The sequence below is a fragment of the Streptomyces sp. NPDC033177 genome, from assembly GCF_055577715.1.
Genome location: NZ_JBVIPS010000015.1, coordinates 1 through 57671, shown reverse-complemented (window position 1 = coordinate 57671; position 57671 = coordinate 1). Strand labels below are relative to the sequence as shown.

Genomic DNA, 57671 nt, shown 5'->3' with positions numbered 1-57671 from the left:
CGCCACGCCGCCAGTCCGTCCAGGAACACGTTCGCCGCCGCGTAGTTGGCCTGCCCTCCGGTGCCGAGTGTCCCGGCGACGGTGGAGAACTGGATGAACGCCGACAGGGTGTGCCGCGTGGTCAGTTCGTGCAGGTTGACCGCGCCGCCGACCTTGGCGCGCAGAACGTGGTCGAAGCTCTCGGCGGTCGTCGACTCGACCGTGCCGTCCGCCAGTGCGCCCGCCGCGTGCACGACCGCCGTCAGCGGGTACTTCCGTGGCATGTCCGCGAGCAGGTCCGCCACGGCGGCCCGGTCCGCGACATCGCATGCCACGACCCTGACCGCGGCGCCCGCGCCCTCCAGGTCGGCGACCAGCTCGGCCACCCCGTCGGCCGCCGGGCCGCGACGGCTCGCGAGCACCAGGCTGCGTACGCCGCGTTCGGCGACGAGGTGGCGCGCCACCAGGGAACCCACGCCGCCGGTACCGCCCGTGACCAGCACGGTGCCGCCGCCGAAGCCGTCGGCCACCTCGAAGACCAGCTTGCCGATGTGGCGGCCCTGGCTCATCTCGCGGAATGTCCTGCGCGCGTCGCGGATGTTGCGTACGGAGATCGGGTTCAGCTGGATCCGACCGTCGGCGAAGAGTTCCATGACGGCCCGGAACATCGCGTGGATGGTGTCGGGGCCTGCGTCGTAGAGCTCGAAGGCCTCGTAGTCGACTCCGGGGTGATCGGCCGCCACCTGGCGCGGGTCACGGATGTCCGTCTTGCCCATCTCGACGAAGTCGCCGCCGCGGGTGAGCAGCGTCAGTGAGGCGTCGACGAAGCGGTGCGCGAGGGAGTTCAGCACGAAGTCCACCCCTCGGCCGCCCGTGGAGTGCAGGAACTTCTCCGCGAACTCCAGGTCGCGCGACGACGCCAGGTGCTCGTCGTCAAGGCCCAGGGCGCGCAGGGTGGGCCACTTGGCCGGGCTCGCGGTCGCGTAGATCTCGGCGCCGACGTGCTTGGCCAGTTGGACGGCGGCCATCCCGACACCGCCGGCCGCGGCGTGGATGAGGATGCGCTGGCCCTTCTTGAGCTTGCGCAGACGAAAGAGTGCGTAGTAGGCGGTGAGGAAGGTGGTCGGGATGGACGCCGCCTCGGCATAGCTCCATCCGTCGGGGACGGGCGTGAGCATCCGGCTGTCCGCCACGGCGACGCGGCCGAAGGCGCCGTTGAAGACGCCGGTCACCCGGTCGCCCGGCGAAAGACGTGTCACGTCGTCCGCCACCTCGGTGACCACTCCGGCGCCCTCAAGACCGATGGGGGCATCGGCGACCGTGCTGTTCACCAGGCCCAGGGCGATCGTGACGTCCTTGAAGTTGAGCCCAGCGGCCCGGACGGCGATGCGTACCTGCCCGCTCGTCAGGGGCGCCTCCACCTCGGGGCACGGAACCCACGTCAGGTTCTCCAGCGTGCCCCTGCTCGGGATGCCGAGGCGGTGGGCGCCGTCGGCCGGCGGCTCGATCTGGTGGTCGGCGGGCGCGGCCGGCGTCATGCGGGGAACGAGGTACGCGCCCTCGCGCAGCGCCAGTTGGTCCTCACCGGTGGCCGGCGCGTCCAGCACGCGTGCCCAGGAGGTCTCCTGGTCGTCGATGTCCACCAGCCGGAACCTGCCGGGGTGTTCCGTCTGCGCGGACCGGATCAGGCCCCACACGGAGGCGCCGGGGAGGCTTTCGACGCGCTCCCCCGCACCGGTGTCGACGGCGAGGCGGGTGAGGACCACCAGCGTGGATCCGGCGTGGGTCCGCGCGGCGATGAACCGCTGGATCCAGTCCAGGACGCGCTTGCCCGCGCCGCCGACCGCGGCGAGCAGATCGGGGTCGTCGGCCACGAAGTCGTCCAGGCACAGGACGATGTGCTCGGGTGCCTCTCCCGCGAGGACCTCGTCCATCGACGCGTAGAACGCGACGCTCTCGTCGCCCGCCGCGCGGAGCCGGGAGGCCAGGCCGTCCTTCGCGCCGAGTACGCCCCACGGTCCGCGGTGGGTCTCCTGCTTGCCCTGCGTGAGCGGCCGCCACCGCAGTTCGTAGAGCGAGCGCTCCTGCCCGCCGCGCGCGGCGCGCACCTGCTCGGCACTCGCCGGGCGGAACGTCAGCGCGTCGACGTGAGCGATCGGGTTCGCGTGCTCGTCGGCGACCGCCAGGGACACGACGCCCTCGCCGGCCGGGGAGAGCCGGACCCGCACGGTCGGGCCGCACTCCCCGATCAGGTCGACCCCGGACCACGAGAAGGGCATCCAGCCCTGGTCGCCCGACACCTCGACGACACCGCCGGCGAAGACCGCGTGCAGCACGCTGTCGATCAGCGCCGGATGCAGGGCGAACCCGCCACCGGCCCGGTCGTCGGCGCTCTGCGGCAGCGTGGCGAGGGCGTAGAGGTCGTCACCCTGCCTCCAGACCTCCCGCAGTCCGCGGAACGCCGGGCCGTAGTCGAAGCCCGCGTCCACGAGCGCGTCGTGGAGACCGTCGATGTCGAGCTTCGTCGCCCCGGCCGGCGGCCACACGGCGAGCGGTCGCGTGCCGTCGCTCCACGCGGTCGTACGCGAGGTGTCCGGTGTCAGGTTCCCCATCGCGTGGCGGGTCCAGCCGCCCACCGTCCGGCCGTCCTCGCCGGGACGCGAGTACACGTCCAGGGAGCGGCGTCCGGCCTCGTCGGGCGCGCCGACGACGACGCGTACCTGCACGTCACCCGAGTCGGGGAGGATCAGGGGGACTTCCAGGGAGAGTTCCTCCAGGGCGGCGCAGCCGACGAAGTCGCCCGCCGACAGCGCCAGGTCCATGTAGGCGGTCGCGGGGACGACGACCGCGCCGAACACGGCGTGGTCGGCCAGCCACTCGTGGGTCCGCAGGGACCATCGGGCGGTGAACACCACCTCGTCGGTGCCGGGGTGGTCCACCACGGCACCGAGCAGCGGGTGGCCCGGCGCGAAGAGGCCTGCGGAGGCGATGTCCGCCGACCTCGTCCCGGCGGGGGCGTCCATCCAGTAGCGCTGCCGCTGGAAGGCGTACGTGGGAAGGTCCACCTGCCGGCGCGTGCCGAACAGGGTGTCCCAGTCCACGGACACGCCCCTCACGTGCAGTTGGGCCAGCGCGTCGGCCAGTGCGGCTGCTCCCGGCCGGTCCCGCCGTGCGGCGGACAGGACGAGTGCGCCGCTCACGCCCTCGCCGGCGAAGGCCTCCTTGGTGATGCTCGCGAGCGTCGCTCCGGGCCCCACTTCGAGGAAGACGTCCGCGCCGGCCGCGCGGGCGCACTCCACCGCGTCGTAGAAGCGCACGGGTTCGCGGACGTGGGCCACCCAGTACGCGACCGACGTCAGCTCCTGGAGCGTGGCCTCACGTCCCAGCCTGGTCGAGACGATCGGAATCGACATCTCGCCCGGGGGGAGCTCACCGAGGGATTGTGCGAACTCCTCCAGGACCGGGTCCATCAGCGGGGAGTGGAACGCGTGGTCGACATCGAGGAGTTTCGCCGACGTGCCGCCTTCGATCAGCCGTTCCCGCAGGGCGTGGACCTCGTCGCGAAGGCCCGAGACCACCACCGATTCCGGGCCGTTGACGGCGGCGACACCGACGCGCTCAAAGGGGCCCAGCAGAGCGCTCACGTCGGTTTCCGAGGCGCGTACGGCCAGCATCGCGCCGCGCTCGACGACCGCCTGCATGACCCGTCCGCGCGCGGCGACGAGTCCGGTCGCCACGTCCAGGTCGAAGACTCCGGACACGTGGGCGGCGGCGATCTCACCGACGGAGTGACCGATCAGGCGGTCCGGCGGTGGGCAGTACCCGGCCAGGAGCCGGTACAGGCTGACCTGCAGGGCGAACAGCGCGGCCTGCGTGATGTCGGTGCGCTCACGGCCTGCGGGCTCGTCCGCCAGGAGCAGGGGCTTCAGAGCGAAGGGCAGATGCTCGTCGAAGCGTTCGCAGACCTCGTCGAGGCTCCGCGCGAAGACGGGGAAGGTGTCGTACAACTGCCGTGCCGCACCGGCCCATTGCGATCCCTGTCCCGGGAACATGAAGACGCGCTCGCCGAGTTCCGCGGCGACGCCTCGCACCACCGCGGCGGACTCCGTGCCCTGGCTCAGCGCCGCGAGGCCGCTCAGCAGCTCGTCACGGCCGCGCCCCAGCACCACCGCACGGTGCTCGAGACCGGCCCGGCTCGACGCCAACGACGCGCCCACGTCGGTGATGTCGGCGTCCGGGTCGGCGGTGACGAACGCGTGCAGCTTCTCCGCCTGTGCCCGCAGCGCCTGCTCCGAGTGCGCGGACAGGGCCCATGGCACGAGCCCGCCCACAGAGCCCTGTGCCCGCTCGGCGGTGTCGGGCGTCTGCCCGGCGGTGTCCGGTTCCTGGTCCTGCTGCTGCTCCTGCGTCGGTGCCTGTTCGAGGAGCAGGTGCGCGTTCGTGCCGCTGATGCCGAAGGACGACACCCCCGCGCGCCGGGGCCGTCCCGGCGCGCTGGTCCACTCCCTTGCCTCGGTCAGCAGCTCGACCGTCCCGGCCGACCAGTCCACGTGCGTCGACGGACGGTCCACGTGCAGCGTCCGGGGCATCACCCCGTGCCGCATCGCCATGATCATCTTGATGATTCCGCCGACGCCCGCGGCCGCCTGTGCGTGGCCGATGTTCGACTTCAGCGACCCCAGCCACAGCGGGCTCCCGGGGTCGCGGTCCTGTCCGTAGGCGGCCAGCAGCGCCTCCACCTCGATGGGGTCGCCCAGGGACGTGCCGGTCCCATGGGCCTCCACCACGTCCACGTCGTTCGCCTGCATCCGGGCGTCCGCCAACGCCGCCCGGATCACCCGCTGCTGGGCCAGTTCGTTCGGCGCGGTCAGTCCGTTGGACGCCCCGTCCTGGTTGACGGCCGCACCCCGGATCACCGCCCAGATGCGGCGCCCGTTGCGGCGCGCGTCCGACAGACGCTCCAGGACCAGTACGCCCGTGCCCTCGGAGAAGCCGGTGCCGTCCGCCGCGTCCGCGAACGCCTTGCACCGTCCGTCCAGCGACAGACCCCGTTGCCGGGCGAACTCCACGAGCAGCCCCGGGGTCGACAGCGTCGACACCCCGCCGGCCAGCGCCAAGGTGCACTCCCCGGACCGCAGGGAGCGCATGGCCTGGTGGACGGCGACCAGCGACGACGAGCACGCGGTGTCGGTCGACACCGCCGGGCCCTCCAGGCCCAGGGCGTACGCCACCCGGCCCGAGGCCACGCTGGTGTAGGTCCCCGCGAGCGCGTACCCCTCCACTTCGCCGGCTGCCTCGTCGCCCATCCGCGGGCCGTAGTCGACGGCGTAGAGCCCGGTGAACACCCCGGTCGCCGAGCCCCGTATCCCGACCGGGTCGATGCCCGCCCGCTCGAGCGCCTCCCACGACGTCTCCAGCATCAGCCGCTGCTGCGGGTCCATCGCCAGCGCCTCGCGCGGGCTGATGCCGAAGAACTCCGCGTCGAACTCAGCGAGATCGGTCAGGAATCCGCCCGTGCGCGCGTACGTCTTCCCGCGTGCCTCGGGATCCGGGTCGTACAGCGCGTCCACGTCCCACCCGCGGTCCAGCGGGAAGTCACCTATCGCGTCCACACCGTCGGACACGACGGTCCACAGCCCTTCGGGGGAGGTCACCCCGCCAGGGAAGCGACACCCCACGCCCACGATCGCGATGGGCTCGTGAGCGGACTCCTCCAGCTCCCGCACGCGCTCGCGCAGCTCCTGCGCGTCGCCGACGGCACGTCGCAAGTACGACCGGAGCTTGTCGACATCCTCCACCAGGGACTCCCTTAACGGTTGCTCGGACGAACAGGTGTGGCTACGCGTATCCGCGCTCGATCAATGCGTACAAATCGTCGTCACTACGGCTCTCCGGGCTCGTCTCCCCCACCGCTTCCGGGACTTGGGGCGTATGGGGCTCCGGGACTTCCGGCGTCCGGGGCTCCAGGAGGGAGAAGATGTGCAGGCCGAGCTTGCGCACCGTGGGATAGGTGAACGCGACCGTGGCCGGGAGCCGTACACCGGCCGCCGCGGTGAGCCGGTTGCGCAGCCGCACGGCCATCGAGGAGTCGAATCCCAGGGCCTTGAAGGTCTCGGCCGACCGCGCCGTGAGTTCGGCCTCCGTCAGATCCACTCCGTTCGCGCCCAGCAGCGCCGCCGTTTCGGTGCGCACCAGCGTGAGGACCGCCGACTGCGAGCCCAGGTCCGCAGGCCCGGCGCCCGCGCCCGCTCCGTCCGCTCGTGCGGAGGGACCGTTCGTGGTGTCGGTGTCGGTGTCGCCGGACGCCGAGAGCCAGTACCGCTGCCGCTGGAACGCGTACGTCGGCAGGGCGACCCGGCGCGGCCGGCCCGCGGCGAAGGCCGCCTTCCAGTTCACCGGCAGACCGCGCACGTGCAGCTCGGCCAGCGACGCCAGGACCTTGCCCGCACTCCCGTCCTGCTTGTGCAGGGTGCTCACGACGGTCGGCGGGGCCGCCAGCGCGTCGGCGGCCTCCTCCATCGCGACCTGGAGCACGGGATGCGGACTGACTTCCACGAACACGCCGCCGCGCTCACGCATCAGGCCTTCGACGACCTCGCCGAAGCGCACCATCGAGCGCAGGTTGTCGTACCAGTACGAGCCGTCGAGCACGCGGGTGTCGAGCAGGCCGCCGGTCACCGTGGAGTGGAACTTCACCGCCGATTCCCTCGGCGAGACAGCCGCGGTGTCCGCGAGCAGACGTTCACGGATGCGTTCGACGTGGTGGGAGTGCGACGCGTAGTCCACCCTGACCCGTCGCACCCGGACGTCGTCACCGGCCGCCGTCTCGGCGAACTGGTCGAGCGCCTCGTCGTCCCCGGAGATCACCACCGACGCGGGCCCGTTGACCGCGGCCACGGAGAGCCGTCCCGACCACCGCTCCAACCGGCCCCGGACCCATTCGACGGGCGCGGCCACCGCGCTCATCCCGCCCGGTCCTGCCAGATCGGTCAGGGCCCGGCTGCGCAGCGCGACGATCCGCGCCGCGTCCTCGAGCGAGAGCGCGCCCGACACGCACGCCGCGGCGATCTCGCCCTGCGAGTGCCCCACCACTGCCTCGGGGACCACTCCCAGCGACCGCCACACCTGCGCAAGGGACACCATCATCGCGAAGAGCGCCGGCTGGACCACGTCCACCCGGTCCAGCGACGCGGCCGACTCCTCGCCGCGCACCACGTCCACCAGCGACCAGTCCACATGGGGCGCCAGAGCCCGCTCGCACGCGTCGATCGACCGCGCGAAGGCCTCCGACTCCGCGTACAGCTGCCGCCCCATGCCCAGCCACTGCGAGCCCTGGCCGGGGAACACGAAGACGACCGGACCCGCCTGGTCCGTGGCCCTCCCGCGCACCGCCCGCTCCGAGCCGCCGCCCGCCGCCACCAGGTCCAGGCCCGCGAGCGCCTCTTCACGGCCGCCGCTCAGGACCACCGCCCGGTGCTCGAACGACGACCGCTGCGACACCAGCGCATGCCCCACGTCGACGGCCGAAAGCGACGCGTCCGCGGCCACGAGCTCCCGCAGCCGGGCCGCCTGCTCCCGCAGCGCCGGTTCCGACCGCGCCGACAGCACCCACGGCACAGCCTCCGGCGACGCCCCGGAAGATGCCGGGGAGGATCCCCCGGATGCCAAGTCCTCACCGGCGGCGGGCAGTTCCGCCCGATCGCCGGGTGCCTGTTCGAGGATCACGTGCGCGTTGGTGCCGCCGAGTCCGAACGCCGACACCCCCGCCCGGCGCGGCCGGCCGGGCGCGTCGGGCCAGGGCCGCGCGGCCCGCAGGACCTCGAAGTCCTCGTGGAAGTCGGCGATGGCGGGGTTCGCGGAGCGGAAGTTGAGACTCGGGACCAGGTGCGCACGGTCCACGCAGAGCGCCGCCTTCACGAAGCCGACGATTCCGGCGGCCGGCTCCAGGTGCCCGACGTTCGTCTTCGCCGAGCCGATCGCCAGCGGCCGGCTGCGGCCCGTCTCCCTGAAGACCTCGCGCAGACCGGCGATCTCGGCCGGGTCACCGACGCGGGTGCCGGTGCCGTGGGCCTCGACGTAGTCGACACCGTCGAACGGGACAGCCGCGCGTTCCAGGGCCGCGAGCACGGCCGCCGCCTGCCCCTCGGAGCTGGGATCGGGCATCCGGCTCGACGCTCCACCGCTGCCGACGCCCCAGCCGCGTACCACCGCGTAGATGTGATCGCCGTCGGCGACGGCGAGGTCGAGCCGCTTCAGGAGGACGAAGGCACCGCCCTCGCCCCGGGCGAAACCGCTGGCCCGTTCGTCGAAGGTGAAGCAGCGGCCGTCGGGCGAGAGGGCGCCCAGATTCGCCAGGCCCGCTCCTGCCTCCGGGTCGGTGATCAGGTGTACGCCGCCCGCGATGGCCATGTCGACCGCGCCGCCCCGTATGCGGTCGCACGCCAGGGACAACGACACGAGCGAGGAGGACTGGCCCGAGTCCGCGCAGTAGCTCATGCCGCGGACGTCGAAGAGGCCCGAGATCCGGTTCGCGATCAGCGCACCGCTGGAGCCGAGCGCGGCGTAGTGGTCGTCCTGGTCGCTGCCGGACAGCTTGCGCAGCAGTTCGTACCCGGAGGGCGCGGCGCCGACGACGACGTCGATCGCGCGGCCCGTGAGCGAGGCCGCCGGGACGCCGGCGTCCTCGACGGCCTCCCAGGCGAGCTCGAGCCCGAGGCGCTGCACGGGGTCCATGGCGGCCGCCTCCGCCGCACTCGTCCCGAAGAACCCGGCGTCGAACCCGTCGATGGAGTCGAAGAACGAACCCGCGTCGAGGGTGTCGCCGTCCGGATGGGACCTGTACGTCGACTTCGCGTCGGCCGCCCGGTGTCCGGGGAACGTTCCGACGGTCGATTTCCCCTCGACCAGCAGGCGCCAGAAATCGCTCGGGCCGTGCACGCCGGGAAAGCGGCACGACATCCCGATGACGGCAATACCGGTGGCTGCGCCACTCATGCGAATCCCTTCCGGTTCCCTGTGACGGTGACAGTGGCGGTGGCGGTGCCGGTGGCGGTGCCGGATGTCACGGCGCCAGTCGCTTCTCGGCGACGATGGGGAGGTGGGTCATCCCGGCGATGAAGTACGACCGCAGGTGCTGCGGTTCGCCGGCGAGGTCGATGGAGCCGAACCGCTGGAGCAGCTCCTCGAAGAAGACGCGCAGGGTCAGCCGGGTCAGCGGCGCACCGATGCAGAAGTGTGCTCCGAACCCGAAGGCGACCTGGCGCTTGGCGTTGCTCCGCGTGATGTCGAAGTCGTGCGGGTCGGTGAACTGGGACGCGTCCCGGTTGGCCGACCCGATCCAGGCGACGACCGCCCCGCGGGCCGGGATCGTGCCTCCGGCGATCTGGACGTCGTCGACGGTATACCGCATGAAGTTGCAGGCGGCCGATGTCCAGCGAAGGCCTTCCTCGACCAGGTTCGGGATCAGGCTCGGGTCGGCCTGTGCCTTGGCGAACTGCTCGGGCCGCTCGATGAGCGCGTGCACGGTGCCGGAAACGGTGTGCGGGGTGGTGACGTTGGCGCCCAGCAGGATGCTGTAGCCGTCGAGCGCGATCTCCTCGTCGGTCAGCGGCGCCCCTCCCGGGTGGACGCTCATGAGGTGCTGGAGCAGGCTGTCGTCCTCGCCTCCGGACGCCCTGCGCTCCTTGACCCAGTCCTTGACATAGGTGACCAGCTCGTGGTGGGAGATGGCCAGGGTCGCGGCCTCGCTGCCCTGCAGGAAGTGCGGGTCCGAGGGAGCCGTCACCATGGCGGTCAGCTGGACGAGCTCTTCCCAGTCCTTGGCGGGGATCCCGAGGAGCGGGCCCGTCACCAGGGCGGGGAGCAGCAGTGCTCGCTCGGCCAGGTCGAAGGTCTCCCCGTCGAGTGCGGGCTGCAGGAAGCGCACGACCGTTGTGCGGATGCTGTCCTCCCAGGACTTCACCGCCCGAGCGGTGAGCTTGGATCCGAGGGGCCTGCGGACCTCGGTGTGCCGGGGCGGGTCGGTGGACGTGAGGAGCACTCCGGCGGCGACGTCGTCGGTCCCGAGGTGGGTGGGTACGGTGCCGCGCTCGGAGGTGAACTCGCGGTGGTCGCCGAGCACCCGGCAGACGTCCTCGTAACGGGTGACGGACCAGAACTCCCGACCGTCGGGCAGGACTTGGTGGTGCAGCGGCGCCTTCTCCCGCATCGCGTCCCAGACGGGGTGCGGGTCGCCCGACGTGTAGAGGTCCAGGTCGAACAGGTCGACGCTGTCGAGGTCCATGTCGATGTCGCGCCCGGCACCAGGCGTCAACCTCACGCCACTGCCCTCCCCTGCTCGATCAGCTCGGCGACCCGGGCCGGCGTCTGAGCCAGGTAGAAGTCGCGCACGGACAGCTGGACTTCGTAGTCCTGCGCCACCTGGTCGATGATCTTGATGCCGGTCAGCGAATTGCCGCCGAGCGCGAAGAAGTCGTCGTCCACCCCGACTTCGGCGCCGTTGAGGTGCCGCGCCCACAGCTCCGCGATGTCCCGCGCCAGCGACACCGGAGTGCTCGACGGTGCGGCTTGTCCTTCTGACGTCTCGTCCTGTCCGCCCAACGGGTGGACAACCTGCGGCGACGAATTCATTGCCGCTTTCCTTCCTCCGGGGCCCTTTGCGCTGTCCCGCCGGCGAGACAAATTCCTTGGATGATCGAATGGAGTGTCGCGTGCATTCCCCTCCGCCCACACCGTGTCGGCGGCCCCCCTGCCCGCGCCGGCCGGTGGGGTTGAGAACCGGCGGGCCTGCATGCTGACGCCCTCGAGGACCGTCCCGCCGGCGGGACCGGGCAAGTCCGACAGGGCCCCGCGTCGCCCCGGCACCGGTGTCCGTTGACCGTCCCGCTCGCGTTCCGTGAACGTAAGAGCGTTTCAACGACGTCAGCGACGCAGGGGAATGGGGAACGACGTGGGACACACCGGCGACGTGGGACACGCGGACATGGACGCGGACGTGGTGATTGCGGGCGCCGGGCCGACGGGCCTGATGCTCGCCTGCGAGCTGCGGCTCGCGGGCGTCGACGTGGTGGTGGTCGAGCGGCTCGCGGAGCGTACGGGCGAGTCACGGGCCGGCGGAATCCACTCCCGCACCCTGGAGGTCCTCGACCAGCGCGGAATCCTGGACCGCTTCCTCGCGGTCGGCGAACCGCAGCCGGTGGGCCACTTCTCCGCCCTCTACCTGGACTTCGACGAGTCCGAGTCCCGGCACCCCTACCCGCTGATGATCCTGCAGTCGGCCATCGAGCAGCTTCTGGAGGAGCGGGCCGCCGAGCTCGGCGTGCGGGTGCGCAGGTCCTGTGAGGTGACCGGGATCGGCCAGGACGAGGCCGGCGTGACGGTCGAGATCGCCACGCCCGCCGCTGAGGCGGAATCCGCGACGCTGCGCGCCCGCTATCTTGTGGGCTGCGACGGCGGGCGCAGTGCGGTGCGCAAGCTGGCGGGCATCGGCTTCCCCGGCACTCCGGCGACGATGACCGCGCTGATCGGCGACGTCGAACTCCCGGATCTGCCCGAGGACTACGTGTGGGTGCGGCGCTGCGCGGGCGGCGACTACTCGGCGATCGCCTTCGAGCCGGGCTGGTACCGGGTGATCGCATCCGAGTACGACCGCGTTGCGGACCGCGACGAGGCCCCCACGTTCGAGCAGCTGAGGGAGTCGCTGGTCAGGATCGCGGGCACCGACTTCGGGATGCGGGCGCCACGCTGGGTCTCGCGGTTCAACGATGCCGCGCGGCAGGCCGACCGGTACCGCGCGGGCCGCGTGCTGCTCGCGGGCGACGCGGCGCACATCCACTTCCCGGCCGGCGGGCAGGGGCTGAACATGGGCGTGCAGGACGCGGTCAACCTCGGCTGGAAGCTCGCCTCGGTGGTGCGCGGCCGGGCGCCGGAGAGCCTGCTGGACAGCTATCACACCGAGCGCCACCCCGTCGCGGAGCGCGTACTGCACAACACCCGGGCGCAGTCGGCCCTGCTCCGCCCCGGCGCCCAGACGGACGCGCTGCGCGAGGTGTTCGGCGCGCTCATGGTGTTCGACGACGTCAACCGGTACCTGCGCCACATGCTGACCGCGCTGGACATCCGCTACGCGGTCGACGGCGACCACCCGCTGGCAGGCCTCAGGGTCCCCGACGCCGACCTCAAGACGCCGGACGGCACCATCGGCGTCTACGACCTGCTGCACACCGGCCGCCCCGTGCTGCTCGACCTGGGCGGCAGCGCCGAGTTGGCGGTGGTGGCCAAGGGCTGGGCCGATCGCGTCGAGCTGGTCGACGCACGGAGCGAGGACGACTTCTGGCCCGTGCCGGCGATCGGCGAGATCCCCGCTCCCGCCGCGCTCCTCATCCGCCCCGACGGCCATGTCGCCTGGGGGGCCACCGACGACGAAGCGCCCGACGTCACCGCGCTCCGGGCCGCACTCACCACCTGGTTCGGTCCGCCGCTGCGGGGGTGAGACATCGCGTGGCGTCACATGACATCTGGCGGCACCACTCGATGCGGTGGGGCGCGGTCACGCGCCACCCGCACGCGGCGCCATCCGGACGTGCACCTGGCGTCGGAGAACCGCCGTACTGACGACATGAATCGCCCCCGGCTTCGACACCCTCCACCGTGAGCTCGCGGTGGAGGGTGTCGAAGCCGGGGGGAAGGATGCCCGCGTGATGCGCGAGCGCGACATCCGCGGCGTCACCGGGCGCGGGCAGCGTAATGCGCCGACCCGGCCGGATGCGAAGGCGAAGGCGGCCACGGGCCTGATCGGCCGCGACTTCCAGCCGAGCGCCCCGGGCGCAGGCCGGTCAGCGACATCGCCTACCTGTCCCGCCGGTCGGCAACGCTGCCGCGCAGAGCCTCGCGGGGACTTCAGTGCCGGGCGATGTGTCGTGCGGGGCCATGCGTCGTGCCGGGCGATGCGCCTCTAGGCGGTCTGCCGCTCGGCCGTTTCGAGCATCTGCGTCACCCATTTGTCGACGGACAGACCGTGCGTGGCCGCGACCTTCGAGTAGTGGTCCAGCTGGCCGGCGGAGAGCTCTATGGTGAGCGTGGTGACCTTCTGCCGGCGCCTTTCGACGGCCGCCGACGTGTCGATGCGCGGCACTTCCTGCTGCTCGTCGCCGCTGTTCGGGGAGAGCTCGGCGGTGTCGCTCTGCACGGCGAGGCTGGCGCGGACCGCCCTGCGAAGTTCGTTGCGCGACCACTTCTGCTGTTCGGCCTTGCGCAGCCAGTAGTCCTGCTCCGGCGGCGACAGGCGGGTCACTTCGGCATGGTGGGCGAAGCTGAGGCTCTCCCACCTGCGCTGGTGCTCGAACCGCCTGGCCACCCACGCGTAGTTGCGCAGGGTCTGGTAGTCGAGCCCCGTGCGCTCTATGGCTTCCTTGTACCGCCGCCACCCGTAGGTGGCCTCCCCGTAGAGCAGCCAGTCGGCCAGCCACCACGCCGAGGAGTTCACAAGCTCGCGCAGGTTGGTGCCGATGCGCTCCCAGGACTGCTCCGGCATGTTCTGCGGAAAGGTCATCCCCGTCTTCCGCACCTTGGCCTGTGCACCCAGGAAGGACAGGACCACGTCGTGCTGCGCCAGGTCATCGCTGCTGTCCACCGGCTTCGTCTTGTACCTGCTCGCGGTTCTCACAGCGCCTGTCACAACCTTCAACTCCCCGCTCGATGTGTCTTCCTGGTCGTTCACCGATCACTTGCCGATGTGGCTTCTCGGCGGGCCGACATCGGATCCCGGGTGGTGTTCAGTCCGTGGCCATGGCCTCGCGCAGGCTCCTGGGACGCAGGTCGGTCCAGTTCTGCTCGACGTACTCAAGGCACTCGGCCCTGGCCGCCTCGCCGAAGACCACCCGCCAGCCGGCGGGCACCTCGGTGAACACCGGCCACAGGGAGTGCTGCTCCTCGTCATTGACCACGACGTAGAAGCGGCCGTCCTCGTCATCAAACGGGTTCGCGCTCAACTGGCACCGTCCTTAACCGTCACAGAGCTACTGGGAATCAGGCGCGGCCGAGCCGGGTGCGAGAAGGCACCGGGCACGGGTCACCCATCGGTGCTGTCCGGTCGACGGGACATCCGACACAAGAGCGACCCCGGCACTGCGACGTCACCGTAAGGACGCGGCCGCCGCAGCTACAAGGGCGACAAGCTCCACCGCCAACCAGCCACCCACCCCAGCCCGAACCCACCCCGAACTGCTGTACCCCACCGCCTCCATGTGCCACGATGCCCGGCCGCACCCCGCCCGCACCCCACCGGCACCCCGCCGGTGAGCCCGAGCACCGCCCCACCGCACCGCCAGCCCTCCGAGAAACACTCAAGAGCCGCTCCAGCAGCAGCGGAACTCCCCTCGCGCCCACGCACCACCCCACCACCCCCGCTTTATGGTCGAACACGCGTGGCCCGATCCAAGGGGGGAACGATGGACCACTCACCACCAGACTTGCGCGTATTCGTCCTGCATCACGCGGGGGGCTCACACCTGCTCTACCGCAACTGGCCGGCCGAACTACCGGACACGTGGGACGTACGGCTGCTCGACGCCCCTGGCCACGGCCACCTGCTCGACCTGCCGCTGATCACAGACATCGGCCGGCTCGCCGACTACCTCCTGCGCCGGATCGTGCCCGAAGTGACCGGCCCCTACGCCCTCTTCGGGCACAGCATGGGCGCCGCCCTGACCTACGAGATCACCCGACGGATCGTCGACCAGGGCCTGCCATCGCCGGTATGGGTCGGCATCTCCGCACAACCGGCACCGCAGTCGGCACAGCGGGCGAGCGGGGACAGCGAAGAACTGTCCGACGCCGAACTGCGGACCCGTCTGCGGCAGATGGGAGGCACGCCCGACGAGGTGCTCGACGACCCCGACCTGTGGTCCATGCTCGCACCGATCATCCGGGCCGACCTGGGCATGGCGGCCCACTGGCGTCCTGCCACCGACGCCGGTCCTCTGCCCGTGGCGCTTTCGGCCTACGCCGGCGGCGATGACCACTCTGCCTCTCCCCTGCTGATGAAGGGCTGGGAGGAGCACACCGAGCGCTTCTTGGGTCTGCGGGTCTTCGACGGCGGCCACTTCTACTTCGCGGACGATCCCAGGCCGCTGCTGCGCCAGATCACACAGGACGCGACCACGGCGCTCGCCGCGGTGGACACGACGCGCTCCGGCTGAACTGGGACTGCCCACGCCGGCCGTCCGGCACCCGACGGGACGACCGGCCCTCGCCGGACGGCCTGCCCGGACGACGCACGTCACCGGACGATCGGCGCCACACAACACAAAGTTGACCGCGCAAATATTCGAGCACCGCTCCGGCACCGCTTCAGCCCGTCCCTCGAGACTGCTGGCCGGTTGTGTGCACCTAACTCAAGGAGGCGTGATGGCGCAGCAGGCCAGTGCAACCCTGGGGTCGCAGAGCGGCCCGACAACCTCCCTCCCGCAGCCCCCGCCACGGCAGTCACCCACCGCGGGAGCCGGACCGGGCCGGGGCCAGGTGCTGACGACCAAGGTGGGTCTGCAGATGCCGACCGGGATGGCCTACGACGAGTGGGAGCGGTCCGGGCGCCAACTCGCCGGCCTCATCGACTCGTCATCCTGGTGGCTGGGTGACTGGCTCGTCTACGGCAAGGACCACTACACCGACCGGTACGAGCGCGGAATACGCGCCATAGGCCTTTCGTACCAGACGCTGCGCAACTACGCGTGGGTCTCACGACGCTTCGACCTCAGTCGCCGCCGGGCCGCCTTGAGCTTCCAGCACCACGCCGAGCTGGCTTCCATGCCGGTCGAGGAACAGGACTTGTGGCTCGACCGCGCCGAGCAGCAGCAGTGGACCACCAAACAGCTGCGCGGCGCCCTGCGCGCCGCACGCCAGAGCGTGCAGCAGCCGCGCACCCCCACTGAGCCGAGCCACCGCCTGGAGGTTCCCGGCAACCGCCTTCAGTCCTGGCAGAAGGCGGCGGAGCAGCTGGGTGTCGACTTCGAGCAGTGGGTCACGGCCACGCTGGACACCGCGGCCGCGAGCGCTCTGGAGGACCTCGATGGGCCGGAGGAGCGCAGGGAGATCTCCGGACGCAAGGGCATCACGGGCGTGGCCGCGTTGGGCGTGGGGGCTTCCCAGGAGAACGCACGGCCCACGGTCTTCGAGCAGGTTCCGCCGGTGGCCACTGCCACCTGAGTCACCGCTGATCTTGAGCCGGAAGGCCCTCGGAGAGCGCGAGTTGAGGCTTCAGACATCTCACTCGACCGCCCGAGGGCCTTCTCTGCTGTCGGCCCGCACCTCGTCACACGGTCCCACCGTGCCGTGCGGGGATTTCGAGCAGCCGTGTCCACCATGTCTCCGTCCCGTCAACAGGACAACGCTGGTGAATGTCGAGCAGCTCTTCAGAAGCTCTCGAAGGGCCTTCATGTGGCTTTGTAGTTGCCATTGAGGCGCTCCCCGAACGACACTGCAGACGAATGCTCGGCTCTCTTTGGCCGGGTATTCCTGGCGTATGCGGGAGAATGCAGTGGGCAGATCCCGCTGTCACTCGCGGTCCCCCACGTTCGGCTGGACCGGAACATGCTGCTGCCGTCGACGGCCATGCAGGATCGAGGTCCGGGGCAGCGACGAGACGCTACTCAACAAGCCATTATCCCAAGAGTTCGCATGACGACCAAGCTTTCTCGTCCCGAACTCAAGCGTATGTCCACCGGCCCTCGGGACCCTGCTGCGGTAGCCGGAGTCCCCCATAAAAGGAGTCGTGCCTGTGAGCGCCAATTGCCCGGTCGGCGGACTCGCCCGTCGGCGTGCGAGGTTCTCATGACCGTCAACACGCACCCCGACCTGGCCAAGGCCCAGGCCATCGACGAAGCCCTGCCGTGGCTCGCCCGCCACCAGGGCCGGACGGTCGTCATCAAGCTGGGCGGCCACGCCATGGTCGACAAGGACCTCACCGCGGCCTTCGCCCGCGACATCGTCTTCCTGCGCTACGCCGGGCTGCGGCCCGTGGTCGTGCACGGAGGAGGCCCCCAGATAGATGCCGAACTCGCGCGGCGCGGCCTGAAACGCGAGTTCAAGGCCGGACTCCGCGTCACCCCGCCGGAGGCGATGGATGTGGTGCGCATGGTCCTCGCCGGCCAGGTGCAGCGCGAACTGGTCGGACTCATCAACCGCTTGGGCGATCTCGCCGTCGGCATGACGGGCGAGGACGCCAACACCCTCACGGCGAGGCGGTGCGTGCCGTGGATCGACGGAGAACCGGTGGACGTCGGCAGGGTCGGTGAGATCACCGGCATCAACACCGGCGCCCTGGACCGGCTCCTGGACGACGGCCGGATCCCGGTGGTCTCACCACTCGCCCGCAGCGCCGAGGACGGCCTGGTCTGCAACGTCAACGCCGACACCGTGGCGTCGGCCCTCGCGACGGCACTGCGCGCCGAGACGCTCGTCATGCTGACGGACGTCGCGGGACTGTACGCGGGCTGGCCGCACAGTGAGGAAGTCATCCCGCGGCTCACGGCCAAGGAGCTCGAGAAACTCCTGCCGGAACTGAGCGACGGCATGGTGCCCAAGATGACCGGATGCCTGCACGCCGTACGCAATGGCGTGGGCGCGGCCCGGGTGATCGACGGACGGACCCCGCACTCGGTCCTCCTGGAGATGTTCAGCAACGACAAAGTAGGCACGCTGATCGTGCCCGACCCGAACGAGACGGAGGTCACGCAGTGAACGAGCAGGAGCAGCACCGGCGACGGCAGCATCGGACCAACGGCTCGGCAGGACGTCACAGCGGCCGGTCCCCGCTCACCACATCACGGCTCACCGCATCCCGGCTCATCGCGACCCGGTACATCGCCACCCGGCTCGCCGGCACCCGGACGACGACGCTGGAGCGCAAGCGAGGGCAGTGCACATGACACACATGCCTCCGACTCCTCCCCCGGCCGACGGCGCGGTGGATCTCACTTCCCAGGTGACGGCCCTCGGCCACGAGCTTGCCGCCGCAGCCGGAACAGACAGGGAGGCGGCCCGCGCACTGGCCCGCCGTCTCGCCGCATCCCTCTCCCCCCAAGCCCGGCTCGTCCTGCTGAGCGCCCTGACCGGGGCAGAGCCCGAGCCAAGCCATCCCGAGCTCCGGCCGCTGCCCCGTAGTGATCCGCCCGACGCTCTCATCCGTCTGCGGTTCGCCGACGCGCGCGCGCTCGAAGGTGCTGCCGCCGCCTTCGGCGCCGCATCGGGCCACGGCTTCGGCGAGGCGTGGAGCGACCCCACGGCACTCACTCTCCAGATCCCCGGCGAGGCGGGTGCCGAGACCCTGCGGGCGGTGCTCGCGGTCCTCGACGCGGCATCGGTCACTGCCGACTCGCTCACCGTGCACACACACCAACTCGACGACGTCTTCGCCGCGTTCACCGGTCTGCCCGTCGTGCCTGTTCGATGACCGCCTGAGGGTGAACTCCGGCCCGCTGGAAGGGAAGTTGGAGCGGGTACGCCAGTACGCCGCGCCCGTAGGCCGAGGCCGTATCGCTCTTGGGCGAACCCCAAGTGCCTTGCCATGGCGTGGTTCCGACCGGCAGATCTGCGCCCAGCACAGCGAAGTCCGGCGAAGGGACGAACCGTTGAACGAGGACCCTCAGGAGCGCGACCAGCCACTGCGTCACGCGCACCTCCACAGCTTCATCGGCCTCATGGAGCGGACCGACGCCCCCGCGCCGCGGCTCGCCCGGACCGACGACGCGGCCCTCTCCACGCGCGGGGGCGGCACGCGACCGCTCGCCCGGCTGCGGGCGCCCGCCGATCCGCTGGTGCCTCTCACCCTGACGGCCGGCGCGTTCCTGCTCCGTCCCCCCAGCGTGGACGAGCACAGGGAGGTTCTCGCGCTCGGCGTCGACCCGGACGTCCGGATGTGGACCCCTCGCTGCCAAATCACCGACGAGGCATCGGCCATCAGGGACTGCCTCGCCGGAGCGGACTGGTCCAGCGGCACGCACGCCACCTTCTCGATCATCCACCGCGGCAGCGGGCGCTACGCCGGCAACATCGCGGTGCACAGCATCGACCGCGCGAACTCGCAGGCCAAAGTGGGCTACCGCATCGCCCCGTGGACACGCGGTCAGGGAGTGGCCACGGCCGCGGTGCGCAGTGTCATCGGCTGGGCCCTGGGCGATCTGGGGCTCGCCCGGCTCCTGCTGACCCACGGCGTGGAGAACATCGCTTCCTGCCGAGTGGCCCAGAAGGCGGGATTCGACCTCGAGGGCACCATGCCCCTGGCCAAGCGGTTCGGCGACGACCAGCTCCACGACGAGCACCTCCATGTCCTGCTCGCCGGGCCCCGCCACGCCACCTGAGGAACGCTCAAGAGCCGCCACACCAGCGGCAGAGCCCCCCTGGTGCCCGCGCCCCGCCGGCCGACCGCCGTTCTATGGTCCGAGGGTGCGCGGCCCGATGCGAGGGGGAGCAATGGACAGCACACGACCCCGCGTTGCGCCTGTTCGTCCTGCACCACGCCGGGGGCACACACCTTCCGTACCGTCACCGGCCGGCCGCCTCGCGCACTTCCTGCCGCGGGGCATCGAGCCCGGACCGACCGGCCCCCACGCCCTGTGCGGGCACGGCATGGGCGCCCCGTGGCGTACGAGATCACCCGGCGGGCCGTCGACCAGGGCCTGCCTCCCACGCCGCTCCCTGCCCGTGGCGCTGTCCGCCTGCGCGGGCCGCGATGACCACGCGACCCCACCGTCACAGCCGCGCACGCCATGGAGGACAGGGCCCGGAGTACATGAGGACCACTTGTCTGCCAAAAGGGAGGGTTCATGACAGTGCTAGCAGCCGTGGCGGGAGCGAGCGGATACGCGGGGGGTGAGCTCCTACGCCTGCTTCTGGCCCACCCCGACGTGGAGATCGGTGCTGTGACCGGGCATTCCACCGCGGGTCAGCGGCTCGGCGCGCTGCAGCCGCACCTGGCTCCGCTGGCCGAGCGTGAGGTGCGCCCCACCACCGCCGACACCCTCAAGGGGCACGACGTCGTCTTCCTCGCCCTGCCGCACGGCCAGTCGGCCGCCGTGGCCGCGCAGTTGGGCGACCGGACGCTGGTCGTCGACTGCGGCGCGGACTTCCGCCTCGCGGACGCGGCCGACTGGGAGAGGTTCTACGGCTCGCCGCACGCGGGCACCTGGCCCTACGGCCTGCCCGAACTGCCGGGCGCCCGCGCCGCGTTGGCGGGCACCCGGCGCGTCGCGGTGCCGGGTTGCTACCCGACCGCGGTCCTGCTGGCCCTGTTTCCCGCGTACGCGGCGGGACTCGCCGAACCAGAGGCCGTGGTCGTCGCGGCGTCCGGCACGTCCGGCGCCGGCAAGGCACCCAAGGCGAACCTGCTCGGCAGCGAGGTCATGGGATCCATGCGGCCGTACGGCGTGGGCGGCGGCCACCGGCACACCCCGGAGATGAGCCAGCACCTCGGCGCCGTGGCGGGCCGTCATGTCGCCGTCTCCTTCACCCCGACCCTGGCCCCCATGCCACGCGGCATCCTCGCCACCTGCTCCGCCCCGGCGCGGCCCGGGGTCGGCGCACACGACGTACGGGCCGCGTACGAGAAGGCGTTCGGTGACGAGCCGTTCGTCCGGCTGCTGCCCGAGGGGCAGTGGCCGAGCACCGCGGCCGTGTACGGGTCGAACGCCGCGCAGGTCCAGGTCGCCGTCGACCCGGCGGTGGGCCGGATCATCGCGATCAGCGCCATCGACAACCTGACCAAGGGCACCGCGGGCGGCGCCCTCCAGAACATGAATGTCGCCCTCGGCCTCCCCGAGGGTCTGGGGCTTTCCACGATCGGAGTCGCACCGTGAGCGTCACCGCAGCACGAGGCTTCACGGCGGCGGGCATCGCCGCCGGAATCAAGCAGAACGGCGACCCGGATCTGGCGCTCGTCGTCAACACCGGACCGCTTCGGGCCGCGGCCGGCGTCTTCACCTCCAACCGGGTGAAGGCCGCGCCCGTGCTCTGGTCCGAGCAGGTCGTCAAGGGCGGCGTGGTCTCCGCCGTGGTCCTCAACTCCGGTGGCGCCAACGCCTGCACCGGCCCTGGCGGCTTCCGGGACACCCACGCCACGGCCAAGAAGGCCGCCGATGTGATCGGCGTCGGCTCCGGTGAGGTCGCCGTCGCCTCGACCGGCCTCATCGGTGTGAACCTGCCGATGGACAAGCTCCTTCCGGGCGTCGCCGAGGCTGCGGCCCAGCTGTCCCGGAGCGGCGGCGAGCGGGCCGCCGTCGCCATCAAGACCACCGACACCGTGCACAAGACGGCCGCCGTCACCTACCGGTCCTCACCGACGGAGTCCGGGGGAAGCTGGACGGTGGGCGGCATGGCCAAGGGCGCGGGCATGCTCGCCCCGGGCCTGGCCACCATGCTCGTCGTGCTCACCACGGACGCCGCACTCGATGCCGGCGTCCTCGACACGGCGCTGCGCGAGGCCACCCGGGTCACCTTCGACCGCGTCGACTCCGACGGCTGCATGTCCACCAATGACACCGTGCTCCTGCTCGCCTCCGGCGCGGCCCACGTCGAGCCCGGACATGCGCAGTTCGCCGACGCCGTACGCGAGGTCTGCGCCGATCTGGCCCGGCAGCTCATCGGGGACGCCGAGGGCGCGAGCAAGGACATCCGCATCGAGGTCGTGGGCGCCGCGAGCGAGGACGACGCCGTCGAGGTCGGCCGGTCGGTCGCCCGCAACAACCTCCTCAAGTGCGCCCTGCACGGCGAGGACCCCAACTGGGGCCGCGTCCTGTCCGCCATCGGCACCACCGGCTCCGTCTTCCACCCCGACGAGCTCAACGTCGCCATCAACGACGTGTGGGTCTGCAAGAACGGATCGGTGGGCGAGGACCGCGCCCTGGTGGACATGTCCGGGCGTGAGGTCCGGCTCACCGTGGACCTCGCCGCGGGCACGGACTCCGCCGTCATCTGGGCCAACGACCTCACCGCCGAGTACGTCCACGAGAACAGCGCGTACGCCTCTTGACCACCCCCCGCGCCGACGTGCGGGGTATCCACGAAGGAGACACGATGAGCGAAGGCGCGGACATCATCGGGGCGGGCAACACGGCGCTGGCCCACCGCTGGCAGGGCGTCATGATGGACAACTTCGGCACGCCCCGGCTGCCCCTGGTCCGAGGCCGTGGCACCCGGGTCTGGGATGCGGAGGGCAACGCGTACCTCGACTTCGTCGGCGGTATCGCGGTCAACTCACTCGGCCACGCCCACCCCGCGGTCGTACGGGCCGTCGCCGAGCAGATCGGCTCGCTCGGCCACGTGTCGAATCTGTTCATCGCCGAACCGACCGTGCGTCTCGCCGAGCGCCTGCTGCAGCTCTCCGGGCGCGAGGGCCGGGTCTACTTCTCCAACTCGGGGGCCGAGGCCAACGAGGCGGCCTTCAAGATCGGCAGACTCACCGGCCGGACCCACATGGTGGCCGCCACCGGCGGCTTCCACGGCCGGACCATGGGGGCTCTCGCCCTGACCGGCCAGCCCGACAAGCAGCGCCCCTTCCACCCGCTGCCGGGCGATGTCAGCCACGTACCGTACGGCGATGTGGAGGCCCTGCGTGCCGCCGTCACGCCGCGGACCGCGCTGCTGATCCTTGAGCCGGTGCAGGGTGAGAGCGGCGTGGTCGTGCCCCCGCCCGGCTACCTCCGAGCAGCGCGCGAGATCACCTCGGCGACCGGCACCCTCCTCGTCCTCGACGAGATCCAGACCGGCATCGGGCGCACGGGCCGCTGGTTCGCGGCGCAGACGGAAGGCGTCGAGGCGGACGTGGTCACCCTGGCCAAGGGCCTGGGCGGCGGCCTGCCCATCGGTGCGACGCTCGCCTTCGGCCCGGCGGCGCGACTGCTCACCCCCGGCACCCACGGCTCCACCTTCAGCGGAAACCCCGTGGTGTGCGCGGCCGCGCTCGCCGTACTGGACACCATCGAGCGGGCGGGCCTCCTGGACCACGTGACCCATGCGGGGCAGCGGCTGCGGCGCGGCCTGGAGAACCTGGGCCACCCACTGGTGCGCGAAGTCCGCGGCGCCGGGCTGCTGTTGGGGGTGGTGCTCAACGAGAAGGTCGCGGCGCGCGTGCAGCAGGCGGCCCAGGACAACGGTCTCCTGGTGAACGCGGTGGCACCGGACATCATCCGGCTCGCACCGCCGCTGACCGTGTCGGACCACGAGGCGGACACCTTCGTCGAGGGCTTCCGGGCAGTCCTGTCCGAGGTGTCCGGCGAACTGCTCACGGCGGTCTGAACACCACCGGTCATGTGCGCCCTTCCCCGCGGAGCCGAACCGCCGGCACGTCACGGCAGCCGGCTCATCAGACCCGCCGTCTCACGCTTGTACGTGCACGCGCTCTCCCCGAAGGACTTCCGCACCCGGTCGCGCACCTCGCCCGGCTGCTCCTGGCTGAGCTTGAACATGCCCTCGGCCCCGGTCACCTTGAGCCGGAAGGCCCCCACGGCGGGCGCGATCTTGCGGAAGTAGCCGAGGGATTCGCTCATGTCCCAGCCGTCGCCGAAGGAACCCTCGAAGGCGCGCACCGTGGACTGCACCACCTCCAGCGTCTCCTCCAGCTCGTCTATCTTCTCCACCACGCCCCGGACATGCACCGCCGTGAAGTTCCAGGTCGGTGCGGCCGGAGTCACCTCGTACACCGTGGGCGACACGTAGGAATGCGGGCCGGTGAACGTCAGCAGCAGCACACCGCCCGTCTCGAGGGCCGCCCAGTGCGGGTTCGCCCGGTTCATGTGCCCGAGCAGCGTGGCGCCGGGCAGCTCGCCGGTCCAGTCGGCGGATGTCTCGGGGTCGAAGATGACCGGCAGATGTGTGGCGAAGGGGCCGTTCCTGGGGCATCCGTTGGCCACCGCGAGCGCCAAGGGATTACCTCGGATCAGGTCCACCATCCACGAACTGTCCGATTCTCGATAGAAGCTCGGCACGAACATCCTGAATCACCTTTCGGCAGTCGGAAAAGCCGCGCCGAGCATACTTCCGCCTCCCTGGACAGCACCTCGAGAAGCTCTCGAACGGTCTTCATGCCGTATTCGAGCTGTCTTTAAGCGGTCTTGGACAGAATCCGGAGCAACAATGCAGAACGGTCTCTCGGAACAACAGCCGAGTTTTCCAGACGCAAGCGGGAGAAACTTCAATGGGTATAACGGGTAGCAGCGAAGAGATCTACGACGTGGTCGGCATCGGGTTCGGCCCGTCCAACCTGTCCCTCGCCATCGCCTTGGAGGAGCACGGGGCGAGCGATCCGCAGAATCCGGTCAGGTCCCACTTCTTCGAGCGGCAGCCCACGTTCGGCTGGCACCGGAACATGCTGCTGCCGTCGACGACCATGCAGATCTCGTTCCTCAAGGACCTGGCCACCTACCGGGACCCGATGTCGCGGTTCAGCTTCGTCTCGTATCTGCACGCCTCGAACCGGCTGGTGCAGTTCGTGAACAACCAGGACTTCTTCCCGACCCGGCAGGAATTCCACCAGTACCTGGAATGGGCGGCCTCCGGCCTCAGTGACCGGGTCAGCTACGGCACCGAGGTCACCTCGATCCGGCCCGTCACCGACGGGGCCGATGCCCAGGCACCCGACCTCCTGGAGATCGAGGTCCGCGGCAGCGACGGCACCACCCGCACGGTCACCACACGCAACGTGGTCATCTCCACAGGCCTGGTGCCGCGCCTGCCGGAAGGCGTCACCTCCGACGAACGGGTATGGCACAGCTCGGAGTTCCTGAGCAAGTTCAACGCACGCTCCCCACAGGACCTCAAGAACGTGGCAGTGGTGGGCGCCGGCCAGAGCGCCGCCGAGATCACCCGGTTCTTCTACGATTCGCTGCCGCACGCCCACGTCTCCGCGGTCATCCCCTCCTACGGCTACTCCATCGCCGACGACACACCCTTCGCGAACCAGATCTTCGACCCCGAGGCGGTCGACGACTACTACTTCGGCTCCCAGCAGGCGAAGGACGCGTTCTGGCGCTACCACCGCAACACCAACTACGGGGTCGTCGACTCCGACGTCATCCGGGCCCTGCACCAGCGCTCCTACGACGAACAGGTCCAAGGCCACCAGCGCCTGCACTTCCGCAACCTCACCCGAGTCGCCAAAGTCAACAACGCCTCCGACGGGACACAGGTGGTCCTGCGCTCGGTCCTCGACGACTCGACGGAGGAACTGACCCTCGACGCCCTGGTCTTCGCCACCGGCTACGACAGCCTCGACCCCGCCCACCTCCTGGGCGACTTCGACCAGCACTTCCAGCGCGACACGACCGGAAAACACCAGGTGGAACGCGACTACCGCCTCGTCTCCACGTCGGAACTCAACTGCGGCGTCTATCTCCAGGGCGGCACCGAACACACCCACGGCCTGACGTCCGCCCTGCTGTCGAACATCGCCATACGCGGCGGCGAAATCGCCGACTCCATCATGATGCGACGCGCCGAACGGCAGCTGGACCGTGCCTCCTCCGCGGGAGTCGCACACTGAGGGCTGTCCCGCTCACCGCCCCCTCCACCGAAGGAGTCGTCCCTATGAGCGCCAACTGCCCGGTCGGCGGCCCGGCCCGCCGTCGTGCGAGGAGTTGAGCCACGTCAGGCAGCGGAGACCAGCCGCGCGTTCGCGGCGGTCGAGACGTAGGGAGCCGGGTTGTGGAGGGCCGGGACCTGGGGAGTGGGTGTGGAGGTCTTCAGGATTGCCTGCTGCAGGCGGCTCAGCTCCGGTGAGGGCTCGAGTCCCAGGTCGCGTACGAGTGCCTGACGCAGCCGCTGATACACACTCAGCGCCTCACCGCGACGGCCCGAGCGGTGAAGGGCCAGCATGAACTGGCCGTGCAGGTTCTCATGCGTGCGATGCCGGCTCACCAACACCGTCAGCTCACCCAACAGCTCACGGTGGCGGCCCAGACGCAGATCCGCCTCGATGCGCTGATTCAACGCGCACAACCGCGTCTCCTCCAGCCGGCGCACCTCCACCTCCAACTGCACACCCGCCCGCACGTCCGCCAGCGCCGAACCACTCCACAACGCCAGAGCCTCACCCAGCAGCCGGGCCGCCCCCGCGAAATCCTCCCCGTCCATCGCCCGATAGCCCATCCCCGCGAGCCGCTCGAACTCCACCACGTCACTCCTGCCGCCACCGCCCCGCAGCACATACCCGCCCGGAGCCGTCACCAGCACGTCCTTCGCCGACACACTCCCGCCCTGCTCCAGCGCCGCACCGATCAACTCACGCAACTGCAGGATGTACGTCTGCAACGTCGTCCGCGCCGACCGCGGCGGACGCTCCCCCCACAACTCCTCGACCAGCAACCCCACCGGCACCACACGATCCACATGCAACGCCAGCAGCGCCAGCACCTTCCGAGGCTTCGGCGCCGTAGGCATCACGGCAACCCCGCCCACCCGCACACCCAACGGACCCAGAACTTCAATATCCATCACGCTCATCACGCCAATCCCCTGTTCGTCAGGCCGCGAGAACCAAACCAGACTCCCTGTTTTGAAAGACTGCCACGCCGACCTCAAGCGCTCCTAGAGAGATTCAGGAGCCCTCAGCGAGGGCGTAAAGACGCTCAAATCACCACAATCCAGGCGGATTTCATTCGCCAGCCACCAGACCGGGCACCCCGTTTATCGCACACCGACGCCACTCGCACCCTCGTGCGGGCCGCACCGAAAGATCGGCCTACTCCAGCGCCGTCGAAAACCGGCATCAAGGTCTGTAGTCCAGGAAGAGACAAGGAAGAGAACGTCAACGCGCCCGCCCGGTCGGGGAGGACGTCAGGCGGGCGCGGACAGGGTGGATGTGCACGGTCGACGCTAGGCGTGCAGCTGCCCCACGTCCCGTACGTCGTGCGGAACTTCGAGTTCAGCTGCAGCGGTGTTCGACTGCGTGGCGTACACCGCGACGAAGGCGGCAAGCCCCAGCACACCACCGTCGGGGCCAAGGGCCGTGAGCGGCACGCTCCGGCCGAGCCCCCGTGACAGCGCGCGGTGCACCTTCAGCGAAGCGGCCAGCAGTTCGCCCGGCGGCCGGTGGGCGTGGTCCGCGTCCCCGCAAGCCATCGCGAGCGCCTCGGCCCAGGCACGGGAGGCGATTTCGTCCCTGTGCTGGTACTGCGGTTCCGGCTTCGGTTCGCAGTTCGGCATGGCTGCCTCCTCGGCGTCTCGCTGCTCGAACGTGACGTGTCTACGTGCTCGTGCTGGTGTCCTGCTCGTACGTGGGGTCAGTGCCTGCGTGCGACGGCCGACGCGAGCCTGTGGGCCAGGTCGTCCGGTCCGGTGCCGGTCGCGTCGAGGACGACGGCGAGCGGCCGGTGGCCGTCCGCGGCCGCGAGGCGGGCGATGGCACAGGCGGCGGCGCCGTCACCGGAGAATCCGGCGAAGGCAAGGCCGCCGCGGGACGGGATGCGGGAGCCGAGCGCGCCGTACACGGCGCGTGCGGCCGTATCGGCCCGGGTGCCACCCGCGGGGACGGAAGCGAGCAGGAGCAGTCCCTCGGGCCCCGGGTAGGCATGGGCGAGCTGGTCGTAGAAGGCGCGGGAGATGCCCGGTGCCTGCAGCAGTCCGACGGCGCCCGCGTCCGGGTGGGCCGGTTGGCGCAGCACGGCCGGCAGGGGGCCGCTCTGAGCGGGTTCGGCCTGCACCGGACCGACGGCGCCCTCGCCCATGTGGGTCAGCAGGGCGAGGACCTGGCCGAGGGTGGTGTGCTGCCCGGATCCGCGCGGCAGTTCGCGCAGCAACAGCGCGGCATGGGCGAGGAGTTCGGTGATCTCCTGAAGCCGCATCTGGTCGTAGGAGGCGGTGAGGACCAGGCAGCCGCTCCTGTCGTGGTGGGCGATCAGCGTGACGGGGAAGGCGGTGCGGGCGCCCAGGGTCTGCGGCGGCTCCACCTGAACACCGGCCGCGGCGAGGCCGGCCTCCAGCTCGGGCATGACACGCGGCGGTGCCTCGAAGGTGAGCAGGGTGTCGGCGGGCGGGCGCGGGCCGCCGGTCCAGGCGTGGATCTGGCTCGCCGAAACCCATTCGTACGCCGCCTGGTTGAGGCAGCGGTCGCGCAGGTCGGCGATGAGCTGGGGCACCGTGGCGTCGGGGTCGACGAGCACGCACTGCGGCAGCGGCCCGGCCAGGGCGCCGGGGGTGCGCTCCACCCCCTCGAAGAGGACGCTCCGGCCGGCGGCCGTGGTGGCGTAGCGCACCTGTGAGGGCCCCACGGCCCGCCCGGCGCGGTACAGCAGCAGCGCCCACACGGCCTGCAGGGCGATGGACTCGCCGCCGCCCCAGGTGGCGGCCCAGTTGGCGAGCGCCGTGGTCTCCTCCTTGGTCAGGCGGAGCCTCGAGCGGCCCTCGGCGCGGCTGCCGGTGTCGGTGAAGAGCGGCGGTACCGCTGCGACGTCACCGGTGTCGGCGCTGGTGAAGAAGTCCTCGGCGGCCGCGGTGTCCTGCGCCGCGAGCCAGGTCACGTAGTCGGTCATGTCGGGCCTTCGCTCCCCGCCGGGCAGTGCCCCGTCGGCGAGATAGGCACGGTAGAACGCGCGGACCAGGAGCCGGACGGACCAGCTGTCGAGCAGCGCGTGGTGGTAGGTGAGCAGCACACGGGCGGGCGTCGACGGAGCGGAGCTCGCCTGTCCGCCGCCGAGCAGGGTGATGCGCAGCGGGGCTAGGCGGCGCGGGTCGATGCCGCGGCGCCGGTCGGCCTCGACGAGGGAGTGCCACTCGGCGGTGCCGCGCGGCAACCGTACGACTTCCGGTTCGGCCTGGTCGTGCACGACCAGGCCGGGCTCCGGCTGGTCGTCGAACGTGGTGCGCAGCACGGACTCGTTGGCGAACACCGAGTTCCAGGCGGCCGTGAACCGCGCCACGTCGAGGGGCCCGTGCCAGTCCCAGGCCGCCTGTTCGACCTGGCGGCCCGGATCGGGGTGGGTGTCGGCGTCCGCCAGGAGGTCGCGCTGCAGCGGCGTCGCGGGCAGGCAGCGGCTCATGAAGGAGCCGCGGCCGGCGTGGGTGAGCAGGTCGGCGAAGGCGCCCAGGGGGAATGCGCACTGCTCGTCGTCCGCGCCGTCGGTGAAGCGCAGGGTGTGCTGACCGGGGCCCCGGCTCTCCAGGTCGGCGGTCCAGGCGGGTGCGTTCGGATAGCAGGTGGCGATGCTGTCGAGCGCGGCCTCGATGTGGGTGCTCTCGATCGGCCCGTGCAGTTCGAGTACGGGCAGCGCACTGTGGCCGAGCTCCACGACGACGGTGATCGGCTCACCCTGCGGCAGACGTGCGAAGCGGCTAGTGGTCATCGGCAGTCGGGGCACGCGCCGACGAAGCCCCCTCCCCCCTCCTCAAGAGGCGCTGTCCAAGCATGCAGAGGCCAGTGACAAACCACTGACACGGTCCTGACATACGGCTCGACCTGCCCGCACGTCCGGGCGAAGGGCGGGCCGCGGCCGGTGCCTTGCGGCGGTGCGGGGTGGTGCCGGAGGCCCGGGGGCCCCGGGCCTCTCCAGGAAATCCACACTCGGTACGGACCGCCTCTGAAGCCGGATTCAAGCGACCTTCGAATACTCCTCGACCACTCCCACCGACGGTGGAGACCAGCCCAGCCGATCCGTCCTCGATTGCCCAAGGAGACTGCGATGTCTGAGACATCCGAGATGTCCGGTGAGCGTGTGCACCGCCTGCGGCACTCGGTCGAGGTGGCCGCGCCGCCCGGAGCGGTCTTCGCCCTGCTCGCGGACACCGCGCGCAGGCCGCTGTACGGCCCGCACATCCTGCACGTCGAGCGCCTCGACTTCGACGGGGTCAGCGAGCGCCTGCGCGTATGGGAGAGCGTGGGCGGTCGGATCAGGTCCTCGCTCCAGACGCGGGTGCGGCATCCGCACGAGCGGCGTATCGAGTTCGTACAGCTGGGGCACGAGGCACCGGTCGCGTCGATGAGCGGCGAATGGACCGTCGAGGACCGCGTGGGCGGGGGCAGTGTGGTGACAGTGCGGCACGCGTTCACCGTCGTGGGCGACCGGGGCGACGACGCGGCCGCGGACGAGGGCCTTGCCACCGGGGACAACGCCAGGACGGAGCTGGAGAGCCTGCGCCGGGTCGCCGAGAGCCGGGCCGGCGTCGACGACCTGGTGCTGTCCTTCGAGGAGTCGGTACGGGTGAACGGGCCCGGGGAGCTGGTCTATGACTTCCTGTACCGGGCCGCGGACTGGCCCGGCCTCCTGCCGCACATGCGGCGCCTCCAGCTCACCGAGCCCTCTCCCGGGGTGCAGATCCTGGACTACGACGTCCTGCTGCCCGCAGGAGCGGTGCGCACGGCGGGTTCGGTCCGGCTGTGTTTCCCGCACGCGGGGCGGATCGTCTTCACGCAGACCGCTGCGTCCGCACCGGTGGCCGCGCACACCGGGGAGTGGTCGGTGCTGCCCGACGAGTTCGGGGTGCGCGTGATCGTCCAGCACTCGGTGCTGCTCGACGAGACCGCGGTGAGGGCTCTTGCCGCGTCGGAGCAGTCGGCCACGGGGCCGGCGGCCCGCGCGCCGTCCGCGATGGAGCTGGCCCGCCACCGGGTGCGGCAGGCCATCGGGCGTACGTCGCTCGCCACCCTCGAACTGGCCAAGGAGCACGCGGAGTCGGGGGTGGTGACACTGCCGTGGCGGACCGTGGCGCCCGCGGCTTCGCTGCCGTAGCCGGGGAGCAGGCGGGGGCCTGGTTGGCTCAGGTGCCGGCGAGTTCCTCGATCACCGGGGCGAAGACGTCCATCACGCCGTCCAGGACCACGATGTAGGAGATGCCGAACCGCTCCCGCTGCTCGCGCAGCTGCTCGGCGATCTGCTTGACGGTGCCGAAGAGCATCACCGGCAGGGTCAGGCGGTCTTCCTGCGACACCTCGGGGTGAATCTTGGGCAGCCGGCGGGCCGTCGCGTGCCGGTCGTCGGTGACCTCCACGAAGTGCACAAGGAGGTTCCGCTCGGCGGGCACGGCCCGGTGGGCGGCGAACCCTTCGTAGGCGGCCACACGTTCGTCGAGCTGACCGGGCGTCAGGGCCCGCAGGATTCCGTTCTCGTAACCGGCGGTCGCGGTGAACGCCGCGATGTCGGCGTGCTCGGCCATCAGACGCAGCAGCCGGTCGCCGTTGCCGCCGATCAGCAGCGGCGGCCGTGGGCCTTGCCGCGCCTGCGGCGTATGCGCCGGATCGGTCAGCAGCCGCTGCAGTTCATCCACCGTGTGCCGCAGTACACGGACCCGGCCGCCGGGCGAGGGGAACTCCAGCCGCGCCCGCTTGTGTTCCGCCTCCGCGTAGCCGGCGCCCAGGCCGAGTTCCACGCGGCCGCCGGTGAGCTCGTCGGTGGTGGCCACCTCGCGCGCAAGGAGCGCCGGGTTCCAGAAACCGGCGTTCAGGACGAAGGTGCCGATCCGGGGCCGCTCGGTGGCGGCCGCCGCCGCGACCATCGCCGGGAAGGGCGCGGCCATTCCCAGATGGTCGGGGACCAGGATGACGTCGTAACCGAGTCGCTCGGCCCGGCGGCACTTGTCCCGCCACTCCGCACCACCCGACAGCTTCATCATGTTCACGCCGAATCGAAACGGCCTGGTCATGCCCTTCCCCCTGCCTGCCTGCCGAAAGACATGTGACGGCCGTGCCGCCGCGGCGACTCTACCCCGCGGCCGTTCCCGTCAACGGGCCCTGGTCGGCGCCATCTTGGGCGAGCAGAGGCTTGGCCGCCGGAATGTCAGGCGGCGTAACGGTCGAAGGTCGAGGTGCGCCGCGCACCCGCCACCACGTCGAGCTCGGGGTCGACGGTGAGCATCATCTGGTGCACACGCTGGAGTTGCGGCGAAGGCTCCACGCCGAGCTCGTCGATGAGCCGCGCGCGCAGCCTGCGGTACACGTCCAGTGCCGTCGCCTGCCGTCCGGAGCGGTACAGGGCGACCATCGCCTGCGAGTGCAGCCCCTCGTGCTGGGGGTGGCGTGCGATCAGGTCGGTCAGCTCGGCGATGAGTTCGCTGTGCCGGCCCAGGCGCAGATCGGCGTCGATGCGCCGTTCGACGGTGACCAGGCGGGACTCGTTGAGCCGCATGATCTCTATGGAGAGGATCGAGCCCGCTCGTACGTCGACCAGGGCCGCCCCGTTCCACATGTCGAGGGCGCCTCTGAGCAGCGTGGACGCCTGAACGTCCTCGCCCTCCTCGAAGGCCCGCCGGCCGTCCGCGGCGAGCTGCTCGTAACGGTGCAGGTCGACGGAGTCGGCCGGGATCTGCAGGACGTATCCGCCGTGCCGGGTGGCGAGGATCTCCTTGGCGTTGCCGGGAGAGTCGGGCCCCATGGCGGTACCGAGTCGGCGCCGGAGCTGAAGGACGTACGTCTGCAGCGTGGTCATGGCGCTCTGCGGCATCTCGGTGCCCCACAGCTCCTCCATGAGCGTGGCCACCGGAATGATGCGGCTCGGGTAGAACGCGAAGAGGGCTAGGAGCTGACGTGGCTTGCTCGCGGTGGGCACGATCGAGACACCGTTGACGTCGGCGCTCAGTGGCCCCAAAACCTGAATCTTCACGGTTTCCTCCCGTACGCCATCGAGTGACGGCCGTGCCGTTGACCCATCGAGTGGCGGTCTTGGTCTCTGGCACGCTAGACCTGGTTTCGGCCGTCCCCCACATTGCTGGACCCGCCCTCAAGCAGCGCTGTACAGGCGGCGGGCGGGAGGGTGTACGGCGCGCCTTGAGAGTGTGTGCAGCGCGGTTCGAAGGCCACTCGCGCCCAGGCCCGCGCAGCCGGGAGGCGACTATCGTCCGAACTCCCTGTCCCCGTGCCCGGGATCCTGGTCATCGGGCCGGACGCCGGAGTGCCTCGTCGATGGAGTCGCCATGCAGAAGGCGAAAGAGCCGGAGCTGCGCCTGTTCGTGTTCCACCACTCCGGTGGTTCGCATCTGATGTACCGCGACTGGCCACCGTGCTTCCCGGCCGACTGGGAGGTGCAGACCCCCGACGCGCCGGGCCGCGGCCCGAGCGACCGGCGTATCCCGCTGAACGACGCCGGGGCGCTGGTCGAGCACTTCCTGCATGAGCTCGGTCCCCGGCTCGTGGGCCGCTTCGCGTTCTTCGGGCACAGCATGGGCGGACTGATCGCGTACGAACTGACCCGCCGGCTCGTCGAGGCGGACCGCACACCGCCGGTCTGGCTCGGTGTGTCCGCGCACGATGCGTTGCGCCCCGACGGGAACGGTGCGGGCCGGCATCTGCTGTCCGACGCGGAACTGCGCCGGGAACTCGCCGAGATGGGCGGCACCTCGTCCTCGGTCCTCGCCCACGAGGAGCTGTGGGAGCTGTTCGCGCCGGTCATCCGCGCGGACCTGCGCATCAGCGAGACCTGGCGCACGAAGCCACTGACCGCGCCGCTGCCGGTTCCGCTCTCCGTCTACGGCGGCACCCGGGACGAGGTGGCGCCACCGCCCAGCCTGGAGGACTGGCGCACCACCTCCACGCACTTCATGGGCACGCGTCTGTTCGACGGCGACCACTTCTACTTCCGGGACCGGCTCCCGGAGGTCGCCGGGCGGATCCAGGACGACGTGCACCGCGCCCTGCTCCTGACCCGGGAGCCGTCCACGGTGCCGCGATGACCGTGCTCGACCTCGCCGCACCGGCTCCGGTGCGCGGCGGGGCGACCGAGTTCCGGCTGTTGGGACCGCTGGCCGTGCATGACGGGGTGGGCGGGGCGGGCATCGTGCCCTCCGGGCCCAAGCAGCGGGCTCTGCTCGCCACCCTGGTCATCCACGCGGGCGAACTCATGCCCGTGGACCGGCTGGTGGAGGAACTGTGGGGCGACCGGCCCCCGTCCAACGCGCCCAATGCCCTTCAGGCCCATGTCGCCCGGCTGCGCAGGCTGCTGCCGTTTCCAGGCCACGAATGGATCAGGACGCTGCCCGCCGGATACCTGCTGAGGCTGGGCCAGGCCTCGACCGACGTGGCCCGCTTCACCCGGCTGTCCGGGCAGGGCAGGGCCGCGGTCCCCGACGACCCCCGCTACGCGACCGAACTCCTGGGCCGCGCCCTGGCGTTGTGGCAGGGCACGGCCCTGCAGGACAGCCGCCACGGGCCCCTCTGCTCGGCCGAGGCGGACCGTCTGGAGGAGCAGCGCCTCACCACCCTGGAGGCCCTGTACGAGGCGAGCCTGGGGTGCGGCAGATATGCGGGGATCACCTCGGACCTGGAGCGTCTGACGGCCGACCATCCTCTGCGTGAGCGCTTCTACGATCTGCTGATGGTCGCCCTGTACCGGGGCGGCCGGCAGGCGGAGGCACTCAGCGTCTACGAACGGGCGCGCCGCAATCTGGTCACCACCCTCGGCATCGAACCGGGCCCGCCCCTGCGTTCCCGCATGGAGGCGATCCTCAATCACTCCCCCGCGCTGGCGGGGTCGCAGCCCCGGACGGCGGACCTGCCGGCGGACCTGTCGGCGGAGGTGGCGCGGCTGCGGACGCGGGTCGAGCAACTGGTCCTGGACCAGCAGGACTTGCTGCGGAGAGTCCAGGAAGAGCGAGTGAGCCGGTAGCCCGGCGGCGCCTGGCCCTGCCGTGAGCTGCACGCATGGCGCGCCCGTACCCGCGCAGCAAGGCGCCCCACCCACCCGAAGCCTGCGTCAGGCCGTTCGGGAACGGGCGGGGCGGGCACTGCTCGAACGGAGCGGCCGCGTTGAAGGCAGCGGCCGCGGAATGCGGCCATTATCCGGCCCGGACGAGACGATCCCGTGCACCACTGCTGACGGCTTCGGGCCGTGCGGTGTGAGGGGCGGGCTCGGAGGACTTCAGGATGGCCCCCTGCAGCCGGCGGAGTTCGGTGGAGGGCTCAAGTCCCTGCTCGCCGACCAGTACCTGACGCAGCCGCTGATACACGTTCAACGCCTCGCCGCGGCGGCCCGAGCGGTAGAGGGCCAGCATGAACTGGCCGTGCAGGTTCTCGTGCGTGCGGTACCGGCTCACCAACACCGTCAGCTCACCCAGGAGTTCACGGTGCCGGCCCAGGCGCAGATCCGCCTCGATCCGCTGATAGAGCGCGCACAGCCGGGTCTCCTCCAGCCGCCGGACCTCCATCTCCAGCTGCGTACCCGCCGTCACATCCGCCAGCGCCGGCCCACCCCACAGGGCAAGGCCCTCGCGCAGATACCGGGCAGCACCCGCGAAGTCCTCCGCGTCCATCGCCCGATAGCCCAGGCCCGCGAGACGCTCGAACTCACGCACGTCACTGGCACCGCCACCGCCCCGCAGCAGATAGCCCCCCGGAGCCGTCACGAGCACGTCCTTCGCCGACAGCGGCGAACCACCGTCCGCCGACGACGCATGACCGCCGCGCTCGAGAGCCGCACCGATCAACTCACGAAGCTGCAGGATGTACGTCTGCAACGTCGTCCGTGCGGAACGCGGCGGACGCTCCCCCCACAGTTCCTCCACCAACACCGCGACCGGCACCACCCGGTCCACGTGCAGCGCCAGCAACGCCAGGACCTTCCGCGGCTTCGGAGCCGTAGGCATCACAGCAAGCCCATCCACCTTCACACCCAACGGACCCAGAACATCGATATCCACGCCGTCTCCCCAGTTCGTGTGTGGCCTGTATCCCGGGCTGTCCGGTGCCACCAGTAAAAAACCAGCAACCCGGTTTGTCAATACCAGACCGGTCGCGCTGTTTTCATAACCTCCCCCCTGCTCCTTGAGCGCACCTACAGCCTTGATGGACTGAGCCACGAACGGCACAAACCCCCTCGTCACAGACGTACGAGAGGGTTTGCGTAGTGAGTCCACGGCTGCCGTCCGGCAGTCCTCAAGGGGGTCAGTAGCGCCTATAGCGCCCAGAAACAGCCAACTGAGTCTGTTTGATTGGAGACTTTCAGACCGCTTCGCCGGTCAATCGTGGCAGGACCAGCTCCCAGAACGCGTCGATGTGCTGCCCCGTCAGCCATCCGCTGTCCGTGCCGCCCAGCACTTCGAGACCCACGGTGACCGCGACGATGGAGGGCGCCACCCCTTCGGGCGTCACGCCTTCCGCGAGGCGCCCCTCGCGCTCCGCGCGCACGAGCATGTCCTCGACCCACGCCTGCCAGTACCGCCGCACGCCCGCCTTCGCCCCCAGCGCGGGCTCGCCCCCGAGCTCGAAGCCCGCCCGTACGACGACATCCTCCGCGAGGCCGGCCATCAGGCCGTGCGTCGCGTCGATCAAACCCTCCAACGCGTCCCCCCGAACGCCGCCGGCCGCCGGAACATCTCCGGTGATCGCCCGCACCCTGCGCGCCGCCTCGTCCTCCACCGCGCGGGCCAGCTCCCGCTTCGCCTCGAAGTGGAAATGGAGCGCACCGTTACTGACCCCGGCCCGCCGGCTGATGTGGGAGAGCGAAGCCGACACGTACCCCTCGCGCGCGAACACCTCGGCGGCGCACTGGATCAAAGACTCGCGGGTCCGGACCGCTCGCTCCTGCTTGGCCATCGCTCACCTCTCCAACACGGCCCGCCTCTGACACAGCCGGGCCGGCATCGCGGACTCGTGACGCCGCCGGGCACCCTGCGACGCGCGGCCGAGGCAGGCACTGCAAAGAGCATGTCGTACTTTCCGCCGCATACAACAAAACAAAACGGGGGGTTGGTTTTGTCGAGTCTTTAACGGCCGGAGGCGTGATGGGTGCAGGGGGCAACGTACCGTAGCCGCCGGGGGCCGGGGGACCTCGGGGCAACAACCGGCACACTCGCATCTCCTTTGCCCAAGGTGGAGCCGGTTTTCGGTCGACACTCGGCCCGTCGGCCGGACCCCGTGAATCGTGATCGACACAGAAGACGCGGAAGCGCCATACCCGTCTGAGCGTCCAGCACAAATCGGCCAGAATCTTCACACGTAGCAAAGAAACCGGCATGCTGGTTTCATACTTGGGGATCGTGCAGCAACCGTCCCCGGAGGAGATCCCGCATGAAGCAGCAACGTGCCGTACGCACCCGTGACGCGCTCATCCGCTCGGCGGCCGAGACGTTCGAACGCTGCGGATACGTCCAGGCGAAGCTTGCGGAGATCAGTTCCAACGCCGGCGTGAGCGCCGGGGCCCTGCACTTCCACTTCGCGAACAAGGCCGCGGTGGCCTCCGCCGTCGAGGCCGCCGCGGCCGTTGCCCTGCGGGGCGCGGTGCGCGCGGTCCAGGCGCCGGGCATGAACGCCCTGCAGCGGCTGACCGCCGCTTCGCATGCCCTCGCCGAAGAGCTGCGGCGCAATGTCGTGGCACGGGCCGGGCTCCATCTCAGCTGCCGCACGCCGGGGCGCACGGGCCCGGACCTGCGCCTGGAGTGGCATGCCTGTGTCCGCCGGCTGCTGGCCGCGGCCGAGGCGGAGGGTCTGCTCGCCGATCATGTGCGTCCCGAGGACGTCAGCGTCTCGATCACGGCGGCCATCACCGGCCTCGAGGTGCTCGGCGGTGCCGATCCCCGTTGGTTCACGCCCGGCGCGCTGGCCCGCTTCTGGCACTTCATCCTGCCGTGTCTGGCCAAGCCCGAGGTGCTCGCCGCCCTGGATCCGGCCGGTGGTACCGAGCTGTCCCGGCCCCGCACCACGTGACGGACGCCTCCCCCGGTGCCATCGCACCGCCGCGGAGCGGGCTGCCGTCAGGTGCCCGCGCTCCGGGGCTGGCGATCGGGGCGGGGCGATCGTCGCCGTCCGTACTGGAGCACTGGTCGAGCCCGCCCAGCGGTCAACTACAGCGCGCCCTACAAATATCCGGGCATTCTCGCGTGACGGAATTCCCTCAGATCCCGTGCGGCATACGGTCCTCTCGCCAAAGCGGTCGCGGCGCATCCGGGGCCGCCCGGAGTCCACAGCGGGGAGTTCGAGCAAATAGGCGAGCTCAGGGGCATCTTCCGGTCACCCTGCGGTAAATTGAGTGCTCGCTTATCGCCTGTTCTGACCCGAGAGGTCGGAACCGGAACCTCCATTTCCCGCCACTCAATAAACGGCACAAGTCTGTAGTAAATAAACCGGGTGGTCTGTATGTTGAGATCTGCGAGGGCGCCCCTCTCGGCGCTCTCTCCGGTCACGACTCTGGGGGAACTACATGTCCACGAACACGTTCAGCCCCGCGGAAAAACCATTGCAGCGGATACCCGCCGGCCCGACGCCGCAGGATCCGTGGCCCGCAGACCGTCCGCCGGTCCGGCTCACCACCACGGTGCCCAAGGAGTTCGTCCATCGTGCGGCCGTCGCCGAGGTGCTGCTCACCGGCCAACGGCGGCTCGACGACATGCAGTTCGGCGTCACGGCCCAGTGGCCCCGCTGCCACAGCTTCTACTCGCCCCTCCAGGGGACCTACCACGACCCGCTGCTGGCCGCGGAGACGATCAGACAGGTCGGTTTCCTTCTGCCGCACACGGAACTCGGTGTCCCGGTCGGCCACCAGTTCCTCATGCACACCTTCGCGATGTCGGTGCGGCCGGAGCAGCTTCACGTCGGCAGCACCCCGGCGGACCTCGACATCGAGGTGACGTTCAGCGACGTGCGCGAGCGCCGGGACACGCACACCGGAGCCCGCTACGACGCGGTGATCCGCCGAGACGGACAGACCGTCGCCACCGGCCGCATCACGTACACGTGCATCGCGCCGCGGGCCTACCGCCGGCTGCGCGGCAACCAGGGACATCTGCAGATCCCGCTCACCGCGCCGGTTCCGCCGCAGAGCGTGGGCCGCCTGTCGCCGACCGATGTGGTGCTCTCCCCCATCGGCGCCGACCACCGGTGGCAACTGCGGGTGGACACCCGCCATCCCGTGCTCTTCGACCACCCCGTCGACCATGTGCCCGGGATGCTCCTGACCGAGGCCGCGCGACAGGCCGCGGCGGCGGTCCTCCCCGACGCCGCCCGCCTGGTGCCCGTGGAGGTCGAGTCCGAGTACCTGCGCTACGTCGAGCTCGACGCACCGTGCTTCATCGAGGCCGTACGGCTGCCCGACGGCCCCCGGGGCGAACGGGTTCAGGTCATCGGCGAGCAGGGCGGCGCGGAGATGTTCCGTACCACCGTCACCGCCGTCCGGCTGTAGAGCGCTCCGCGCTCCGGCCATCCCCGCACAACTCCGACATCCGGCCCGGTCTCGATCACGTCCTGGGCTCTGACGGCAGGCATCGAGAGGGGCTAAGATACGAACTTGACGGTTTTTTTTATATGGGCCTCCCCAGGTTCCATGATCTCGGAGGCGGTGGAAACATGCCAAAACAAGACCGTGCGATCCGCACACGACGAGCGATTCTGGTCGCTGCAGCCTCAGTATTCGAGGAGCACGGCTTCCAGGCGGCCACCATCACGGACATCCTCAGCGCCGCTGGTGTGACCAAGGGTGCGCTGTACTTCCACTTCCAGTCCAAAGAGGACCTGGCCTATGGGGTGATGGCGGCGCAGGGACGTCACATGGGAATCGTCCCGCCTCGCGCCTGCAAGGCGCAGGAGGTCATCGACACGGTTCTCCTGCAGACGTACCGGCTGCAGGAGGACCCGATGGTGCGGGCCGGGGTCCGTCTGGCCATGGACCAGCACGCGGCGGAGCTCGACCGCGGGACGTCCTTCCAGGACTGGGGCAAGGGGATGACCACCCTCCTGGAAGTGGCCAAGGAGCAAGGTGAGTTGCTGCCCCACGTCGTGCCCTGTGACACGGCTGATTTGGTGGTGGGCGCCTACGCCGGCGTGCAGTCGATGTCCCAGGCCGTCAGCAACTACGCGGATCTGAATCACCGGACGTCGGTGCTGCTGCGCCACATCATGCCCAACGTCGTGCAGTCATCTGTGCTCACCACGATCGACCTCTCGCCCGAGCGCGGCGCCGCGATCTACGCCGAGGTTCAGGCGCTCGCGGACACGGCCGAGCTGGCCGGCGCCTCGGCCTGAGCCCCGCCCGCCGGCGCCAGCCACCGGGCGAGCGGCATGTCGGGGCCGTCGGCGGTGTCCGACGCCCAGGCCACGTGGCCATCAGGCCGCAGGAGCACCGCGGCGCGGGGCCAGCCGGCCACCGGCGCCGCGTGGACCTCGCGCAGGACGTGCCGCAGTCCATGCGGCACGCCGGACACGCGAGCCGGCCCCAGGGACCCGAAGCGCAGCACAAGCATGCGCCCGTCCCGCAGGAGCCGGATGACATCGGTCGGTCCGTCGTCCGTTGTCAGTTCTCGGTTGGTGAGGAACCGGCCCTCCCACACGGACGGTTGAGCCGACCGTGACGGCAGCACGGTGTCCTGGCCACTGACCATGAGCCCGATCCGCTCGAGCTCCGCGTCGGCGTCGTCCGCACCCAGCATGGCGGTCAGTTCCTCCAGTGAGCCGGGTGTCCTGCCTGGGCGCATCAAGTCCGCCTGCGTACGGATCTGGTCCAGGAGACGCGCGGCTGCGGGCCTGCGCTCGGCGTCGTAGGAGTCGAGCAGGTCCGGGGCGGCTGAGCCCCGGACGGTGAAGGCGAGCTTCCAGCCCAGGTTCAGGGCGTCGAGCAGGCCCGTGCTCAACCCTTGGGCTCCGATGGGGAAATGCAGATGGGCGGCGTCCCCGACCAGGAGGATCCGCCCGGAGCGGTAGGTGCGGGCGAGGCGGGAGAAGTCGCTGAAGCGGCTCAGCCAGCGTGGCTCGTCCATGGCGATCTCCCGGCCCATGATCCGCGACATCTCCCGGCGGAACTCCTCGATTCCGAGCGGCAGCGTGTGGTCCGTATGCGCCCGCAGGCAATCGACCGCCCGCAGGTGCAAGCGGCCCTGGGCCGTGCGCTTGGCCACCACCCAGCCGCGCGGCGTGCGATGCCAGCCCGGCTCAGGTGCCTGCGCCCCCTCGCACCGCACGACCCCGACCATGGCCGCCATCGTCGGCGAGGTCGCGTCGGAGGGTATGGCGGCAAGGGTCCGCACCGTGCTGCGGGCGCCGTCGGCCCCGACGACGTAGGCGGCCTCGAAACGGGTGTGCCCGCCGGGGTGTTGTGCACTCACTGTCACGCCGGTCTCCTGCCGGTCGAGGCCGGTGACACGGTGGCGGCGCAGCACCTGCGCGCCCGCGGCCAGCGCCCGCGCCTCGAAGAGCCGCTCGAGGTCGGCCTGCGGCTGTTTGAACAGCGGCTCCGGCTCGGTCGCGGGTGCGGTGAGGTCCAGGCCCCACACACCGGCGAAGTGGAAGGGCGTACTGACGGTCCCCTCGCCCAGCGGCAGTGAGGGAGCGCGCAGATGGCCCCTGCGCGCGAGGATCTGTGCGGTGCGGGCGTGCAGCGTGGTGGCCCTGGGATGTTCGGACACCTCGGCACGTTCCTCGACGACCACCGTGCGCACGCCGTAGCCGGCGAGTTCGGCGGCGAGCAGCAGGCCGACCGGGCCCCCGCCCACGATCACCACATCTGTGCGGGCGTACGCCATCGCGGTCGCTCCCCCTCCGGCCGGACCACAGGGAACTTCCTGTCCGGCCACCAGAAAATATACCGGTTGCCTGGTTGTTTTTTCGGGCGTGCCGTAGACCGCTTTCGGCCAATCGGAGCGCGGGTGCTTCCGTAGTCGGTTTGGGGGTTGAAGACAAAACCGGTGGGTCCGTATCTTACGTACCCGTGCTCGATCACATGGGCGTTCTTCCGGGGGGAGAAGTCTGATGAGCTTGATGACTCCGAACACTGCGGCGCGGACCGAGGACTGCTCGGTCGAGGAAGGAAACCTGGTTTCCGGCCCCGATGCGCCGTTCCTGCTGACCACGACGGTGCCGTGCGAGTACGTACGCCACTCGTCCATGGCCGAAGTCTTCCTGACCAGCTGCCGGCGGTCGGGCGCCACGCGCTTCACGCTCACCGGCCAGTGGCCGCGGGCGCACGCCTTCTTCAACGGGCCCGACGGACGGCATGACCCGCTGCAGGCAGCAGAAACGATCCAGCAGGTCGCGCTGTATCTCGCGCATGCCGAGCTGGGGGTGCCGCTCGGCCATCACTTCATGCCGTGCGATCTGTCGTTCACCGCCGACCCGGACGAACTCGCCATCGGCGTGGTCCCCAGCGACCTCACCATCGACGCGAACTGCACCGACCTCGAGCGCAAGGGCAGGCGACTCGTGGAGTTCGGCCTGGACGTCACCATCCGGCGCGCCGGCCGCGCGCTGGCCACCGGCGCCGTGCGCTTCGTCTGTGCTTCTCCCGGCGCCTATCAGCGGCTGCGCGGCACGGTCCCGCAGCCCCTGCCGGCCCACCGCCCCTCGGAGGTGGCCCCGTCCGCCTTCGGCCGGGGTCTGCCGCGGGACGTGGTCCTCGCCTCGAGTGAACATCCCGGCCGCTGGCGGCTCAGCCCGGACCCGGACCACCCGGTGCTCTTCGACGTCGGCGACGACCACATCCCGCCGATGGTGCTCATGGAGGCCGCCCGCCAGGCCACGCTCGGCCTGCTCGTCCCCGACTGCTCGCTGACGCTGACGGCCATGACCACGGAGTTCCTCAGCTATGCCGAGTTCGACCGGCCTTGCTGGATCGAGACCGCCCCCCTGTTCGTTCAGCAGGCCGACAGCATGAGCGTCCTGGTGACCGGCCGTCAGGACGGCCGCCGCGTCTTCAACGCGCAGGTCAGCGGGACCGTGACCCGGCGCTAGGCTGCCGCGGCGGCGTCACAGCGGCAGCGTGATCCCCATTTCCCGCATGGCCCGCGAGGGCGGCCCGCCCTCCGAGCGCTCCGTCTTGCAGCCCCTGCTGCCCGGGGCCGGGGTCCGCGGGTCGATGGCCCCGGCCGGGGCCGAGCTCGCGTACAGCCCTGCCGGATCGGAGTCCCGCTCGTGCGGCAGCAGCCAGAACACCCTGCGGCGGAAGGTCCCCGAGGAACGGGATGCCTTGACCTGCGAGCCGAGCAGGGCATGGCTCGGCTTCGTGGGAGATCTCCTCCCCCTCGATGAGGGCGCTCATTCTGTCTCCTCGTCGGCGAGCTTCGTGAGCAATCCGGTGCCCGGGCAGTACTTGCGCTGGTTGGAGAGAATCATCCCTCTCGGCGACTCCAGTCCCACGACTTCGCGGCCCGGTCACCGTCAACCGTTCCGGGCTGCGAACCAGCAGGCGTACTGGACGGACCGCTGCCAGGCGACAGGCTGCTTCCCGCCCAAGGGTCCGAGTCGCGCCAGGGGCGTTCATCGCCGTCCTGGCGGCATGGCTGACCAAATACGATCGCAGCCAGAACCTCGCTTCCCCGTACCGCCGGTCAACATCCAGTCCCTGAGAGCACGTTGGCAGGAAGTTGAGCAGGCGCGGGAGCGTCGGCTCCCGCGAGCGCGGGGACACGCCGCCCGGGGGGCGGCGTGTCATGGACGGCAGCGGCGGCGGCGCCGGGTGCCGTCAGCCTGTCAGGCGCTGCTCGTCCTGGTCGCGCAACAGGGCGCACAGGTCACGCAGTCCCGTCTCCAGGCGGCCGGTCTCCTCTTCTGTCAGATACAGGGAAGGAGCGAACCGCAACGTGTTCGGCGCACTGGCCGTCGGCAGCACCCTGATACGGTGCGCCCGCAGCAGGAAGCCGGCAACGACGTACCCCAGGATCCCGCCCGCGGCGGCGGAGCTGATCATCGCGGAGCCGGACCCGGACTGGTCATGGAACTCCAGCCCCTGCAGCAGGCCCTTGCCACGCGTCTCCTTGACGATCTCCGGGTAGTCGGCACGCACACGGTCGAGCGCCGCGCGCAGCATCTCGCCACGCTCCACGGCCTGTCGGTACGCCGCGCCGTCCTCCGCCTCCAGCATCTCCAGCACCTTGAGGGCGATGGCGGTGGAGAAACCGTCCTTGGCGAAGGTCGAGCTGTGCACCAGCTCGAACTCTCCTCGGTAGCGCTTCTGGTGTACCAGGACGACCGAGCTTTTGGCGATGCCGCCGCCCAGGCTCTTGGACAGTACGTAGTAGTCACCGCGCAGCCCCACCAGGGAGCTGGCGAAGAAGGCGCCGGTACGGCCAAGGCCCGTCTGGATCTCGTCGATCAGCAGCGGGCAGTCCGCTTCGGCGGACACGCGCTGGATGTGCGCTGCAGCGTCCCGGTCCAGCTCACGGATGCCGCCCTCACCCTGGATCGGCTCCACCAGGAAGGCGCAGAAGGCGGGGAAGTCGCGCTCCACGACCTCGGCGACGCCGTCGGTGACCACGACATCCAGGACGCGCGCCTGCTCCCGTATGCCGTCCACGGTCTTGGTGAGTACGTCGGGCTGGTCGTGCGGGACGAAAAGCGCCTGAGCGCCGAGGCCGCCGAACGCCGAGCGGAAGCCGCTGTTGTGGGTGAGCTGGACGCTGCCCATCAGCTTCCCGTGGAACGAGCCCTCCAGTGCGAGGAGCACCGGCGGGCGCGCGGCCACTTCGCCGTTGTGGCGGGCCACGGCACCGGCCAGCTGCTCGAAGGCGTCCTGCGACGACGCGGCATCGGTGTCGGAACCGGCACCGGACGGCGCTTCCGCCCCCGCCTTGCGGTAGGCGGAGTCGGCCACCGTGAGACGGCCGCCCCGCGCCGCCTCCCGCGCCTCCTCGATGTGCGCCTCGATCTCGCCCAGCAGCGCCGCGACCTTGAGTACGCGGTCGAACTCCGCGTGCTTGACGCCCGTTTCGATCGCCTCGGCGCCCGTGCTGGCGAAATGCGCGAAGTAGGGCTCGGTGGCTCCGGTCTCACGCGCGACGATTTCGTTGAGCTTTGCCGCGAGCCGGTTGGCCGCGGGGTGAGGTGAGAACTGTGCGTACACCGGGATGCCGGAGTCGAGAACGGACTTGGCGTGGGCCGTGATCTCCGTATTGTTGTGGCCCAGGATCAATGACGCGTATCCGCCGCAGTAGTCGGTGACCGGAATTTCTTTGCCGTCGGCGTCGAGGTGGAAGACCGTGTTGCCCGCGGCCCGCACATATTCGACCCCAAGGCCCGAACTGGACAGCACGGTGGTCAAATACGGCTCGGTGAGCTGGGGTTCCGTTGCTGCCGGTGCTGCTGGCGATTCCATCATCTCTCCTCCGGTGCGGGGAGGCGGACACGAGGCAGACACTCTCCCGCCCCCCGCTGTGCCACCACGTTTCGCGTGAGCCTAGGGAATGCCGGCAAGCGGGGAAACAGCCGCTGGTAATACGCCGGTAATCCTGCGCACGCGGCGGATTGTGCTCATGCGATGGGCGTGCCGTGGGCGTCGTAGGCCTACTTTGAGCTGCGCAAATGAATCCCGGAAGGTCGCGCACCGACTACGAGGAGCGGCTCGGCATGAAATCTCGCGCAGAAGGCCACGCGGTCGTCCTGGGAGCCGGCCCGGCCGGCCTCTTTGCGGCCCGGGTACTGGCCGATGTCTACGGGCGGGTGACCGTCGTGGAGCGGGACGATCCCGCCGACGAACAGCGGCGCGGGGTTCCGCAGAGCGGACACGCGCATGACTTCCTGGCCCGCGGCTACCAGATCGCGGAGGAGTTGTTCCCCGGTCTCGGCGACGAGATGGCGGCGGGCGGCGCCCACCCCGCTGACATCGCCAGGGACGTCCGCTGGGTGATCGGCGGCCACCCCCTCGTCAAGAGCGAGTCCGGGCTCTCCACCGTGATCAGCTCCCGCACCTTCAGGGAGCGCCATCTGCGCGCCCGCGCCGAAGCGCTCCCGCAGGTGACACTGCTCGGCGGACGGGACGTCGCCGGGCTCTCCTTCTCCGGCGACGGGAGCGTCGTCGACGGAGTGCTCCTGGAGCGCGACGGTTTTGACGGCAGCCAGACGCTGACGGCTGACCTCGTCGTGGACGCCACCGGGCGGGGCTCGCGCACCCCCGTATGGCTGGAGGAGCACGGCCACGGGCGGGTCGAGGAGGAGAAGCTCAAGGTCGACGTGGGGTACGCCACCCGCTTCGTACGGGCGCCCGCCGGCGCTTTCGCCGGGGACGTCTGCATCAACATCGTCGCCACCCCCGACTCCCCGCGCGGTGGATCGTGCCAGCGGGTGGAGGGCGACCGCGCCGTGGTGACGCTCTACGGCGTGCTCGGGGACCACCCGCCGACCGATGCCGAGGGCTTCGACGCCTTCGCCAAGTCCCTCGCGGCCCCGGACATCTACGAGATCCTCCAGGCCGCCGAGCCGCTGACCGAGGCGCGGCGCTACCGCTTCCCGGCCAGCTTGCGGCGGCGCTACGAGCGCATGGACTCCTTCCCCCGCGGGCTGCTCACGCTCGGTGACGCCGTGTGCAGTCTCAACCCCCGCTACGGACAGGGGATGGCGTTCGCCGCCATGCAGGCCGTGGCCTTGCGCGAGCACCTGCAGGAGGGGCAAGAGCCGGATGCGGAGGCGTACTTCCGGCGGCTCACCGAGCAGGTCGTCGATCCGGTCTGGACGATGACGCAGCTCAGCGACCTCAGTTTTCCCGGCGTCCAGGGCGAGCGGACCCCGGAGACGCTGCAGGCGCTCGAACTGGTGGGCCGGACCCAGATCGCGGCCACCCTCGACGGCCCTCTGACCCTCAGCTGCCTGCGGGTCTTCGGGCTGCTCGACCCGCCGACCGTGCTCATGGATCCCGCGATCCAGGAGCGCGTACAAGAAACGCTGTCCCGTCTCCCGGCTTGAACCGGCTCCGGAACAGAACGCAATCCACAAACCGATAGGGGAAATTGAGCATGGATCTGGGGTACGCAGGCAAGTCGGTCGTGGTCACCGCGGCGGGCCGGGGCATCGGAGCAGCGACCGCCCGCACGTTCCTGGCGGAGGGCGCGCGCGTCCTGGGCGCCGACCTGAACGTGTCCGCGGAGCTCAAGGAGAGCGACGCGCTTACCTTCGAAGGCGACCTGACGACCCAAGAGGGCGCCAAGCTGCTTGCCCAGCGGGCGGCCGAGGAGTTCCCGGACGGCGTCGATGTCCTGGTCAACGGCGTGGGCGGCCTTGCCGGCATGCCGATCACGGGTCTGGACGGACTCACCGAGGAGGTCTGGCAGCGCGGCTTCGACCTCAACCTGAACTCGGCGGTCCGGGTGACCCGTGAACTACTGCCCCAGCTGCGGGAGTCCGTGGTCACCATCGCTTCCAGTGTCGGCCGCTGGCCGAGCCAGGGACCGTACTTCTACGCGTCGTCGAAGGCGGCCCTGCGGGCATGGTCCAAGAGCCTTGCGGACGACCTCGGCCCGCGGGGCATCCGCGTCAACTCGGTGTCTCCCGGACTGATCACGACTCCGCTGTGGGACGAGTACGGGCCCCGGCTGAGCAAGGAGTGGGGCGTCGAGTCGTTCGAGCAGTTCGCGGAGGAATTCCCGGCCATGGCTCACGTCACGTCCGGACGGTGGGGCACGCCGCAGGAGGTCGCCAACCTGATCGTCTTCCTGGGTTCACCCGCCGCCTCGTACATCACCGGGGCCGACTACCTCATCGACGGCGGCATGGAGAAGGTCCTGTGACTCGGCAGATCTCCGTCGGCCTCCCGTGAGGCCGGCGGGACAGGAAAGCCCCATCGACGAAAGGAATCACGACATGAACACCAGCCCGGCCATGGGCTTCATCAGCGAGATCCTCGACGCGAACGCGGACCACCCGTCGGGCAGTGTCGACCTCGTCTCCGACCTTCCCGGCGAGCGCACCGAGGTGCAGGCCAAGAGCGGTTCCGTGCGGACCCTCACGATCAGCTACTGGCACTGCTGCTGACGCCTCATCACCACAGGCCCGGCGACGGCTCTCTGCTCTCGCCGGGCCTGCCTTCTGCCGCCGACTGGAAGGGGAACGCCATGTCCGGGCCCGAGGAAGTCCGCACCGCACGGCTGCCCGGCACCATCCATGAAGCTCGGACGCTGTACGTCGGCGAACGCCTGACGGGCGCACCGTCGCCGGTGTCGTCGTCCGGCACGCGTGGGGCCGACCGGTTCGCCGGATGGCGGCGGATGGCCCCCTTTCGCGACGCCTCGGCCTTCGCGGCCAACCTGCGGGCCCTGGGAGTCGGGCCCGAGGAGTTGCGGCTCCTCCTCGGCGAGGACCCGGCCGACGTGGCGGCACGGCTGCCCGATGCCTTTCCCGCGCCCTGGACCGGACCGTTCACCGAGGCGTACGAAAGGTACGGCGACGGAGGCGAGGCACAAGAGGGGAGCGGCTGTGACCGGCCGGAGTCACTGCTGCCGCCCCTGATGCGCCTCGCCGAACCGCTGGTGCGCCGCGCCCGCGCCCGGCTGCGCGAGGAGTTGCTCGCAGCTCCCGCCGTCGAGGGCATCAAAGGTCTTGTGGACGCCCTGTGCTCGGATCTTCCCCTGCAGCAGCTCGACATGACGCTCGGCCCCACGGTGATCCTTGAGATCAATCTGGCGCGCGAACGGAACTCGCTGGCCGGCGCCACCGCTCAGGAGCGGTTCGCGTCCTTCACCGAGCGCCTGACGACCCCCGGATACCAGGCCGATTTCTGGGCCCGGTATCCCGTCCTGGCACGCCGCGTCACCGAAGTCATGGAGCAATGGGTCACCACCCGCCTGCAGTTCGCCCGCCATCTGCGCGATGACCTGGATGACGTGACCCGCACCCTCATGCCGCGTCGGTTCGGGGAGCAGGCGCCCGCCGTGGGTGCGGTGGCCTTCGGGCAGGGCGATACGCACAACGGCGGCCGGAGCGTGGCCCGGGTGGACTTCACTGACGGCAGCGCCGTCATCTACAAGCCGCGCTCCCTCGGCGTGGACACCGCCTTCAACGCCCTTGTCGCCCGCTTCGTACAGGACAGCGGTCTGGACTTGAGTACTCCGCGGGTGGTGGAGCGGGGCGGCCACGGGTGGGTCGAGCTGATCCGGGCGGCCCCGTGCGCGTCGCCGGACGAGGCGGCCGAGTTCTACCGGCGTCTGGGGGCGCTGCTCGCTCTCGTCCACGCCCTCAACGGCACCGACCTGCACCACGAGAACCTCATCGCCGCGGGCGCCCACCCCGTGCTCATCGACCTGGAGGCGCTCTTCCACCCGGCGGGCGGTGGCGCGGCCGTGTGGGAAGCCCGCGCCCCCGCACCGGTCGATCCGGCGGCGGAGATGCTGCGCGACTCCGTCTTCACCACGGGCTTGCTCCCCGGCAAAACGCTGGTCGGCCAGGAGCCGGGCCGCACCAGGACCACCGACCTGAGCGGCATCAACGGCACCGGCGGACAGCCGTGGCTCGTGCCGGTCCTGGTTCCCCGGGACGTGGGCACCGACACAATCCGCCTGGTCAGCCAGGAGGTGGAAGTACCGGCCGCCGACAACCGGCCCCGCACGTCGGACGGGCTCCTGATCAATCCGGGCGAGTACACCGACGCCGTCCTGGCCGGGTTCCGCATCGGGTACGAATGGCTGCGGGAACACCGCGACGAACTGCTGGCACCCGGCGGCCTGATCGACGGGTTCGCCGGGCACCCGGTGCGCTATCTGCACCGCGCCACCTACGTGTACGGCCAGGTCCTCACGGAGAGCTTCCATCCGGATTTCGCCCGCGACGCGCTGGACCGCGAGCAGAGCGTGGCCCGCCTGTGCTCGGGCTGGCAGGGGGCCCCGCACCGTGAGGTGATCGTCCGCGGCGAGATGGACGCGCTGCTGAGCGGTGACATCCCCTTCTTCCAAGTACGCCCGGACGCACGGGACTTGTATGTGCACAACGACCGTCGGATACCGGATTTCCTGGCCGAGGCGCCACTGGACCTCGTACGGAAGCGCCTGCGGCGGCTGGGGCGCGACGACTGCGAACGGCAGGAATGGATCATTGGTGCGGCCTTCGCGGATCTCCGCCCGCCCGACGCTCGCCGGGTCGCCCCCGCCGGCTCGGGCCGGCGTACGGGCACCACCACCACTACCCGCGCCGCACTGCCCGAGGAGGCGCTCAGAGCGGCGGAGGAGATCGGTGACCGGCTCATGCGGCTGGCCTGCGTCAGCGGAGAGCGGGTCGGGTGGCTGGGGACGCGCACGGTCGCGGCGGATGTGAGCGACATCGAGCCGGTGGGCGCGGATCTCTACTCGGGCACGTCTGGGATCGGTCTCTTCTTCCGGGCACTCGGTCGCGTCAGCGGTCGGCAGCGGTACGCGGATTTCGCCGATCTGGTGGTTGCGGACGTCGTGCGGCGTGTCACCTCTGCACGGGCCGCGGAATCCGGGGCAGCTGCGGCGGCACCCGCTCTGGGGGCCTTCTGCGCCGGGTTGAGCGCACTGTTCCTGCTGAGTCACGAGCGCCGGACGTCCGGCTCGACTCGTTCGTACGAAGCAGTGCGTGACGCCCTGCTGCCCCAGCTGGACGAGGCCATCTCGCACGACGGGCAACTGGACGTCTTCGGCGGCAGCGCCGGTTGCGTCCTGGTGCTCCTGAGCGCGCTCGCCGTCGACGACGATCCGCGTCTGGCGGCCACGGCACGGCGCGCCGCCGACCACCTGCTCGCGCGCACCGCGGCGACGCCGGTCGGCGCCGCGTGGCAGAACGAGAGCGTGCGCAGCGCTCAGCCCATCACGGGCCTGGCGCACGGCACTTCGGGCATCCTCATGGCGCTGTCACGCCTCGCGGACCTGGTCCGCGACGAGCGCTACCGCAGCGCGGCGGCCCGGGCACTGGCATACGAGGCGGCCACCTTCGACACCGAGGCGGGCAACTGGCCGGACCTTCGCGACGGGGCCGCCGAACGGTTCCGCTCGGCGTGGTGTCACGGTGCGGCGGGTATCGCCCTGTCGCGCTTCGACCTGATGGGCGTACCGGACTTGCGGGACAACGCGGTCCTCGACGTGACGGCCGCGCTGCGCGCGACTGGGCCCGGCCGCGGCAATCACAGCCTCTGTCACGGCGATCTGGGCAACCTCGAACTGTTTCTGCTGGCCGAGCGGCACGGTCTGACGGAACCGGGGGAGCTCGACCGCCGGCTGGACGCCTGTCTGCGCAGCGCTCGCCGCGACGGCTGGCGGTGCGGGTCGCCCGACGGCGCCGAGGTGCCGGGGCTGTTCACCGGCCTTGCCGGCATCGGCTACAACCTGCTGCGGCTGACCGCTCCGGATGCCGTGCCGTCGGCCCTGCTGCTGCATCCCCCGGTGGCCTGACGGACAGGGCACGGTGAAGGCGGGCCGCGTGCGCGGCCCGCCTTCGCCGTTTGGACCCATCGGCCTCGGCTCCGGGGTCACCGACGGCGCGCGGTGCTCAGGTACGGCGCGACACCGGTATCACGTAGCGGCTGAACAGGAGTTCGCGCAGTACGTCGTCGCCTCCCTCGACGATCGACACGTAGCGCATGTCCCTGAGCAGTTTTCCGATCGGGAGTTCGTTCGTGTAGCCGAGTCCGCCGAACATCTCGGAGCCGGCGCTCGCGATGCTCCAGCCCGCCTGGCCGCAGAAGATCTTCGCCGTGAGGGCGGACTTCAGCGTGCCCTTCCGGGAGAAGACCTTGGCGGCGTCAGGGGCCGCCATGATCTCGTCGTACTCGCGGGCGGCCTTCAGGCAGTGGCTCTTCATGACGTCGATCTGCATCTCCATCTGCCCCAGCTTCTGCGCGAGGACCGGGCTTTCCAGGAGAGTGCCGCCGCGGAACTGCTTCTCCTTCGCGTACGTCATGCAGTGGTCCCGTATCCGCCTCGCGATGCCGATCGCGCTCGCCGCGATGAGGGTCCGGCTTGCGTTGAGCCCGGTCTCCAGGAGCCGCAGGCCGGACCCGGACAGCTGGTTGGCGGCGGGCACCCGGCAGTTGTCGAGCTTCACCGAGTAGGTGTGCGAGGCGCGCAGCCCGATGACGTCCCAGCGCTTGACGATCTCGACCCCCGGCGCGTCCCTCGGGACGACCACCGCGAGGTACTCGTCCGGATCGTCGGCGGCCTTGGCGATGACGAGCAGGAAGTCGGCGAAGTCCGCGTTGGTGGCGAAGAACTTCTCACCGGTCAGGACGAGATCGTTCCCGGACCGCGCGGCGACCGTCCCGATCCTGTTCAGCTCGCTGCCGGCCTCGCGTTCGCTGCCGAGCGCGGCGCAGGACGTGCCGCCGGTCGCCATGGGCTTCAGATAGCGGGCCTTGAGGTCGTCCGATCCGTAGAGCCGGACCACCGTGCTGCCGAGGATCGACACGAGCAGCGTGAAGGCCACGCCGGCATCGCCGTACGCGATTTCGTTGACGATCTCGACGCCGTCCTCGAGGGAGAACCCGCGGCCCCCGGACTCCTCGGGCAGCCACCAGTTGGCGAGTCCCGTCGCACCGAAGTCCTCATACAGCTGCAGGGGTTTCTCCGACAGGGAGTCCAACTGCGTGTCGTCACCGCCGAGTTTGTTATTGACAAACTGTCGAAGAATCTCCAGGTCTTGAGGTTCCATTCCAGCAATTTACCGCCGCTCCCCCACCGTTCGGGCACCCTTGCGGAACACCCGCCGATTACCGACTGATTACCGGCCGGAGAGCAGCCGGAGAACATCGGGGGAGCTGTCTTCTCCATTTATCCTCCATCCTGATTGCACGTCTTCTTGTCACCATGAGGCGGATATCAGGGCTTGAGATCCAGGGCGTAGCGGGAGCAGATCGGCAGCGGAAAGGGAGACACGGGCTGATGAGGTTCGATGACCTGTACATCACCGGGGTCGGCGTCCACATACCCGGCCGGGTCGCGGTCGCGGATGCCGTGGAGCGCGGCGACTTCGACGAGAGGCTCGCACGGCAGACGGACCTGGCCTCCATCGCCGTATCGGACGGCGTCTCGGCGCCCGAGATGGCGGCCGAGGCCGCACGCACGGCACTGCGGCGCTCGGGGACCGTGCCCCTGGACGTCGACCTGATCCTGCACGCCGACGTCTACTACCAGGGGCACGACCTGTGGGCCCCCGTCTCCTACATCCAGCGTGAAGCGGTGGGCAACCGCTGCCCCGCCATCGAGGTGCGCCAGCTCTCCAACGGCGGCATGGCGGCCATGGAGCTGGCCGCCGGCATGCTGAGCGGCGGCCTGCGCAACAGCTCGGCCCTGCTGACCACGGGCGACCGGTTCTGCGAGCCGGGCTTCGACCGCTGGGGAGGCGACCCGGGCACCGTGTACGGCGACGCGGGCACGGCGCTCGTCCTCTCCCGCCAGCCCGGCTTCGCGCAGCTGCGCAGCCTGTGCACCGTCTCCGAGCCCGAGCTGGAGGAGATGCACCGGGGCGACGACCCCTTCGGAGCCGAGCCGTTCGAGGTCCGCCGGCCCATGGACCTGGAGGCCACCAAGCAGGCCTTCATCAACAAGGTGGGTGTCTCCTACAGCGTTGCGCGGGTACGCGCGGGCCAGTCGGAGGTGCTCAAGCGGGCGCTGAACGAGGCCGGCTGCGAGCTGTCCGACATCGACTGGTTCGTGCTGCCGCACTTCGGACGCCGCCGCCTCACACAGACGTTCCTGCGGCCGTGGAGCCTGGACCCGTCCGCGACCACCTGGGCCTGGGGCAGGACCGTGGGGCACCTCGGCGCGGGCGACCAGTTCGCGAGCCTGGCCTACCTCGCCGAGTCGGGCAGCGCCAAGCCCGGGCAGCGGATCCTCCTTGCGGGCATCGGAGCCGGGTTCACCTGGTCGTGCGCGGTGGTGGAGATGCGGCGGGCGCCGTCGTGGGACAACGCGTAGGCGAGCCCGCCGAGAGAGTTCCACGTTATTCTCACGCACCTTCCGGTACGAAAGTCCGGGAGAATCTCCGAGGCTGGTAACGGGACGCTCCTCGCGCGTGACAGAACACATTGTTACCGGCGCATGGTTGCTCCTGATTAGGGTTTCCACCGGTGCGGTGCAGTTATTCGGAAAGCCTCATTCCGGTGGGAGAAATCAGTGTTTACAGAACCGTCCGGCGGCGAACTTCAGGTGGACAGGATCGCGGTCGTCGGTATGTCGTGCTGGGCGCCGAACGCGGCTGACCCCACGGCCTTCTGGCACCTGGTGAGCACCGAGACCCGTCCGGCGCCGGCGGGCTCCGGGGAGGGCGAGGACATTGGCGGGGCCGACAGGGCGGACGGGGGCGAGGGGGCGGACGCGTTCGACGCGGAGTTCTTCGGGCTCTCCGCGAGCGAAGCCAAGGGCCTCGACCCGCGTCGGCGGCTGCTGCTCGAACTGGCCTGGGAAGCGCTGGAGGACGCCGCCATCGTCCCCGCCTCGCTGCGCGGCACCCCGGCCGGGGTGTTCGTGGGGGCGCCGGGTGGGGTGGGCGCAGACCAGGACGCGAGCGCGGCTCCGGACACGAGCGCTGCCCGCATCGCCCGCAGCCTGAGGCTGTCCGGGCCGAGGCCGACCATCGCGCCGGGCCCCTCCTCCTCGTCGGCCGCCCTGCACCGGGCCTGCGAGAGCCTGCGCGGCGGCGAGGTCACCACCGCGCTCGTGGCGGGGCCGCTCGTACACCCGTCACCGGACGGCCGCACGCCCGACGTTCTCGGCGGCCGGGGCGCCGCACTCGTCGTACTCAAGCCCCTGAACCTCGCTCTGGCCGACGGCGACCGCGTACACGGCGTGATCGCGGGCAGCGTCGCGAGCGAGGACGAGGGGGGCGGCCCCGCGGTCGACATCACCGGTCTTCTGAAGGCGTTGCTGAGCCTGCGCCACCGCGGGGGGTCTCCCCGTGACGAAAACGCGGGCGTCGTCGAAGAGGCTCCGTCGGCCGACCAGGCCGCGTCCCTCGACCGGGCCCCGTCCGCGGGCGGTGGCGCCCCCGCCGTCGTCCCGTGGCCGCTGTCCGGCCGTACCCCCTCTGACCTGCGCCGTCAGGCCGCCGCGCTGCTCGCCCGGGTCGAGGACGACCGGGCCGCGCGCCCGCAGGACATCGGCTGGTCCCTGGTCGGCGGACGCACCACGTTCTCCCATCGCGCCGTCGCGGTCGGCAGCAGCCGGGAAGAGCTGCTCGCCTCGCTGCGGGAGGTGGCCCACGGACACACCTTCGCCGGACCCGTCACCGACCCGGACCGCACCCGCACCGTCTTCGTCTTCCCCGACGCCTCGGACGGCACCGAAAGCTCCCGCCTGGCGCAGTCGGCGGCCGAACTGTGGCGGTCCTCGCCTGTCTTCGCCGCACGCATGGCCGAATGCGCCCAAGTGATGGCCGAGTTCGCCGACTGGAGCCTCACCGAGGTGATTCTGGGCGCCGGGAACCAAGGCCCCGAAGGCCCCCCGTCGGCCGACTCCCCCGAGGTCGCCCGGGCCGTGCGCTTCGCGCACACCGTGTCGCTCGCCGAGGTGTGGCGCTCGTACGGGGTCGTCCCCCACCGGATCGTGGCGGAGACCGGCGGAGCCGTGGCCGCCGCCTGCGTCGCGGGATCGCTCTCGCTGCGCGACGCCGCGCGCGCCGTCACCTCCGCGTCACGGCTGCCTGTGCACCTGTCGCCCGATGACGGCTCCATACCCTGCCATCTGGTGTCCGGAGACGGCCTCCAGGACGCCGTTCGTGCGGTGCTCGACAACGGCAGCACCGTCTTCGTGGAGATCTCGCACCATCCGGCGCTTGCCGGTGAACTGATGCGCGCCGCGGCGGACATGGACCGGTCGTGCGCCGTCATCGCTTCCCTGCGGAACGATGAGCCCGGCCGGCGCAGGCTGATGACCTCGCTGGCGGAGGCGTATGTGAAGGGCGTGGCCGTCGACTGGCGGCATGCCTTCGACGGCAGTGACGCGCGGCGCGTGGACCTGCCGGTCTACGCCTTTGCGCGCAGGTGGCGCGAGGAGCGAATGCCGCGCCGGCGTCCGCAGCCGCCCGTCCAGCGGGATGGCGCAGACACGCAGCGGGGCAGCAGGGAACTGATACGGCTCGTCCTCGCCACCGCCACCGCCGTCCTGGACGACGAGCAGCTCGGCCTCGCCGAGAAGAGCTTGTCGTTCAAGGATCTCGGCTTCGATTCGCAGTCCGCCCTCGCCGTGACCCATCAGCTCGCCAAGGCGACCGGTCTTCAGCTGCCCGCCACCTTGCTGTTCGACCACCCCACCCCGGAGGCGGTGGCGGGCTATCTGGAGGACCTGCGTAACGGAGTCACCAGAAAGCCGAGCCCCGCACCGGCCAAAGCGGGTCCGGCGTCCCCCCGCCGGACCCGCCAGGACGAACCGATCGCCATCATCGGCATGGCCTGCAGGTACCCCGGCCAAGTGACCTCACCGGAGGACCTGTGGCAGCTCGTGGCCGAGGGACGCGACGTCATCTCGCCCTTCCCCACGAACCGCGGCTGGAGCGAGGACCTCTACGACCCGGACCCGGCGAGCTCCGGGCGCAGCTACACGCGAAGCGGCGGTTTCCTGCACGACGTAGGTGACTTCGATGCCGCGTTCTTCGGGATCTCGCCCCGGGACGCGCTGGCGATGGACCCGCAGCAGCGGCTGATGCTCGAGACGTCCTGGGAGGCCATCGAACGGGCGAAGCTCGATCCGCGCACCCTCCACGGAACTGCCACCGGCGTCTTCATCGGTGCCATGGCCCCCGACTACGGCCCCCGCATGCACGAGGCCTCGCAGGAGATCGAAGGGCACGTACTGACCGGCAGCACGGCCAGCATCATCTCCGGGCGCATCTCCTACCAACTCGGCCTGACCGGGCCCGCTCTCACGATCGACACGGCCTGCTCCTCGTCGCTCGTGGCGCTGCACACGGCCATGCGCTCCCTGCGCACGCAGGAGTCCGGCCTGGCGCTGGCGGGCGGCGTGACCGTCATGGCGACGCCCGGCATGTTCGTGGAGTTCTCGCGGCAGCGGGGGCTGGCCGCGGACGGCCGCTGCAAGTCCTTCGCCGCCGCCGCGGACGGCACCGGCTGGGCCGAGGGCGCCGGCGTACTCCTCCTGGAGCGCATGTCGGACGCCCAGCGCCTGGGGCACGACGTGCTGGGCGTCCTGCGGGGCTCGGCCGTGAACCAGGACGGTGCCTCCAACGGCCTGACCGCACCCAACGGACCCTCCCAGGAACGCGTCATCCGCGACGCCCTGGCCGACGCCGGCCTCAACCCCGGCGACATCGACATCGTCGAAGCACACGGCACAGGCACCCGCCTCGGCGACCCCATCGAAGCCCAAGCCCTCCAAGCCACCTACGGCCACCACCGCACAAACGGCCAACCCCTCTACCTCGGCTCACTCAAGTCCAACATCGGACACAGCCAGGCCGCCGCAGGAGTCGGCGGCGTCATCAAAATGGTGCAGGCCATGCGCCACCGCACCATGCCCCGCACCCTCCACGTCGACCAGCCCACCCCCCACATCGACTGGGACTCCGCCGCCATGGAACTCCTCGTCGAACCACAACCCTGGCCCCACACCCACGACCGCCCCGCCCGCGCCGCCGTCTCCTCCTTCGGTATCAGCGGCACCAACGCACACGTGATCCTGGAAGAGGCGAAGAGCGTCGCGCGGGGCGCCGCCGTGCCGACGGCGGATGAGCCCGAGCCCGACACGGCCGCAGCGGCAGGAGCCGGTGAACCCGATGCCCCGCTGCTGTCTCTCCCCTGGGTCCTGTCCGCCCGCAGCGCCGACGGTCTGCGCGCCCAGGCCCGCCGGTTGCTCGATCTCGCCGTCCGCCCCGGCCTCTCCCCCGCCGACATCGGCTACTCGCTCGCCACGACCCGGAGCACCTTCGAGCACCGGGCCGTCGTACTGGGTCGAAGTACGGCCGATTTCGTGCAGCGGCTTAAGGCTCTGGCTGCCAAAACCTCCCATCCGGAGGTGATCACGGGGCACGCTCCCGGCCCCGTCAGCACTGCGTTCGTCTTCTCGGGTCAGGGGGCGCAGCGGCTGGGCATGGGCCGTGAACTCGCCGCCCGCGTACCGCAGTTCGCCGCCGCACTGGACGAGGTGTGCAA

At 70.6% G+C, this 57671-nt stretch carries 41 protein-coding genes and 1 pseudogene (1 of these 42 running past the window's edge); 24 read left to right on the top strand and 18 right to left on the bottom strand.

Annotation, left to right across the window (positions count from 1 at the left end; genetic code table 11):
• The 4 genes from ACZ5U5_RS39025 to ACZ5U5_RS39010 form a co-directional block, all read right to left on the bottom strand.
• Window positions 1-5777: the 5' portion of an SDR family NAD(P)-dependent oxidoreductase gene (locus ACZ5U5_RS39025; protein WP_469031315.1), read on the bottom strand. It extends 715 nt beyond the left edge of the window; the window shows 5777 of its 6492 coding nt (coding positions 1-5777); it begins with the start codon at window positions 5775-5777; its stop codon lies beyond the left edge, outside the window.
• 40 nt (window positions 5778-5817) lie between these two features.
• Entirely contained in the window at window positions 5818-8973 is a 3156-nt protein-coding gene (locus ACZ5U5_RS39020) for a type I polyketide synthase (RefSeq protein WP_469031313.1), read from the bottom strand.
• A gap of 67 nt (window positions 8974-9040) precedes the next feature.
• Entirely contained in the window at window positions 9041-10297 is a 1257-nt protein-coding gene (locus ACZ5U5_RS39015; protein WP_469031312.1) for a cytochrome P450, read from the bottom strand.
• The gene (locus tag ACZ5U5_RS39010; RefSeq protein ID WP_469031310.1) at window positions 10294-10608 is read right to left on the bottom strand and encodes an acyl carrier protein; all 315 of its coding nucleotides are present in this window, start codon (window positions 10606-10608) and stop codon (window positions 10294-10296) included. The genes ACZ5U5_RS39015 and ACZ5U5_RS39010 overlap by 4 nt, the downstream gene beginning before the upstream one ends.
• A gap of 319 nt (window positions 10609-10927) precedes the next feature.
• Between ACZ5U5_RS39010 and ACZ5U5_RS39005 the strand changes: the two genes are divergently transcribed.
• On the top strand, window positions 10928-12469 hold the full coding sequence (locus ACZ5U5_RS39005; protein ID WP_469031309.1) for an FAD-dependent monooxygenase: 1542 nt from the start codon (window positions 10928-10930) through the stop codon (window positions 12467-12469).
• A 462-nt stretch (window positions 12470-12931) separates the two neighbouring features.
• Here the strand turns inward: ACZ5U5_RS39005 and ACZ5U5_RS39000 are convergent, their stop codons facing one another.
• The gene (locus ACZ5U5_RS39000) at window positions 12932-13609 is read right to left on the bottom strand and encodes an LmbU family transcriptional regulator (RefSeq protein WP_469031307.1); all 678 of its coding nucleotides are present in this window, start codon (window positions 13607-13609) and stop codon (window positions 12932-12934) included.
• Window positions 13610-13751: 142 nt separating this feature from the next.
• Complete coding sequence (locus tag ACZ5U5_RS38995; protein WP_469031306.1) at window positions 13752-13967, bottom strand: MbtH family protein; 216 nt, start codon at window positions 13965-13967, stop codon at window positions 13752-13754.
• 459 nt (window positions 13968-14426) lie between these two features.
• Between ACZ5U5_RS38995 and ACZ5U5_RS38990 the strand changes: the two genes are divergently transcribed.
• The 9 genes from ACZ5U5_RS38990 (at window position 14427) to ACZ5U5_RS38950 (ending at window position 23265) form a co-directional block, all read left to right on the top strand.
• Complete coding sequence (locus ACZ5U5_RS38990; protein WP_469031305.1) at window positions 14427-15176, top strand: thioesterase II family protein; 750 nt, start codon at window positions 14427-14429, stop codon at window positions 15174-15176.
• Window positions 15177-15384: 208 nt separating this feature from the next.
• Window positions 15385-16182, top strand: coding sequence for an LmbU family transcriptional regulator (locus ACZ5U5_RS38985; protein ID WP_469031303.1), 798 nt, complete (start codon window positions 15385-15387; stop codon window positions 16180-16182).
• Between the two features lie 624 nt (window positions 16183-16806).
• Window positions 16807-17715, top strand: coding sequence for an acetylglutamate kinase (argB, locus tag ACZ5U5_RS38980; RefSeq protein ID WP_469031302.1), 909 nt, complete (start codon window positions 16807-16809; stop codon window positions 17713-17715).
• Window positions 17712-17903: a hypothetical protein gene (locus ACZ5U5_RS38975; RefSeq protein WP_469031300.1), complete on the top strand. Its 192-nt coding sequence runs from the start codon at window positions 17712-17714 to the stop codon at window positions 17901-17903. Before argB ends, ACZ5U5_RS38975 begins: the two co-directional genes overlap by 4 nt.
• Entirely contained in the window at window positions 17900-18427 is a 528-nt protein-coding gene (locus ACZ5U5_RS38970) for a hypothetical protein (RefSeq protein ID WP_469031298.1), read from the top strand. Before ACZ5U5_RS38975 ends, ACZ5U5_RS38970 begins: the two co-directional genes overlap by 4 nt.
• A 178-nt stretch (window positions 18428-18605) precedes the next feature.
• Window positions 18606-19334 (top strand): GNAT family N-acetyltransferase, encoded by a 729-nt coding sequence (locus tag ACZ5U5_RS38965; protein ID WP_469031297.1) that lies wholly within the window; start codon window positions 18606-18608, stop codon window positions 19332-19334.
• A 465-nt stretch (window positions 19335-19799) separates the two neighbouring features.
• Window positions 19800-20828 (top strand): N-acetyl-gamma-glutamyl-phosphate reductase, encoded by a 1029-nt coding sequence (argC, locus tag ACZ5U5_RS38960; protein ID WP_469031296.1) that lies wholly within the window; start codon window positions 19800-19802, stop codon window positions 20826-20828.
• Window positions 20825-22000: a bifunctional glutamate N-acetyltransferase/amino-acid acetyltransferase ArgJ gene (gene argJ / locus ACZ5U5_RS38955; RefSeq protein ID WP_469031294.1), complete on the top strand. Its 1176-nt coding sequence runs from the start codon at window positions 20825-20827 to the stop codon at window positions 21998-22000. The genes argC and argJ overlap by 4 nt, the downstream gene beginning before the upstream one ends.
• Window positions 22001-22044: 44 nt before the next feature.
• Window positions 22045-23265: an acetylornithine transaminase gene (locus ACZ5U5_RS38950; RefSeq protein ID WP_469031292.1), complete on the top strand. Its 1221-nt coding sequence runs from the start codon at window positions 22045-22047 to the stop codon at window positions 23263-23265.
• 50 nt (window positions 23266-23315) lie between these two features.
• Here ACZ5U5_RS38950 and ACZ5U5_RS38945 read toward each other — a convergent pair whose 3' ends face one another.
• Window positions 23316-23960, bottom strand: coding sequence for an FMN-binding negative transcriptional regulator (locus tag ACZ5U5_RS38945; protein ID WP_469031290.1), 645 nt, complete (start codon window positions 23958-23960; stop codon window positions 23316-23318).
• Between the two features lie 203 nt (window positions 23961-24163).
• Here ACZ5U5_RS38945 and ACZ5U5_RS38940 point away from each other — a divergent pair, with 203 nt between their 5' ends.
• Window positions 24164-25507: a lysine N(6)-hydroxylase/L-ornithine N(5)-oxygenase family protein gene (locus tag ACZ5U5_RS38940; protein ID WP_469031288.1), complete on the top strand. Its 1344-nt coding sequence runs from the start codon at window positions 24164-24166 to the stop codon at window positions 25505-25507.
• A 104-nt stretch (window positions 25508-25611) separates the two neighbouring features.
• Here ACZ5U5_RS38940 and ACZ5U5_RS38935 read toward each other — a convergent pair whose 3' ends face one another.
• The 3 genes from ACZ5U5_RS38935 to ACZ5U5_RS38925 all read right to left on the bottom strand — a co-directional run bounded on the left by ACZ5U5_RS38935 (window position 25612) and on the right by ACZ5U5_RS38925 (window position 29303).
• Window positions 25612-26457: an AfsR/SARP family transcriptional regulator gene (locus tag ACZ5U5_RS38935; RefSeq protein WP_469031340.1), complete on the bottom strand. Its 846-nt coding sequence runs from the start codon at window positions 26455-26457 to the stop codon at window positions 25612-25614.
• A 381-nt stretch (window positions 26458-26838) separates the two neighbouring features.
• Window positions 26839-27168, bottom strand: coding sequence for a hypothetical protein (locus tag ACZ5U5_RS38930; RefSeq protein ID WP_469031287.1), 330 nt, complete (start codon window positions 27166-27168; stop codon window positions 26839-26841).
• Window positions 27169-27245: 77 nt separating this feature from the next.
• Complete coding sequence (locus tag ACZ5U5_RS38925; protein WP_469031286.1) at window positions 27246-29303, bottom strand: condensation domain-containing protein; 2058 nt, start codon at window positions 29301-29303, stop codon at window positions 27246-27248.
• 336 nt (window positions 29304-29639) lie between these two features.
• On the opposite strand from ACZ5U5_RS38925, the gene ACZ5U5_RS38920 reads away from it, so the two are divergent.
• Window positions 29640-30686: an aromatase/cyclase gene (locus ACZ5U5_RS38920; RefSeq protein WP_469031284.1), complete on the top strand. Its 1047-nt coding sequence runs from the start codon at window positions 29640-29642 to the stop codon at window positions 30684-30686.
• 28 nt (window positions 30687-30714) lie between these two features.
• On the opposite strand, the gene ACZ5U5_RS38915 is transcribed toward ACZ5U5_RS38920, so the two are convergent.
• Complete coding sequence (locus tag ACZ5U5_RS38915) at window positions 30715-31596, bottom strand: TIGR03621 family F420-dependent LLM class oxidoreductase (protein WP_469031283.1); 882 nt, start codon at window positions 31594-31596, stop codon at window positions 30715-30717.
• A gap of 134 nt (window positions 31597-31730) precedes the next feature.
• Window positions 31731-32552 carry an AfsR/SARP family transcriptional regulator gene (locus ACZ5U5_RS38910; protein ID WP_469031282.1) on the bottom strand — a complete coding sequence of 274 codons (822 nt, stop codon included), beginning with the start codon at window positions 32550-32552 and terminating at the stop codon, window positions 31731-31733.
• 310 nt (window positions 32553-32862) lie between these two features.
• Between ACZ5U5_RS38910 and ACZ5U5_RS38905 the strand changes: the two genes are divergently transcribed.
• Both ACZ5U5_RS38905 and ACZ5U5_RS38900 read left to right on the top strand, forming a co-directional pair.
• Window positions 32863-33618: a thioesterase II family protein gene (locus tag ACZ5U5_RS38905; protein ID WP_469031280.1), complete on the top strand. Its 756-nt coding sequence runs from the start codon at window positions 32863-32865 to the stop codon at window positions 33616-33618.
• Window positions 33615-34550 carry an AfsR/SARP family transcriptional regulator gene (locus ACZ5U5_RS38900; RefSeq protein ID WP_469031279.1) on the top strand — a complete coding sequence of 312 codons (936 nt, stop codon included), beginning with the start codon at window positions 33615-33617 and terminating at the stop codon, window positions 34548-34550. Before ACZ5U5_RS38905 ends, ACZ5U5_RS38900 begins: the two co-directional genes overlap by 4 nt.
• A gap of 169 nt (window positions 34551-34719) precedes the next feature.
• Here the strand turns inward: ACZ5U5_RS38900 and ACZ5U5_RS38895 are convergent, their stop codons facing one another.
• Both ACZ5U5_RS38895 and ACZ5U5_RS38890 read right to left on the bottom strand, forming a co-directional pair.
• Window positions 34720-35580, bottom strand: coding sequence for an AfsR/SARP family transcriptional regulator (locus tag ACZ5U5_RS38895; protein ID WP_469031339.1), 861 nt, complete (start codon window positions 35578-35580; stop codon window positions 34720-34722).
• Between the two features lie 301 nt (window positions 35581-35881).
• The gene (locus ACZ5U5_RS38890) at window positions 35882-36475 is read right to left on the bottom strand and encodes a ScbR family autoregulator-binding transcription factor (protein ID WP_469031278.1); all 594 of its coding nucleotides are present in this window, start codon (window positions 36473-36475) and stop codon (window positions 35882-35884) included.
• 474 nt (window positions 36476-36949) lie between these two features.
• On the opposite strand from ACZ5U5_RS38890, the gene ACZ5U5_RS38885 reads away from it, so the two are divergent.
• From ACZ5U5_RS38885 to ACZ5U5_RS38875, 3 genes are all read left to right on the top strand, one after another.
• Entirely contained in the window at window positions 36950-37585 is a 636-nt protein-coding gene (locus tag ACZ5U5_RS38885; RefSeq protein WP_469031276.1) for a ScbR family autoregulator-binding transcription factor, read from the top strand.
• 493 nt (window positions 37586-38078) lie between these two features.
• On the top strand, window positions 38079-39056 hold the full coding sequence (locus ACZ5U5_RS38880; protein ID WP_469031274.1) for a ScbA/BarX family gamma-butyrolactone biosynthesis protein: 978 nt from the start codon (window positions 38079-38081) through the stop codon (window positions 39054-39056).
• 164 nt (window positions 39057-39220) lie between these two features.
• Window positions 39221-39895, top strand: a complete 675-nt coding sequence (locus ACZ5U5_RS38875) for a ScbR family autoregulator-binding transcription factor (protein ID WP_469031272.1) — start codon at window positions 39221-39223, stop codon at window positions 39893-39895.
• Here the strand turns inward: ACZ5U5_RS38875 and ACZ5U5_RS38870 are convergent.
• Window positions 39850-41388: an FAD-dependent monooxygenase gene (locus tag ACZ5U5_RS38870; protein ID WP_469031270.1), complete on the bottom strand. Its 1539-nt coding sequence runs from the start codon at window positions 41386-41388 to the stop codon at window positions 39850-39852. The genes ACZ5U5_RS38875 and ACZ5U5_RS38870 overlap by 46 nt on opposite strands.
• Before the next feature lie 235 nt (window positions 41389-41623).
• Here ACZ5U5_RS38870 and ACZ5U5_RS38865 point away from each other — a divergent pair, with 235 nt between their 5' ends.
• Window positions 41624-42592 carry a ScbA/BarX family gamma-butyrolactone biosynthesis protein gene (locus ACZ5U5_RS38865; RefSeq protein WP_469031268.1) on the top strand — a complete coding sequence of 323 codons (969 nt, stop codon included), beginning with the start codon at window positions 41624-41626 and terminating at the stop codon, window positions 42590-42592.
• A gap of 15 nt (window positions 42593-42607) precedes the next feature.
• Here ACZ5U5_RS38865 and ACZ5U5_RS38860 read toward each other — a convergent pair.
• Both ACZ5U5_RS38860 and ACZ5U5_RS38855 read right to left on the bottom strand, forming a co-directional pair.
• Window positions 42608-42853: pseudogene (locus tag ACZ5U5_RS38860) on the bottom strand (DUF6009 family protein); the annotation flags it as partial.
• 469 nt (window positions 42854-43322) lie between these two features.
• On the bottom strand, window positions 43323-44951 hold the full coding sequence (locus ACZ5U5_RS38855; protein WP_469031266.1) for an aspartate aminotransferase family protein: 1629 nt from the start codon (window positions 44949-44951) through the stop codon (window positions 43323-43325).
• A gap of 251 nt (window positions 44952-45202) precedes the next feature.
• On the opposite strand from ACZ5U5_RS38855, the gene ACZ5U5_RS38850 reads away from it, so the two are divergent.
• From ACZ5U5_RS38850 to ACZ5U5_RS38835, 4 genes are all read left to right on the top strand, one after another.
• Complete coding sequence (locus ACZ5U5_RS38850; RefSeq protein ID WP_469031265.1) at window positions 45203-46534, top strand: FAD-dependent oxidoreductase; 1332 nt, start codon at window positions 45203-45205, stop codon at window positions 46532-46534.
• 50 nt (window positions 46535-46584) lie between these two features.
• On the top strand, window positions 46585-47355 hold the full coding sequence (locus ACZ5U5_RS38845; RefSeq protein ID WP_469031263.1) for an SDR family NAD(P)-dependent oxidoreductase: 771 nt from the start codon (window positions 46585-46587) through the stop codon (window positions 47353-47355).
• A gap of 73 nt (window positions 47356-47428) precedes the next feature.
• Complete coding sequence (locus tag ACZ5U5_RS38840) at window positions 47429-47599, top strand: hypothetical protein (RefSeq protein WP_469031262.1); 171 nt, start codon at window positions 47429-47431, stop codon at window positions 47597-47599.
• 80 nt (window positions 47600-47679) lie between these two features.
• Window positions 47680-50964: a type 2 lanthipeptide synthetase LanM family protein gene (locus ACZ5U5_RS38835; RefSeq protein WP_469031261.1), complete on the top strand. Its 3285-nt coding sequence runs from the start codon at window positions 47680-47682 to the stop codon at window positions 50962-50964.
• A 97-nt stretch (window positions 50965-51061) separates the two neighbouring features.
• On the opposite strand, the gene ACZ5U5_RS38830 is transcribed toward ACZ5U5_RS38835, so the two are convergent.
• Complete coding sequence (locus tag ACZ5U5_RS38830) at window positions 51062-52219, bottom strand: acyl-CoA dehydrogenase family protein (RefSeq protein ID WP_469031259.1); 1158 nt, start codon at window positions 52217-52219, stop codon at window positions 51062-51064.
• A gap of 230 nt (window positions 52220-52449) precedes the next feature.
• Here ACZ5U5_RS38830 and ACZ5U5_RS38825 point away from each other — a divergent pair, with 230 nt between their 5' ends.
• Together ACZ5U5_RS38825 and ACZ5U5_RS38820 are read left to right on the top strand one after the other, a co-directional pair.
• On the top strand, window positions 52450-53484 hold the full coding sequence (locus tag ACZ5U5_RS38825) for a ketoacyl-ACP synthase III family protein (RefSeq protein WP_469031258.1): 1035 nt from the start codon (window positions 52450-52452) through the stop codon (window positions 53482-53484).
• A gap of 198 nt (window positions 53485-53682) precedes the next feature.
• A partial coding sequence (locus tag ACZ5U5_RS38820) for a beta-ketoacyl synthase N-terminal-like domain-containing protein (RefSeq protein ID WP_469031257.1) occupies window positions 53683-57671 on the top strand: 3989 nt, incomplete at its 3' end.

Bases quoted from the DNA above. Each gene is read 5' to 3' on its own strand.
- ACZ5U5_RS39020 (WP_469031313.1), bottom strand. From the start codon at position 8,973: ATGAGTGGCGCAGCCACCGGTATTGCCGTCATCGGGATGTCGTGCCGC.
- ACZ5U5_RS39010 (WP_469031310.1), bottom strand. From the start codon at position 10,608: ATGAATTCGTCGCCGCAGGTTGTCCACCCGTTGGGCGGACAGGACGAG.
- ACZ5U5_RS38990 (WP_469031305.1), top strand. From the start codon at position 14,427: ATGGACCACTCACCACCAGACTTGCGCGTATTCGTCCTGCATCACGCG.
- ACZ5U5_RS38985 (WP_469031303.1), top strand. From the start codon at position 15,385: ATGGCGCAGCAGGCCAGTGCAACCCTGGGGTCGCAGAGCGGCCCGACA.
- argB (WP_469031302.1), top strand. From the start codon at position 16,807: ATGACCGTCAACACGCACCCCGACCTGGCCAAGGCCCAGGCCATCGAC.
- ACZ5U5_RS38970 (WP_469031298.1), top strand. From the start codon at position 17,900: ATGACACACATGCCTCCGACTCCTCCCCCGGCCGACGGCGCGGTGGAT.
- argC (WP_469031296.1), top strand. From the start codon at position 19,800: ATGACAGTGCTAGCAGCCGTGGCGGGAGCGAGCGGATACGCGGGGGGT.
- ACZ5U5_RS38950 (WP_469031292.1), top strand. From the start codon at position 22,045: ATGAGCGAAGGCGCGGACATCATCGGGGCGGGCAACACGGCGCTGGCC.
- ACZ5U5_RS38945 (WP_469031290.1), bottom strand. From the start codon at position 23,960: ATGTTCGTGCCGAGCTTCTATCGAGAATCGGACAGTTCGTGGATGGTG.
- ACZ5U5_RS38940 (WP_469031288.1), top strand. From the start codon at position 24,164: ATGGGTATAACGGGTAGCAGCGAAGAGATCTACGACGTGGTCGGCATC.
- ACZ5U5_RS38935 (WP_469031340.1), bottom strand. From the start codon at position 26,457: ATGGATATTGAAGTTCTGGGTCCGTTGGGTGTGCGGGTGGGCGGGGTT.
- ACZ5U5_RS38930 (WP_469031287.1), bottom strand. From the start codon at position 27,168: ATGCCGAACTGCGAACCGAAGCCGGAACCGCAGTACCAGCACAGGGAC.
- ACZ5U5_RS38925 (WP_469031286.1), bottom strand. From the start codon at position 29,303: ATGACCACTAGCCGCTTCGCACGTCTGCCGCAGGGTGAGCCGATCACC.
- ACZ5U5_RS38920 (WP_469031284.1), top strand. From the start codon at position 29,640: ATGTCTGAGACATCCGAGATGTCCGGTGAGCGTGTGCACCGCCTGCGG.
- ACZ5U5_RS38915 (WP_469031283.1), bottom strand. From the start codon at position 31,596: ATGACCAGGCCGTTTCGATTCGGCGTGAACATGATGAAGCTGTCGGGT.
- ACZ5U5_RS38905 (WP_469031280.1), top strand. From the start codon at position 32,863: ATGCAGAAGGCGAAAGAGCCGGAGCTGCGCCTGTTCGTGTTCCACCAC.
- ACZ5U5_RS38900 (WP_469031279.1), top strand. From the start codon at position 33,615: ATGACCGTGCTCGACCTCGCCGCACCGGCTCCGGTGCGCGGCGGGGCG.
- ACZ5U5_RS38890 (WP_469031278.1), bottom strand. From the start codon at position 36,475: ATGGCCAAGCAGGAGCGAGCGGTCCGGACCCGCGAGTCTTTGATCCAG.
- ACZ5U5_RS38885 (WP_469031276.1), top strand. From the start codon at position 36,950: ATGAAGCAGCAACGTGCCGTACGCACCCGTGACGCGCTCATCCGCTCG.
- ACZ5U5_RS38880 (WP_469031274.1), top strand. From the start codon at position 38,079: ATGTCCACGAACACGTTCAGCCCCGCGGAAAAACCATTGCAGCGGATA.
- ACZ5U5_RS38875 (WP_469031272.1), top strand. From the start codon at position 39,221: ATGCCAAAACAAGACCGTGCGATCCGCACACGACGAGCGATTCTGGTC.
- ACZ5U5_RS38870 (WP_469031270.1), bottom strand. From the start codon at position 41,388: ATGGCGTACGCCCGCACAGATGTGGTGATCGTGGGCGGGGGCCCGGTC.
- ACZ5U5_RS38865 (WP_469031268.1), top strand. From the start codon at position 41,624: ATGACTCCGAACACTGCGGCGCGGACCGAGGACTGCTCGGTCGAGGAA.
- ACZ5U5_RS38855 (WP_469031266.1), bottom strand. From the start codon at position 44,951: ATGGAATCGCCAGCAGCACCGGCAGCAACGGAACCCCAGCTCACCGAG.
- ACZ5U5_RS38850 (WP_469031265.1), top strand. From the start codon at position 45,203: ATGAAATCTCGCGCAGAAGGCCACGCGGTCGTCCTGGGAGCCGGCCCG.
- ACZ5U5_RS38845 (WP_469031263.1), top strand. From the start codon at position 46,585: ATGGATCTGGGGTACGCAGGCAAGTCGGTCGTGGTCACCGCGGCGGGC.
- ACZ5U5_RS38840 (WP_469031262.1), top strand. From the start codon at position 47,429: ATGAACACCAGCCCGGCCATGGGCTTCATCAGCGAGATCCTCGACGCG.
- ACZ5U5_RS38835 (WP_469031261.1), top strand. From the start codon at position 47,680: ATGTCCGGGCCCGAGGAAGTCCGCACCGCACGGCTGCCCGGCACCATC.
- ACZ5U5_RS38830 (WP_469031259.1), bottom strand. From the start codon at position 52,219: ATGGAACCTCAAGACCTGGAGATTCTTCGACAGTTTGTCAATAACAAA.
- ACZ5U5_RS38825 (WP_469031258.1), top strand. From the start codon at position 52,450: ATGAGGTTCGATGACCTGTACATCACCGGGGTCGGCGTCCACATACCC.